This is a genomic window from Pseudomonas sp. TH41, from assembly GCF_016650695.1.
Lineage (GTDB): Bacteria > Pseudomonadota > Gammaproteobacteria > Pseudomonadales > Pseudomonadaceae > Aquipseudomonas.
In genome coordinates, this window is the sequence record NZ_JAEKFH010000003.1 from 2,735,254 (window position 1) to 2,792,924 (window position 57,671).

Sequence of the window (57,671 nt, forward strand, 5' to 3'; positions counted from 1 at the left end):
TGCGGCAGCTCCTACAGGGTATGCGTTCGGCGTAGGAGCTGCCGCAGGCTGCGATCTTTTCGGCATCAACGCATTTTAATGAGGAAAGGCATGTGATCCGTGTACTGGTAGCCGAAGACCACACCATCGTTCGCGAAGGCATCAAGCAGTTGATTGGCCTGGCCAAGGACTTGCTGGTGGTGGGGGAGGCGAGCAATGGCGAGCAGTTGCTTGAGACGCTGCGTCATGTGCCCTGCGAAGTGGTGCTGCTGGACATCTCCATGCCCGGGGTCAACGGCCTGGAGGCGATCCCGCGGATTCGCGCACTGAACAATCCGCCGGCGATTCTGGTGCTGTCGATGCACGACGAAGCGCAGATGGCCGCGCGCGCGTTGAAGGTCGGCGCCGCCGGCTATGCGACCAAGGACAGCGACCCGGCGCTGTTGCTGACCGCGATCCGCAAAGTGGCGGCGGGTGGGCGTTACATCGACCCGGACCTGGCCGACCGTATGGTCTTCGAAGTCGGCCTGACCGATTCGCGGCCGCTGCATTCATCGCTCTCGGAGCGTGAATTCTCGGTGTTCGAACGCCTGGCCCAGGGCGCCAACGTCAACGACATCGCCCAGCAACTGGCCTTGAGCAGCAAGACCATCAGCACTCACAAGGCGCGGTTGATGCAAAAACTCAACATCACCTCCCTGGCGGAACTGGTGAAATACGCGATGGAGCACAAGTTACTCTGACTCTGTGCTCGATCCCTTGTAGGAGCTGCCGCAGGCTGCGATCTTTTGATCTTTCTTTCTGGCACCAAGATCAAAAGATCGCAGCCTGCGGCAGCTCCTACAAGGGATCGTGTCGGCGTATCTATTTGCGACACATCCACACAACTGCTTTTGCCAGATCATGCGGCTTGCAGCCTCAAATCGCCGCTGCCCCTATCCAATCCCGCCATCCTTGTAGGGCAATCCCTACCCCCAACCTTCCACCTGGCTGAGGCCATTCTCTCCTGCGCCCCGATTTGCGTGGTCACCAGCGTCCACTAGGCTTAGTCCACAGCAGTCATCAACAACAAAGGTGTGGGTATGAGCCAGGTCGATTCAAACGTAGGGGCCAGTGACATTCTGGTTAGCTTTCGTGGAGTGCAAAAAAGCTACGACGGCGAGAACCTGATCGTCAAAGACCTCAACCTGGAAATTCGCAAAGGCGAATTCCTCACCTTGCTCGGGCCGTCCGGCTCCGGCAAGACCACCAGCCTGATGATGCTCGCCGGTTTCGAAACACCGACTGCCGGCGAAATCCAGCTGGCCGGGCGTTCCATCAACAACGTGCCGCCGCACAAGCGTGACATCGGCATGGTGTTCCAGAACTACGCCTTGTTCCCGCATATGACGGTCGCCGAGAACCTCGCGTTCCCGCTGACCGTGCGCGGCTTGAACAAGAGCGACGTCAGTGACCGGGTCAAGCGTGTTCTGAGCATGGTTCAGCTCGACACCTTCGCCCAGCGTTATCCGGGCCAACTGTCCGGTGGTCAGCAGCAGCGCGTGGCGCTGGCCCGCGCCCTGGTGTTCGAACCACAACTGGTGCTGATGGACGAACCCCTCGGTGCACTCGACAAACAATTGCGCGAACACATGCAGATGGAGATCAAGCATCTGCACCAGCGTCTGGGCGTGACGGTGGTCTACGTGACCCACGACCAGGGCGAAGCCCTGACCATGTCCGACCGTGTGGCCGTCTTCCATCAGGGTGAAATCCAGCAGATCGCGCCGCCGCGCACGCTCTACGAAGAGCCGAAAAATACCTTCGTTGCCAACTTTATCGGCGAGAACAACCGCCTCAACGGCCGCTTGCACAGCCAGACCGGTGATCGCTGCATCGTCGAACTTGGTCGCGGTGAGAAGGTTGAAGCCCTGGCAGTCAACGTCGGCAAGACCGGCGAACCCGTCACCCTATCGATTCGCCCGGAACGCGTGAGCCTCAACGGCTCCAGCGAGTCCTGCGTCAACCGCTTCTCAGGGAGGGTGGCGGAATTCATCTATCTGGGCGACCACGTCCGGGTTCGCCTGGAGGTCTGCGGCAAGACTGACTTCTTTGTGAAACAACCGATTGCCGAGCTCGATCCCGCGCTCGCCGTTGGCGACGTGGTACCGCTTGGCTGGCAGGTCGAACACGTTCGCGCGCTCGACCCACTTTTAGAGGCGAACTGATCGCCCCCTGCTACACCAACCCTGCACGTGGAGAGAACAATAAATGTTGAGATCCCTGAAATTCACCGCTTTGGTCATGGGCATGATCGGAGCGGCGCACGCAATGGCGGCGGGCCCGGACCTGACCGTGGTGTCCTTTGGCGGGGCGAACAAGGCGGCGCAGGCCAAAGCCTTCTACGCACCGTGGGAAGCGGCGGGTAACGGCAAGATCGTGGCGGGCGAGTACAACGGCGAAATGGCCAAGGTCAAAGCCATGGTCGACACCAAGAGCGTGTCCTGGGACCTGGTGGAAGTTGAATCGCCTGAGCTGTCCCGTGGTTGCGACGAAGACATGTTCGAGCAGCTTGATCCGAAGTTGTTCGGCAAGTCCGAAGACTATGTCAAAGGCGCCATCCAGCCTTGCGGCGTGGGCTTCTTCGTGTGGTCGACCGTGTTGGCTTACAACGCCGACAAGCTGGCCTCCGCGCCGACCAGTTGGGTGGATTTCTGGGACACCAAGAAATTCCCTGGCAAACGCGGTCTGCGTAAAGGCGCCAAGTACACCCTGGAATTCGCTCTGATGGCCGACGGCGTGGCGCCGAAAGACGTCTACAAAGTGCTGGCGGGTAAAGACGGTCAGGACCGTGCGTTCAAGAAGCTTGATGAGTTGAAGCCAAACATTCAGTGGTGGGAAGCCGGCGCACAACCGCCGCAGTACCTTGCTTCCGGTGACGTGGTCATGAGCTCGGCCTACAACGGCCGGATCGCTGCCGTGCAAAAAGAAAGCAACCTGAAAGTCGTGTGGAACGGCGGTATCTACGACTTCGACGCATGGGCCATTCCAAAAGGTCTGGACAAGGCACGTGCTGAAGCGGCGAAGAAATTCATCGCCTTCTCGGTAATGCCGCAGCAGCAGAAAACCTACTCGGAAAACATCGCCTACGGCCCGGCCAACACCCAGGCCGTACCGTTGCTGGCCAAGGATGTCCTGAAAGACATGCCGACCACCCCGGAAAACATCGCCAACCAGGTGCAGATCGACGTCAGCTTCTGGGCTGACAACGGCGAGCAACTGGAGCAGCGCTTCAATTCCTGGGCAGCGAAGTAACTAGAGGGCTCGCCCTCCTGTGAGGGCGAGCTTTTGTGTTGGGGATTTGTGTGGTGAAGAGATTTATGTGGTGAGGGGATTTATCCCCGTTGGGTCGCGAAGCGGCCCCAAAACCTGCGACTACAGAGTTTCAGGTACACCGCATTCATCGGATTTGCGACTGCTACGCAGCCGGACGGGGATAAATCCCCTCGCCACACAAGCCCCCTCGCCACAAGTTCGCTCCCACATTTTCGATCGATCAAAGATTTCCGGAGTACGCCATGGCTATCGCCGTTCCCCTGAACGCGGGCACTGACCCCACCTTGAAGCAGCGGCTCAAGCACGCCGAGCGGATCAACCGCTGGAAGGCTCAGGCCTTGATCGCGCCATTGGTGCTGTTTCTGTTGCTGGTGTTCCTGGTGCCAATCGTGGCGCTGCTCTACAAAAGTGTTGGTAACCCGGAGGTGGTCGGCGGCATGCCGCGCACCGTGACGGCTATCGCCAGTTGGGACGGCCGAGGCCTGCCCGCTGAGCCGGTGTATAAAGCGGCCAGCGAAGACCTCGCTGAAGCCCGCAAGAATCAGAGCCTGGGCGACCTGTCCAAACGCTTGAACATGGAGTTGGCCGGCTATCGCAGCCTGCTGACCAAAACCGCCCGTGCCTTGCCGTTCGCCACTGAACCGGCCTCTTATAAAGAAGCGCTGGAAGGGCTCGACGAGCGCTGGGGTGACCCGGCCTATTGGCAAGCGGTGCGCCGCAACACCAGCAGTATCACACCTTACTACTTGCTGGCGGCGGTCGATCACCGGATCGACGACCTTGGCGAAATCGCCCCGGCCACGCCCGATCAGGCGATCTACCTCGACATCTTTGCCCGCACCTTCTGGATGGGCCTGATCATCACCGTGATCTGCCTGTTGCTGGCTTACCCGTTGGCTTATTTGCTGGCGAACCTGCCATCACGCCAAAGCAACTTGCTGATGATTCTGGTGCTGCTGCCATTCTGGACCTCCATCCTGGTGCGAGTTGCAGCGTGGATCGTGCTGCTGCAATCGGGCGGGCTTATAAACAGTGGCCTGATGGCCATGGGCATCATCGATAAGCCGCTGGAACTGGTGTTCAACCGCACCGGGGTTTACATCTCCATGGTGCACATCCTGCTGCCGTTCATGATTTTGCCGATCTACAGTGTAATGAAAGGCATCTCGCCGACTTACATGCGTGCGGCGATCTCCCTCGGTTGCCATCCTTTCGCCAGCTTCTGGCGGGTGTACTTCCCGCAGACCTATGCCGGTGTCGGCGCCGGTTGCCTGTTGGTGTTCATCCTCGCCATCGGCTACTACATCACCCCGGCGTTGCTGGGCAGCCCGAACGATCAGATGGTCAGTTACTTCGTCGCCTTCTACACCAACACCAGCATCAACTGGGGCATGGCGACCGCACTCGGTGGGCTGCTGCTGTTGGCAACCGTGGTGCTTTATCTGATTTACAACTGGCTGGTCGGCGCCAGTCGCCTGCGCCTGAGCTAAGGGGAGAATGAAATGCTGAGTCCTTATATGTCGCCCATCGAGCGGGTGTGGTTCTACAGCTTGCGGATCCTCTGCGGCCTGATTTTGTTGTTCCTGATTCTGCCGGTGCTGGTGATCATTCCGCTGTCGTTCAATTCGGGCAGTTTCCTGGTGTATCCGCTGCAAGGCTTTTCGTTGCACTGGTATCAGGACTTCTTTGCCTCCGCCGAGTGGATGCGTTCGCTGAGGAACAGCATCATCGTTGCCCCGGCGGCGACGGTGCTGGCAATGCTGTTCGGTACGCTGGCGGCGATTGGTCTGACGCGTGGCAACTTCCCGGGCAAGGCGCTGGTGATGGCGCTGGTGATTTCGCCGATGGTGGTGCCGGTGGTGATCATCGGTGTGGCCAGTTATCTGTTCTTTGCTCCGCTGGGGTTTGGCAACAGCTTTATCTCGCTGATCGTGGTGCATGCGGTGTTGGGTGTGCCGTTTGTGATCATCACAGTGTCGGCGACGTTGCAGGGGTTCAACCATAACCTGGTGCGCGCCGCTGCCAGCCTCGGTGCTTCGCCGCTGACCGCGTTCCGTCGGGTGACCTTGCCGCTGATTGCGCCGGGTGTGATTTCGGGGGCGTTGTTTGCGTTCGCGACCTCGTTCGATGAGGTGGTGGTGACGTTGTTCCTCGCCGGTCCCGAACAAGCGACCTTGCCTCGGCAGATGTTTAGCGGGATCCGCGAAAACCTCAGCCCGACCATCGCCGCCGCGGCGACCTTGCTGATTGCCTTCTCGGTGATCCTGCTGCTGACCCTGGAATGGCTGCGCGGCCGCAGCGAAAAACTGCGCACCGCTCAGGTCTGACACGGCCCAGCGAACTGTGCTGGTCACGCGGACCTTGTAGGAGCTGCCGCAGGCTGCGATCTTTTGACTTTGATTTTTTAAGATCAAAAGATCGCAGCCTGCGGCAGCTCCTACAGTTGTTTTGCGGCGTTACCGGGGGCTCGGGTCATTCACGGGCTGAATAGCAGACAAACCCCAATCCCCAGCTACTATTGTGCCCAGCTCCCCTATCTATAAGAGGCTGCGCACGATGAGTCTTTCCTCTTTCAAAATCGCTCACAAACTGATCACCGGCGCAGGCGCCATCGAGCAACTGGCGGCTGAACTGACACGCCTGGACATCGACAACCCGCTGATCGTCACCGATGCCGCACTGGTCAAGTCCGGCACGGTCGAGCTGGCGCTGGCGCAGTTGGGCGACCGAACCTATGAAATTTTCGACCGTGTACTGCCAGACCCGGAAATCGCCATCGTCGAAGACTGCATGCGGGTCTACCGTGAGGGCGGGCACGACGGTCTGATCGGTCTGGGTGGCGGCAGTGCCATCGACATTGCTAAAAGTGTCTCGGCCTACGCCGGTTACCACGGGGCACTGGAGGATCTGTTCGGCATTGATCAGGTGCCGCGCAAAGGTCCTCCGCTGATCGCCATCCCGACCACCGCGGGCACCGGCTCGGAAGTGACCAACGTCGCGATCCTCTCCGACAAGGTTGCGCAGTTGAAGAAAGGCATCGTCAGCGACTATCTATTGCCGGACGTGGCGCTGGTCAGTCCGCAGATGACCCTGACTTGCCCGCGCAGCGTCACCGCCGCCAGTGGCGTCGATGCGCTGGTGCATGCCATCGAATCCTACCTCTCCGTCAATGCCTCGCCGATCACTGACGCCCTCGCCATCGCCGCCATCAAGCTGATCACCAAGGCGCTGCCCAAGGCCTACGCCAACCCGTCGAACCTGCAAGCGCGCGAAGACATGGCCACCGCCAGCCTGATGGCCGGTATGGCGTTCGGCAATGCCGGGGTTGGGGCGGTGCATGCGCTGGCGTACCCGCTCGGCGGGCGGTTCAACATTGCCCATGGCGTCAGCAACGCCTTGTTGCTGCCGTATGTCATGACCTGGAACAAAATGGCCTGCGTCGAGCGCATGCAGGATATTGGCGAAGCCATGGGGGTGCAGACCGCTCATCTGAGTGCTAACGAAGCGGCCGACAAAGCCGTCGAGGCAATGACCGCGTTGTGCGCAGCGGTGGAAATCCCGCCGGGCCTGCGCAGTTTCGGCATTCCCGAGGACGCGATTCCGGCGATGGCCTTGGAGGCCGCGGGGATCGAGCGCCTGATGCGCAACAATCCGCGCAAATTGAGCGCGATTGATATCGAGAAGATCTACCGAGCGGCCTACTGATCATCGCCGCCACAGTGCGCGGGCCAAAGCATGCGGTATACAATGCGCGCCATCGTGATTCTGCTCAAAAAAGGTGCGTCATGCAGCCCTTCGTCATTGCTCCGTCGATTCTCTCCGCCGACTTCGCCCGCCTGGGTGAAGAAGTGGACAACGTCCTGGCCGCCGGCGCCGACTTCGTGCACTTCGATGTCATGGACAACCACTACGTGCCGAACCTGACCATCGGCCCGATGGTCTGCGCCGCATTGCGCAAGTACGGCGTGACCGCGCCGATCGACGCGCACCTGATGGTCAGCCCGGTGGACCGCATCGTCGGTGACTTCATCGAAGCCGGCGCGACCTACATCACCTTTCACCCGGAAGCCACGCAACACGTCGACCGTTCCCTGCAACTGATCCGCGAAGGCGGCTGCAAGTCGGGCCTGGTGTTCAACCCGGCGACCCCGCTGGACGTGCTCAAGTATGTGATGGACAAGGTCGACATGATCTTGCTGATGAGCGTCAACCCGGGCTTCGGCGGGCAGAAGTTCATTCCTGGCACCCTCGACAAACTGCGAGAAGCGCGGGCGCTGATCGACGCTTCCGGCCGTGACATCCGCCTGGAAATCGACGGCGGCGTTAACGTGAATAACATCCGTGAAATCGCTGCGGCTGGCGCCGACACCTTTGTGGCCGGCTCGGCGATCTTCAATGCGCCGAACTACCAGGAAGTGATCGAGAAGATGCGTTCCGAACTGGCATTGGCCCGCCCATGAGCGGCTTTGAGCAGCTGTTCCCGGGGCGTTTGCCGCGGCTGGTGATGTTCGATCTGGACGGCACGCTTGTCGATTCGGTCCCTGACATCGCGGCGGCTGTGGATAACATGCTGCTCAAACTCGGGCGCAAACCTGTCGGCATCGAATCGGTGCGTGACTGGGTGGGTAACGGCGTGTACATGCTGGTGCGCCGGGCGTTGGCCAACCATATCGACGCCGAGGGTGTCGATGACGTTGAGGCCGAGCATGCCCTGGAGTTGTTCAACGGCTTTTACGAGGACGGTCACGAGCTGACGGTGGTTTACCCCGGCGTGCGTGACACCCTCAAATGGCTGAACAAACAAGGCGTGGAGATGGCCCTGATCACCAATAAGCCGGAGCGCTTTGTCGCACCGCTGCTGGATCAGATGAAAATCGGCCGTTACTTCAAATGGATCATCGGTGGCGACACCTTGCCACAGAAGAAACCCGATCCGGCCGCGCTGTTTTTCGTGATGAAAATGGCCAACATCCCGGCTTCGCAATCGTTGTTCGTCGGCGATTCGCGCAGCGACGTGCAGGCGGCGAAAGCGGCGGGGGTCAAATGCGTGGCGCTCAGTTATGGCTATAACCACGGCCGACCGATTGCCGAAGAGTCGCCAGCGCTGGTGATCGACGATTTGCGCAAGCTAATTCCCGGTTGCCTGGATCCGGCCGCTGAGATAACGTTGGCCGACGCTGTTCAATCCCCTCCTGGAAACTCCATCGTGGTGGTCACTCGCAAACTCTGGATGAAAGTCATCAAGGCCCTGGCCCGCTGGCGTTGGCGCGCCTGACTTGTTCCTGGCCGGCATACCGGCGCGTTTGCATACCTGACTGTTAGACCCTCAAGCCACGAGGCTACCTCATGATCCGCGAAGAATTCCTGCGTTTGGCCGCTGCCGGCTACAACCGCATCCCGCTTGCCTGCGAAACCCTGGCCGACTTCGACACGCCGCTGTCGATCTACCTTAAGCTGGCCGACGAGCCTAACTCCTATCTGCTCGAGTCCGTTCAGGGCGGGGAAAAGTGGGGCCGTTATTCGATCATCGGCCTGCCGTGCCGCACTGTGTTGCGCGTTCACGATCACCAGGTGAGCGTGACCCACGACGGCATCGAGATCGAAAGCCACGAAGCACAAGATCCACTGGCCTTTGTTGAAGAGTTCAAAGCTCGTTACAACGTACCGACTATCCCCGGCCTGCCGCGTTTCAACGGCGGTCTGGTGGGTTATTTCGGTTACGACTGCGTGCGCTATGTGGAAAAACGCCTGGGCAAGTGCCCGAACCCGGATCCGCTGGGTGTGCCGGACATTCTGCTGATGGTGTCCGACGCCGTGGTAGTGTTCGACAACCTCGCCGGCAAGATGCACGCGATTGTCCTGGCCGACCCGGCGCAGGCCGATGCCTTCGAACAAGGCCAAGCGCGTCTGGAAGAATTGCTGGAAAAACTCCGCCAGCCGATCACGCCACGCCGTGGCCTGGATTTCAGCAAGCAGCAATCGGCCGATCCGGTGTTCCGCTCCAGTTTCACCCAGGACGATTACGAAAAAGCCGTCGACACCATCAAGGAATACATCCTGGCCGGCGACTGCATGCAAGTTGTGCCGTCCCAGCGCATGTCGATCGACTTCAAGGCCGCGCCAATCGATCTGTACCGGGCGCTGCGTTGTTTCAACCCGACGCCTTACATGTACTTTTTCAACTTCGGTGACTTCCATGTCGTCGGCAGTTCGCCAGAAGTGCTGGTGCGGGTCGAAGACAACCTGATCACCGTGCGCCCGATCGCCGGCACTCGCCCACGCGGAGCCAGCGAAGAAGCTGACTTGGCGCTGGAAAAAGACCTGCTGTCCGACGACAAGGAAATCGCCGAGCATTTGATGCTGATCGACCTGGGCCGTAATGACACCGGTCGGGTCTCGGAAATCGGTTCGGTGAAGCTCACCGAGAAAATGGTCATCGAGCGTTACTCCAACGTGATGCACATCGTGTCCAACGTCACGGGCCAGTTGAAGGCCGGGTTGACGGCGATGGACGCACTGCGGGCGATTCTGCCGGCGGGCACCTTGTCCGGTGCGCCGAAGATCCGCGCGATGGAAATCATCGACGAACTGGAACCGGTCAAGCGTGGCGTCTACGGCGGCGCGGTCGGTTATTTCGCCTGGAACGGCAACATGGACACCGCCATCGCCATTCGTACCGCGGTGATCAAGAACGGCGAACTGCATGTGCAGGCCGGTGGCGGCATCGTCGCCGACTCGGTACCGGCGCTGGAATGGGAAGAAACCCTGAACAAGCGTCGCGCAATGTTCCGCGCCGTAGCTCTGGCTGAACAAACTCCGGAAAGCTGACCGATGAACGCGACCCGTATGACATGCCGCTTTGACTGACAAAGCGCTGGACGCTGCGAGTCACTCATTCGAAAGCTGTATTTAAAGTCAGTGAATTCAAGAGGTTTTAAGCCATGTTGCTGATGATCGATAACTACGACTCCTTTACCTACAACGTTGTGCAGTACCTTGGTGAGCTCGGCTCCCAGGTCAAAGTCGTGCGCAACGATGAGCTCACCATTGCCGAAATCGAAGCCCTCAACCCTGAGCGGATCGTCGTCTCTCCTGGTCCTTGCACCCCGACCGAAGCCGGCATTTCAATTGAAGCGATCAAGTATTTCGCCGGCAAACTGCCGATTCTGGGCGTGTGCCTGGGCCACCAGTCCATTGGCCAGGCCTTTGGCGGCGATGTGGTCCGTGCCCGTCAGGTCATGCACGGCAAGACCAGCCCGGTGTTCCACGAGGACAAAGGTGTATTCGAAGGTCTGAATCACCCGCTGACGGTCACCCGTTATCACTCGCTGATCGTCAAGCGCGAAACCCTGCCGGACTGCCTGGAGCTGACCGCCTGGACCCAGCTCGAAGACGGTTCGGTCGACGAGATCATGGGGCTGCGCCACAAGACGCTGAACATCGAGGGTGTGCAGTTTCACCCTGAGTCGATCCTGACCGAGCAGGGCCACGAACTGTTCGCCAACTTCCTCAAACAAACCGGCGGCACGCGCTAAGGACGTTTCATGAATATCAAGACAGCCCTGAGCCGTATCGTCGATCAACTCGACCTCAGCACCGATGAAATGCGCGATGTGATGCGCGAAATCATGACCGGGCAATGCACGGATGCGCAGATCGGCGCATTCATGATGGCCATGCGCATGAAGAGCGAAAGCATCGACGAAATCGTCGGCGCCGTGTCGGTGATGCGTGAGCTGGCGGACAAAGTCGAACTCAAGACCCTCGACGGCGTCGTCGATGTGGTCGGCACTGGCGGTGATGGTGCGAACATTTTCAACGTATCGACCGCTTCATCTTTCGTCGTCGCAGCCGCTGGTTGCACCGTCGCCAAGCATGGTAACCGCGCCGTCTCGGGCAAAAGCGGCAGTGCCGACCTGCTGGAGGCAGCCGGTATCTACCTGAACCTGACCCCGGTTCAGGTGGCACGTTGCATCGATAACGTCGGCATCGGTTTCATGTTTGCCCAGACCCATCACAGTGCCATGAAGTACGCCGCCGGCCCGCGTCGGGAGCTTGGCCTGCGCACCCTGTTCAACATGCTCGGCCCGCTTACGAATCCGGCCGGTGTTAAACATCAGGTGGTGGGTGTGTTCAATCAGGCGCTGTGCCGGCCATTGGCCGAAGTCTTGCAACGTCTGGGCAGCAAACACGTGCTCGTCGTGCATTCGAAAGATGGCCTGGATGAGTTCAGTCTGGCGGCGCCGACGTTTGTCGCGGAGCTGAAGAATGATCAGGTCACCGAGTATTGGGTCGAACCGGAAGACTTGGGCATGAAGAGCCAGAGCCTGCACGGCCTGGCGGTGGACAGCCCGGCGGCCTCTCTTGAGCTGATCCGCGATGCCTTGGGCAAGCGCAAGACCGAGAACGGTCAGAAAGCTGCCGAGATGATCGTGCTCAATGCCGGGGCCGCGCTGTACGCTGCCGACCATGCCACCAGCTTGAAGGAAGGCGTTGCCCTGGCGCACGATGCGCTGCACACAGGCCTCGCTCGGGAAAAACTTGAGGAGTTGGGTGCATTTACCGCGGTATTCAAAGTGGAGAATGAGGGATGAGTGTACCGACGGTTCTGGAAAACATTCTGGCGCGCAAAGTCCAGGAAGTTGCCGAGCGTAGCGCCCGTGTAACGCTGGCAGAGCTGGAAAGTCTGGCCAAGGCGGCCGATGCACCCCGTGGGTTTGCCAAGGCATTGTTGGCTCAGGCCAAGCTCAAGCAGCCTGCAGTCATAGCTGAAATCAAGAAAGCTTCGCCGAGCAAAGGCGTGATTCGCGAGAACTTCGTGCCTGCCGACATCGCCAGGAGCTATGAGAAGGGCGGCGCGACTTGCCTGTCGGTGCTTACCGATATCGATTACTTCCAGGGTGCAGATGTGTATCTGCAACAGGCTCGCGCGGCGTGCAAGCTGCCGGTGATCCGCAAGGATTTCATGATCGATCCGTATCAGATCGTCGAAGCCCGTGCCCTGGGTGCGGACTGCGTGCTGTTGATCGTCTCCGCACTGGATGACGTGAAAATGGCCGAGCTGGCCGCCGTGGCAAAAAGCGTCGGCCTCGACGTGCTGGTGGAAGTTCACGATGGCGACGAGTTGGAACGGGCCTTGAAAACCCTCGACACTCCGTTGGTCGGCGTGAACAACCGCAATCTGCACACCTTTGACGTCAGCCTGGAAACCACGCTTGACCTGTTGCCACGTATTCCGCGTGATCGTTTGGTGATCACTGAAAGCGGCATTCTCAATCGGGCCGATGTCGAGTTGATGGAAATCAGCGATGTGTATGCGTTCCTGGTCGGCGAGGCATTCATGCGCGCCGAAAGCCCGGGCACCGAACTGCAGCGCTTGTTCTTTCCAGAGCGTGGGACTGCGGTAAGCGGTTCTACACTCGACTGAAAAAAGCATCGCGAGCAAGCTCGCTCCCACAGTGATTGTTGGTGGACACAAAATTTGTGAGCACCTCCGATCAAATGTGGGAGCGAGCTTGCTCGCGATGGCGGCATAAGACGCACCACAGACTTAACGTCCGACGGAATACCTTATGACCCTGATTACCTCACTGACCACCGAAGCCGGCCTCCTCGCTGAACAGGATCTGCTGACTTCAGTGTGCACCGGCGATTCCGAATTCGGCCTGCTGTTCTGGCAACCCAGTGACCGCGCATTGGTCATGCCGCGCCGCTTGAATCGTCTGCCACAGTTCGAATCCGCGTGCGAAGTATCGGCCGCTGCTGACTGGCCGGTGCTGCTACGCGAAACCGGCGGTGAACCGGTGCCGCAATCGGCTTCAACGATCAACATCGCGCTGGTTTACGCGCCCCCACGCAGCGAGGGCGACCAGAACCGCATCGAAACCGCTTATCGCCGACTGTGCGATCCGATCTGTCAGTTGCTGGATGAACTGGGCGGCGTTTCGTCCTTGGGTGAAGTGGACGGCGCATTCTGCGATGGCCGGTTCAACGTTAACCTCGACGGGCGCAAGATGGTGGGCACTGCTCAGCGCTGGCGCCAGAGCAAGGGCGGTTCGCGTCCGGTCGGGTTGGTGCATGGCGCTTTGTTGCTGGATAACGAACGCGAATCGATGGTCGCGGCGGTCAATCGTTTCAATGAGGCCTGCGGACTGGAACAGCGGGTTCGCGCCGAGAGCCACATCGCCCTGCATGAAAAATTTACCGCGCCTGACGCACTGGGCCGGCTCGACGCGCTCTATCGCCAGTTGTTGGCGGACATGTTCGGGGCGTAGTTTTCGAGCTTAGCGCGTACCGAAGACCACCATGGTCTTGCCTTTGACGTCCACCAGGTTGCGTTCTTCAAGATCCTTGAGCACGCGGCCGACCATCTCACGCGAGCACCCGACAATCCGCCCGATTTCCTGGCGGGTCACCTTGATCTGCATCCCGTCGGGATGAGTCATGGCGTCTGGCTGCTTACACAGCTCCAGCAAGCAGCGAGCCACGCGGCCAGTCACGTCGAAGAACGCCAGATCGCCCACCTTGCGGGTAGTGTTACGCAGGCGCTGTGCGATTTGTCCGCTAAGCACGTAAAGAATGTCCGGGTCTTGCTGGGACAACTCGCGGAATTTCGCGTAGCTGATTTCCGCGACTTCGCATTCGATCTTCGCGCGCACCCAGGCACTGCGTTCCTGTTCCAGGCCGGCCTGTTCAAACAAACCCAGCTCACCAAAAAAGTCGCCGGAGTTCAGGTAGGCAATGATCATTTCCCGGCCGTCGTCATCCTCGATCAGAATGGTGACCGAGCCTTTGATGATGAAGAACAGCGTATCCGAGCGGTCGCCGGCACAGATGATGTTGCTCTTGGCCGCATAGCGACGGCGCTGGCAGTGCATCAACAGCTTGTCGAGGTTCTTGATTTTGGGGGTGGGGGCAATAGCAACCATGGTTGTGTCCCGAAATGACTGCACGGTGTGTTTGATTTTTTGTAGGAGCTGGCGAAGCCTGCGATCTTTTTATTCGCTACAAGGCTGGCTATGCGCCAGCGAATTGGCGCCAGCTTAACAGACACTTCCTGCAACATTCGAACATTTACCTACGGCGCTGACGGAGATGTCCCAGGAAGGTGAAGCGCTGTCATTGCGGGGCCCTGTGCTAAGCTGGCGACCCTTTTTTATACAGTGGAGTCTTGGCGATGAAGGCACGCATCCAATGGGCTGGTGAAGCCATGTTCCTCGGCGAATCCGGCAGCGGTCATGTCGTGGTCATGGACGGTCCGCCCGATGCCGGTGGACGCAACCTGGGTGTCCGGCCGATGGAAATGCTCCTGCTGGGTGTCGGCGGTTGCAGCAATTTCGATGTGGTCAGCATCCTCAAGAAGTCCCGTCAGGCCGTCGAGAGCTGCGAAGCCTTCCTCGAAGCCGAGCGCGCGACCGAAGATCCTAAGGTCTTCACCAAGATCCATATGCATTTCGTGGTCAAAGGCCGGGCGCTGAAAGAAGCCCAGGTCAAACGCGCCATCGAGTTGTCTGCCGAGAAGTATTGCTCGGCCTCGATCATGCTCGGCGCCGCGGGTGTAGAGATTACGCACGACTACGAGATTATCGAACTCGGTTGAATCGACATTCAACTATCATAAAAGCAGTGCAGACTCTGGCGATCCCAAGCTGACGTCTGCATAATGCGCCACTTTTTTCAGGGTAGTGGCCCGTCTACCGACAGGCCGCACACCCGAACAGACAACCAAAATCGCCATCGCGAAGAGGTGTTAACCGTCCTACGCAGGTGCGTCGTCCGCATCTGACGGGCATGCTTGATCACGCGGCTCGGGCCGCAATACATAGAGAGTTTTTAACGGTGAAAAGCAAACTCAAGCTCCACGGGTTCAATAACCTGACAAAGACCTTGAGCTTCAACATCTATGACATCTGCTACGCGGAAACCCCGCAAGACCAACAGGCTTACGTCGAGTACATCAATAAAGAGTACAACGCGAAACGCCTGACGCAGATCCTCACAGAAGTTGTCGATATCATTGGTGCCAATATCCTGAACATCGCCAGTCAGGACTATGAACCCCAGGGTGCCAGCGTCACGATTCTGATCTCTGAAGAGCCGGTGACACCTACCGACAGTCAGATCGAAGAGTCCCCGGGCCCGCTGCCTGAAATTATCCTGGCCCACCTCGACAAGAGCCACATCACGGTTCACACCTACCCGGAAATCCATCCAGTGGACGGTATCGCGACATTCCGTGTGGACATTGACGTGTCGACCTGTGGCGTCATTTCACCGCTTAAGGCACTCAACTTCCTGATTCACCAGTTCGATTCGGACATCGTGACCGTGGATTATCGTGTGCGCGGTTTCACTCGTGACGTTGAAGGTAAAAAGCACTTCATCGACCACGAGATCAACTCGATCCAGAACTACCTTTCCGAAGACACCCGCGACGGTTACCAGATGACTGACGTAAACGTGTACCAGGAAAATCTGTTCCACACCAAAATGCTGCTGAAGAACTTCGAACTGGACAACTACCTGTTCGGCGACGCGACCACCAGCCTGTCCTCTGAGCAACGTGTCCAGGTGACCGAGCGTGTGAAACACGAAATGCTGGAAATCTTCTACGCGCGCAACGTGCCGAACTAAGATTTTCGATGTCTAGTCCTGAAATAGGTTTACACCTGTTTCACCCCAACGCCCGATGCATCGCATCGGGCGTTTTGTATTTCAACGACAGGTGCGGACGCTCGCGGTTGTAGATCGATACCGACTCGCTCACCATTTTCTTCGCCTGCGTTAAATCCTGTGGTCGCTGGAGCAAAAGCTCCGTCTTCAATATCCCGTTGACCCGCTCTGCCAGGGCGTTTTGATAACAGTCGTAGCCGTCCGTCATCGAACACCTGATGCCGTGTTTTGCGTGCAGTTCCTGGTACATTCCCGAGCAATACTGGCTGCCTCTGTCCGAGTGATGAACCAGTGGCTGCTCCGTTCGACGGTGCTTCACCGCCCGGCGCAGCGCCTGCGCGACCGACTCGGTGTGCAGGCTTTCATGGACGTGATAGCCCACGATCTTTCGCGAAAAAGCATCCGTCACAAGGCTCAGATAGGCCACGCCTTCCTGAGTGGGCAGATAGGTGATGTCAGCCACCCAGACCTGTTCCGGGCCGCTGGGAACAACCTGTTCAGGCCCCGGTTTGAGCAGGTTCGGATGGCGTCGAAAGCGATGATGACTGTCGGTTGTCTTGTGATACGCCCGCTTACGGGCTACCAATAAACGCCGTTCGCGCAGAATCGAAAACAGGCGATCTCGCCCTACTTGCAGCTCAAGCAGTGGCTGACATTGCAGCAGGTAATGCAGCTTTCTAGTGCCCAACCGCGGCTGCCGCAGGCGCTTTTGCTGAACGAAATCGGCAACTTTCTGATCCAGAATCAGACGAGCAGCATCGGCGCGATTGCGTTTGTAGTAAGCCTGTCGGCTTATCCCCATGAACTGGCAAGCCCTGCTGATGCTCAGGTTTTGGATTCGTTTTTGCGCGAGGACTTGCCGGGACGCTTTTTTACGACAGAGAGACCGTAGTCATTTTTCAAGACGTCCACGACGGCCTCGAAAAACTGCGCTTTCTGATTGGACAGCGCCAACTGCTCTTCAAGCTCTTTGATGCGCTGCTCTGGCGTTAATGGTCGGTTTTTGTCGGGCATAGACCCCATCCTCGGCGAGCCAATGTAGGTGCCGGGGCTCCAATCTTGACGACCGTGCTTGCGTAACCATGTCAGAACGGTCGTTTTGCCTTGAATCCCGTAGCGCTCCTGAGCCTCTTTATAACTCAGCTCGCCTTTTTCGACCTGGTCGACGACCGACAATTTAAAGGTCAGCGTGTAGTCTCGCTGACTACGCCTTTTTGCGGATTCCATTACGTCCTCCTGAAAAACAGATCAGAAGGTGTAAACCTTATTCAGGACGGGACACGAGTAACAAAAAAAGGCGACTACTTTGCGGTAGTCGCCTTTTTTATGCCCTGTAGGAGCGAGCTTGCTCGCGATGGACGAGAGAGCGACACGTTTATCCAGAAAAACACGCGTAATCGTTAACGTCCATCGCGAGCGAGCTCGCTCCTACAGATCAGGTCAGATCCGATAAGTACTCTTGGTCATCACCTTGGCCATCAGGCTCATGCCGAACTTCACCGGGGCCGGGAAGCGGAAGCCGCCAGCCTCCAGCGCGCTTTCGGCGTGATGTTCTTCATCGATGCGCATCTGCTCGAGGATCGCCCGGGACTTTCCGTCCGCGGCCGGCAGTTGTTCAAGGTGTTCGTTCAGGTGTTTGCACACTTGATGCTCAGTGGCAGCCACGAAACCGAGGCTGACTTTGTCGCTGATCAACCCGGCCACCGCGCCAATCCCGAACGACATGCCGTAGAACAGCGGATTAAGGATGCTGGTATGGCTACCTAACTGCCGGATGCGTTGTTCGCACCAGACCAGATGATCGATTTCTTCTTCGGCGGCATGTTCCATGGCCGCGCGCACTTGCGGCAGCTTGGCGGTCAGGGCTTGCCCTTGATACAGCGCCTGGGCACAGACTTCGCCGGTATGGTTGATGCGCATCAAACCGGCGACGTGCCGGGTGTCTTCGTCGCTCATTTGCGCATCCGGCCGCACGATCGCGGGCGACGGACGGTACGGCTGGCCACTGAAAGGCAGCAAGGTACGCATCGCGGCATCGGCTTGCAGCAGAAGACGGTCAATCGGCGAGTAGTGACGTTGGGTAGTCATGCTGACCTCCGGGAAGAATCTCGGCGGCCAGTTTAACCCAATCGGCCGAGGGAAGGTTTGCGCTGGGTCATTGCTCTCAATGGATTCAATATTGTAGGAGCGAGCTTGCTCGCGAAGAGGGTACACCCGACACATTATTTGTGGCTGGACGACCATCGCGAGCAAGCTCGCTCCTACAGGGATACGCGGTGAATCAGCCCGGCGGCCAATGCATCTGGCGCTGACCCAACACATGCATATGAATGTGATAGACGGTCTGCCCACCCAGTTCATTGCAGTTCATGACCACCCGGAAACCTTCTTCGCAGCCCAATTCCAGAGCCAGACGCTGGGCGGTGAACAGAAGGTGTCCCGCTAATGCTTTGTCGTCCTCGGTCAGGTCGTTAAGTGTGCGCACCGCTTTTTTCGGAATCACCAGAAAATGCACCGGTGCCTGTGGGGCGATGTCGTGGAAGGCCAGTACCTGGTCGTCCTCGTAAATGATCTTCGCCGGGATTTCCCGGTTGATGATCTTGCTGAACAGAGTATCCACAGCTGTTTTCTCCGTTGTTTGGGCTGGCCTGAGTGTAACCATGGGTTATGCCCGAGCCCAGCCTTTTACCTTGAGGTTTGATCAGCGCGGGCAGTAGGCCTTGTTGGCCATGCCGGCGATTGTCCGGGTCAGCCAACGCGAGCCGAGCCGCGGCAGGAAGGCGCGCCAGCGGTTGCGTCGGCCCGGAATGATGATGGCGCGATTTTTCTCCAGGGCCCGCACGGTGTAGAGCGCGACTTCTTCAGGGCTCATCAGCATTTTGCTGTCGACCAGTTTGTCAGTGTTCAATTGGGCTGTTCGGAAAAACGCCGTGCGGGTAGGGCCGGGACAGAGTACCGACACCTTGATCGCGCACTTCTTCAGCTCGACACGCAGCCCTTCGGAAAAGTGCAGCACATAAGCCTTGCTGGCGTAATAAGTGCTCATCCAGGGACCGGGATGGAACGCCGCCACCGAGGCGACATTCAGAATTTGCCCGCCACCCTGCAACGCCATGCTGTTGCCGATGGCGTGACACAGGCGAGTGAGCGCGAGGATGTTTAGCTCGATCAGGTCCTGCTCGGTCATCCAGTCCTGGGCCAGGAAGGGACCGCAGGTGCCAATGCCGGCGCAGTTCACCAGCAAGTCGATCTGCCGATCACCTTCTTCCAGTTCCAGCAGAAATCCGGACAGCCGAAGCGGCTCGCCAAGGTCGCAGGCACGGAATAACACTTCCACGCCAAAACGTTGAGTCAATTCAATCGCAATACTTTCCAGCTGATCACGCTGTCGGGCCACCAGAATCAGGCTGCGGCCACGGCGGGCCAACGCTTCGGCCATCGCCAGGCCGATGCCGCTGGAAGCGCCAGTGATCAGAGCGTAACGGGTCATGCAGTTCTCCATCGCAACAGCTCCGCGCCGGCGACGCAGGTGTCACGGGCGGGGAGCGCTGTTCATTCTTTCGCAGAGTCTACAGGGGGCAGGGGTTCTTCGGCTTCATCGTCTGTGGAATTTGGTATGGGTTGCGCCTCGTCGACGGGCTCGGCTTCAATTTCGTCGGTCGTGACCGAGCCACTTTCATAGGTGCTTTCGGTGGTGCTTTCATATTCATTGTGCAAGGTTTCGATGCCGCCAGTGAGTACGCCAATGAATCCAGCAGCGACGAACACCAGCCAAAGAGCGCAAAGCACTTTTACGGCGGTGCTGTTGGCCGGTGGCGGTGCGCCGTATTGGTTAGATGCGGTATTGCCTGGCAGTACCGCCAGAAAAATCGGGAAGAGCCAGCCTACGAAAGGCACCAGTGTCAGTAGATACAGCCAGCCGGACCAGCCCAGGTCATGCAGGCGCTGAACGCTGATCTGAATGCCGACGACGATAAACGCGATGCCTATCGCCGTGCCGGCCAATCCGCCAATGACCAGGCCGACCGTTGAAGTAAGGGCAATGAGCGACAAGCCGATGGAGACGAACACCCCGGCGACACCCATCAGCACCAGCATCAAGGCCATCATCCAGGCCAGATAGCGCAGGCGGCCAATGCGTCCTGCGAATGTGAAGGCCTTGAGGGGGCCGACTGCGGGTAGCGCCTCACCGACAGCGGCTTGTGGTGGTGCATAAGGTGATTCGACGTCTGCCGATCGCCATGGGCTGGGCGCAGGGGAGGGCTCGTGAACGTCGGATAGATTCAGTTCAATGGTCGGTTCACTTTCGATCCGGGCATCGATACCGGTTTTGGTCAGCGCCTGGAGATACGTCTGAGCATCGGCGTGTGACAGGTCACGCTTGAGCGCTACCGGCCGGCCACTGAACAAGCGCTCGATGGCCTGCACATCGCTTTTGAATAACTCGGCAAGATTGAGCTTGGCAGTGGTGATGTCTACGCCTGGCAGCAGAGCGCCGTCGAATACGATCTTGAAACGGTTTTCGCTCATTGCGAGGCATCCTTGTCGCGGTTATTTGAATAGAAAAGTGTTTCAAGCTTGGGGTGTAAGGCCAGCCTTGGATGGCTGGCCCAATTTTCCTGTCAGCGCGGCCAGCGATTGGACAACTGAGCTGCAATCTCCAGCGCCTTGCGATACTCGGCGTCGAGCCGTGCAACCAATTGATCGACACTCGGCAAATCATCGATTTCGCCGACGCCCTGGCCTGCGGACCATACGGTTTTCCAGGCTTTGGCTTCATCGCTCAGCGGCTTGAGTTTGGAACCGAAGTTCACTTCCCCTTTGCCTTGCAGCGCTGCCATGTCGAAACCGGCAGCTTCCAGGCTCTGGCGCATGAAACTCGCCGGTACACCAGACACGGCCGGAGTATGGACGATGTCCGCTGCCCTGGACGTCAGCAGCATCTCTTTATAAGCGTCGGGTGCATGACTTTCAGTAGTGCCGATAAATCGCGTACCGAAGTAGGCCAAATCTGCGCCGAGCAATTGCGCGGCAAGAATTTCGTGGCCATGGTTCAGGCAACCGGCCAGCAGCAATGTCTTGTCGAAGAACTGGCGGATCTCGGCGATGAGCGAGAACGGGCTCCAGGTCCCAGCGTGTCCACCGGCACCCGCGGCTACGGCGATCAAACCGTCCACACCGGCCTCGGCGGCTTTCTCCGCATGACGGCGAGTCGTGACATCGTGGAACACCAGGCCGCCGTAGTTGTGGACTGCATCCACCAGTTCTTTCACGGCACCGAGGCTGGTGATCACGATGGGCACTTTGTGCTCGACGCAGATCTCCAGATCGGCCTGCAACCGCGGGTTACTTTTGTGCACGATCAGGTTCACCGCGTAAGGCGCAGGGTTCTCCAGTGTCGCCAGTCCCGCTTCGATCTCTTCCAGCCAGGCTTTGAAGCCGCTGCTCTCGCGTTGATTCAGCGCGGGGAAGCTGCCCACCACGCCGTTACGGCAGCAGGCGAGTACCAATTGCGGGTTGGAAATCAGGAACATCGGCGCCGCCACCACAGGCAGACGCAAACGTTGTTCGAGCAAAGCGGGCAGCGACATTGGAAGTTCCCCGGTGAGTTGTGCCGATTGAAATTAGAACGGTCGAACCACGACCAGAATGACGATAGCCAGCAATATCAGAACCGGCACTTCATTGAACCAGCGATAAAAGACATGGCTGCGGGTGTTCTCGCCACGGGCAAAACGTTTTACCTGCGCGCCGCACATGTGGTGGTAGCCGATCAGGATCACCACCAGCGTCAACTTGGCATGCATCCAGGCACCCTGACCGAAGTAGGCGCTGGGGTTGAGGCTGATCAGCCAGATGCCGAAGATCAAGGTGGCGATCATCGCCGGACCCATGATGCCCCGGTACAGCTTGCGCTCCATGAGGCTGAAGCGTTCCTTGCTGACCGTGTCTTCACTTTGCGCGTGATAAACGAACAGGCGCGGCAGGTAGAACAGGCCGGCAAACCAGCAGACCATGCTGATGATGTGAAGCGCTTTGAGCCACAGATAAAGCATTTTTCATTATTCCCAGGTTCACGGTAGCCCGAATAGTAGAGGCTTGAGGCTCCGCACGTCACCTTGCCGGTTGTCGCAGGACGATGCGGGCCCTATTATCGACGGCTTTCCAGTGGGTTCGTTGAGGGCAGGTTTATGGTCAAGGTCGGTATCGTCGGCGGCACGGGTTACACCGGTGTCGAACTGCTGCGTCTGTTGGCACAGCATCCGCAAGCAGAAGTGGTGGTGATCACTTCCCGATCCGAGGCTGGCCTGGCCGTGGCCGACATGTACCCGAACCTGCGAGGCCATTACGACGGCCTGGCGTTCAGTGTTCCGGACATCAAGACGCTGGGCGCCTGCGACGTGGTGTTCTTCGCCACGCCTCACGGTGTTGCCCATGCTCTGGCAGGCGAGTTGCTGGCGGCCGGGACCAAAGTCATCGACCTGTCGGCGGACTTCCGTTTGCAAGACGCTGAGGAGTGGGCCAAGTGGTACGGTCAGCCACACGGTGCGCCGCAGCTATTGGAAGAAGCGGTCTACGGCTTGCCGGAAGTCAATCGTGAGCAGATCAAACAGGCTCGCCTGATCGCTGTGCCGGGTTGCTACCCCACCGCTACGCAATTGGGTTTCTTGCCCTTGCTGGAAGCCGGTCTGGCCGATACCACTCGCTTGATCGCTGACTGCAAATCCGGTGTCAGCGGAGCCGGTCGTGGCGCTTCTGTAGGCTCGCTGTACTCCGAGACGTCGGAAAGTATGAAGGCCTATGCCGTCAAAGGTCACCGTCACTTGCCGGAAATCCGCCAAGGGCTGCGTCGCGCTGCCGGCAAGGACGTCGGTCTGACTTTCGTTCCGCATCTGACGCCAATGATCCGTGGCATTCACTCGACGCTATACGCAACCGTGGTGGATCGCTCGGTGGATCTGCAAGCGCTGTTCGAAAAGCGTTATGCCAACGAACCGTTCGTCGATGTGATGCCGGCCGGCAGCCATCCGGAAACCCGCAGCGTGCGTGGTGCAAACGTCTGCCGTATTGCCGTGCATCGTCCTCAGGACGGTGATCTGGTGGTGGTGCTGTCGGTCATCGACAACCTGGTCAAAGGCGCGTCGGGTCAGGCTGTGCAAAACCTGAACATCCTCTTCGGGCTGGATGAGCGTCTGGGCCTGTCCCACGCCGGCATGCTGCCGTAAGGCTTTATCCCGCTCAGCAAAAAGGCCCGTTGAACGGGCCTTTTTGCATTCCGTGACTGGCAATAAGGTTGATTGATATACCGTAACAATAGTTGACCAATTTTCTAGGAGAAGCGGATAATGCGCGTCATCACGCATTATGGCGGCGTAACGCCGGGAGATAGTCAGCATGAGCGTCGAATCCTTCACCCCCACGGCTTTGCAATTCACCCACGGTGCCGCGCACAAGGTGAAGAGTCTGGTCGATGAAGAGGGGAATGATCGCTTGAAGCTGCGCGTATTCGTTACGGGCGGCGGTTGTTCAGGTTTTCAGTACGGCTTTACCTTCGATGAAGAAGTGGCCGATGACGACACCATCGTTGAACGCGAGGGTGTGAGTCTGGTCGTTGACCCGATGAGCTTCCAGTACCTGGCAGGCGCCGAGGTGGATTATCAGGAAGGTCTGGAAGGTTCGCGATTCGTCATCAAGAACCCGAACGCCTCCACGACCTGTGGCTGCGGCTCTTCGTTCTCGATCTGATCGCAAGTCACCGCATTATCAAACGCCGCATGGCCTCAGGGCTCTGCGGCGTTTTGCTGTCTGGGGTTGTACTTCAGGCGGGGTAGATGGCGCCGAGTATGCGCAGACCGCGGGCGCCGGTCACGCTTGGACGGTTGGCCGCGATGCCTTCGAGACAGCAATGGGCCAGCCACGCGAAGGCCATGGCTTCGACCCAGTCGGGGTCTACGCCGTAAGCGGCAGTGCTACTGACTTTCGCATTTGGCAACAGGCTGGCCAAGCGCTTCATCAGCGTGGAGTTGTGCGCGCCGCCGCCGCAGACAAGCAGTTCTTGAGTGCCCGATTGGGCGTATTGCAGCGACTCGATAATGGTCAGCGCGGTCAGTTCAAGCAGTGTCGCTTGCACGTCTGCGGCGGCGTAGGCGGGCAATTTCGATAGATGTTGTGTCAGCCATGGCAGGTTGAACACTTCGCGGCCGGTACTCTTGGGGCCTTTGGTGACGAAGAAGGGATCACTCAGCAGTTCATTCAGCAGAACCGGTTCGACCTTACCGCTGGCTGCCCATTGGCCGTCGCGATCAAAGTTGTCGCCGCGTTGCTGATGAATCCAGGCATCCAGCAATACATTCCCCGGGCCGCAGTCGAAGCCCGATACAGGTTTGCCGGGTTCGATCAAACTGAGGTTGCTGAAGCCTCCGACGTTCAGTACAGCGCGGTTGCCTGACTGTTCTTCAAACAGAGCCTCGTGAAACGCCGGAACCAATGGTGCGCCTTGCCCGCCAGCAGCAACGTCACGACTGCGAAAGTCGCTGACCACTGTAATGCCGGTCAGCTCGGTCAGCAGGGCAGGGTTGCCGATCTGCACGGTGAAGCCGCGGGCGGGTTCGTGACGAATTGTCTGGCCGTGGCTGCCAATCGCGCGAATGTCTTCGGGCTTCAGGTTTTGTTTAGCAAGGAGGGCATGAATGCCCTGTGCCGCCAGGTTCACCCAGTTCTGCTGGGCGATGGCGGAGCGAGCAATCTCGTCCGGGCCGCTGGCGCACAGGCCAAGCAGCTCGGCGCGCAGGGAGTCAGGCATGGGAATGTAATGCGTGGCGATCAGTTTTATCGCCGGGGCCAGCTCGACTAGCGCGATGTCCAGGCCATCGAGGCTGGTCCCGGACATCACGCCTATATAGAGCGTCATGGCTTAGCGCTTGCTCGAAGCGAGCATGGTGGCTTTCTCTTGATCCATGCGCGCCATCAGCGGTTGGCTTTGCGCCAGGAAGCGTGCGCGCTCGGCTTTGGCGATCGGGTCGGCCATCGGTAGCTTTTGGCCCAGCGGATCGACGTGAACGCCGTTTACCTGGAACTCATAGTGCAAGTGCGGCCCTGTGGATAGGCCGGTGGTGCCAATGTAGCCGATCACCTGACCTTGCTTGACGGTGCCGCCAGTCTGCACACCTTTGGCGAAGCCCTGCATGTGGCCATACAGCGTACGGTAAGTGTTGCCGTGCTGGATGATCACGGTATTGCCGTAGCCGCCGCGGCGACCGGCCAACAATACTTTACCGTCACCGGTGGCCTTGATTGGCGTGCCGCGCGGCGCCGCATAGTCGACACCTTTGTGGGCGCGGATCTTGTTCAGGATCGGGTGTTTGCGGCTCATGGAAAATTTCGAGCTGATGCGGGCGAAGTCTACCGGGGTGCGGATGAACGCCTTGCGCATGCTGTTGCCGTCAGCGGTGTAGTAGCTGCTGTTGCCTTGTTTGTTGGTGTAACGCACGGCGGTGTAGGTTTTACCGCGGTTGGTGAAGCGCGCGGAAAGGATCGGACCATTGCCGACTGCCTTGCCGTTGACGACTTTCTGTTCGTAGATCACATCAAACTCGTCACCGTGGCGAATATCCTGGGCGAAGTCGACGTCGTAGCCAAACACGCTGGCCATGTCCATGGTCAGGCTGTGGGACAGGCCTGCACGTGCAGCGGATTGCGACAACGAACTGTTGATCACGCCATGAACATAGGCGGATCGCACAGTAGGTTTGGCAGTAATACGATTGAACGTATAACCCTTGGCATTCTTGGTCAGGGTAATGCTTTCGACGTCGCTGAGTTTGCTGTGCAAGTTAGTGAGCTGGCCATTCGGGCCCAGTTCGAACTCAAGTTTCTGACCATGTTTGAGCTGGCTGAACTGCTTGGCCTGTTTGTCGCTAGCCAGCACGTCATGTACCGAGGCGGTCGGGAGGCCGACTTTCTCGAACAGCGTAGAGAGAGTGTCGCCTTTGCCGACAATCACTTCCCTGTGGGTTGCTGTCTTCTTTTCTTCGGCGACTGGCGCGGCAACGGCTGCAGGTGCGGCTTCAGCGGTTTCCTGTGTGTCTTCGGCGCTGTTATCGATCTGCGCGAAGGGGGAGGTTACCGGCTCATTTGTGGCCTGGACGGCTTCGGCGGCGTCTTGGTCTTGTGACAGTTGTTCAGCAGGGCTTTCCAGTTCAAGACTCAGGGTTGTCTTTTTAGCTTCAACATCACTGGAAGGGAATACCAGAAGTGCCAGGCTCAGAAGGGCGGCAATGCCACTGGCTGCGAGCAGGTGGGTCTTCGGGTAAAGCGGTGGCGCTTTAGACGATTCTTTGGTCATAGGTAATTTTGACTTTGAAAAAGATGATTTGGAAAAGATGAATGACATGATGAAGATGAAATAACTGTATAAAATATAACCAAATCATCTCTGAAGCAAGTCCGTGGTCACTCTGCCAGCGGATGGGCGTCATTGCGCCGGCCAAACTTTGTATTTGGCGCGTGATCTTGTATGGTTGGTCCCCTTTGAATTCGAGCCTTGCGGGTCTGTTATGAAGTCGGTTGAAGAGCAGCTAGCGCTGATTAAACGTGGTGCGGAAGAACTGTTGGTCGAGTCCGAACTGATTGAAAAGCTCAAGCGTGGCCAACCGCTGCGTATTAAGGCAGGCTTTGATCCGACTGCGCCGGATTTGCACCTGGGTCACACCGTGCTTATTAATAAGCTGCGCCAGTTCCAGGAGCTGGGGCATCAGGTGATCTTCCTGATTGGTGACTTCACCGGGATGATTGGTGATCCAAGCGGCAAGAGCGCGACGCGCCCGCCGCTCACTCGCGAGCAGGTGCTCGAGAATGCCGAGACCTACAAGACTCAGGTCTTCAAGATTCTTGATCCGGCTAAAACCGAAGTTGCGTTCAACTCCACCTGGATGGATCAGATGGGGCCGGCGGACTTCATTCGCCTGACATCGCAATACACCGTTGCTCGCATGCTCGAGCGCGACGACTTTTATAAGCGCTACACGACCAATCAGCCAATCGCCATTCACGAATTCCTGTATCCGCTGGTTCAGGGGTATGACTCTGTCGCTCTGCGCGCGGATGTCGAGCTGGGTGGTACCGATCAGAAGTTCAACCTGTTGATGGGGCGCGAGCTGCAGCGTGGTTATGGTCAGGAGCCGCAGTGCATTCTGACGATGCCGCTGCTCGAAGGTCTGGACGGCGTGAAGAAGATGTCCAAGTCCTTGGGCAACTACGTCGGTATCCAGGAAGCGCCGGGTGTCATGTACAGCAAGCTGGTTTCCATTCCGGATGCGCTGATGTGGCGCTACTTCGAATTGCTCAGCTTCCGTTCCATGGATGAGATCGATGCGTTCCGCGCTGACGTCGAGGCGGGTGCGAACCCGCGCGATATCAAGATCAAGCTGGCTGAAGAGATCGTGGCGCGTTTTCATGGTGAAGAGGCTGCGGCCAATGCTCACCGTGCGGCGGGTAACCGTATGAAAGAAGGCGAGCTGCCGGATGATCTGCCAGAGATCGAGCTGGTCGCTACTGAAGATATGCCAATTGCTGCGGTTCTTAATAAGGCAGGCCTGGTAAAGAACTCGGCGGTGGCGCGTGATCTGCTGAATTCGGGTGGTGTGCGTATAGATGGTGAGGTAGTCGATCGCACCTTTATATATGTGCTGGGCGCGACCCACGTTTGTCAGGCCGGGAAGAAGGCATTTGCGCGTATTACGCTCAAGTCTGAATAAAGCTGAAATCAGGGGTTGACGGCAGATTCCAGGCGTCTATAATTCGCCCCACTTCCGGCGCAGTCGAAACGGAAAACTCCTTGGTAAACAATGAGTTACGCAGTTTTCGGCAGCAAGCTGCTTCAGGTCATCGAAGCGCGAAAGGGGTTGAAAAAGAGGTGTTGACAGCAGCGAGTAACGCTGTAGAATTCGCCTCCCGCTAACGAGAGATCGAAAGCGCAAGTGGTTGAAGTTACAAAGGAAACTTTGAAAGCTTCGGAAAATAACCGCTTGACAGCAACAGAGGCTGCTGTAGAATGCGCGCCTCGGTCGAGACGAAAGACTCAACCAACCGCTCTTTAACAACTGAATCAAGCAATTCGTGTGGGTGCTTGTGGAGTCAGACTGATAGTCAACAAGATTATCAGCATCACAAGTTACTCCGCGAGAAATCAAAGATGTAACCAACGATTGCTGAGCCAAGTTTAGGGTTTCTTAAAAACCCAAAGATGTTTGAACTGAAGAGTTTGATCATGGCTCAGATTGAACGCTGGCGGCAGGCCTAACACATGCAAGTCGAGCGGCAGCACGGGTACTTGTACCTGGTGGCGAGCGGCGGACGGGTGAGTAATGCCTAGGAATCTGCCTGGTAGTGGGGGATAACGCTCGGAAACGGACGCTAATACCGCATACGTCCTACGGGAGAAAGCAGGGGACCTTCGGGCCTTGCGCTATCAGATGAGCCTAGGTCGGATTAGCTAGTTGGTGAGGTAATGGCTCACCAAGGCGACGATCCGTAACTGGTCTGAGAGGATGATCAGTCACACTGGAACTGAGACACGGTCCAGACTCCTACGGGAGGCAGCAGTGGGGAATATTGGACAATGGGCGAAAGCCTGATCCAGCCATGCCGCGTGTGTGAAGAAGGTCTTCGGATTGTAAAGCACTTTAAGTTGGGAGGAAGGGCAGTTACCTAATACGTAATTGTTTTGACGTTACCGACAGAATAAGCACCGGCTAACTCTGTGCCAGCAGCCGCGGTAATACAGAGGGTGCAAGCGTTAATCGGAATTACTGGGCGTAAAGCGCGCGTAGGTGGTTCGTTAAGTTGGATGTGAAATCCCCGGGCTCAACCTGGGAACTGCATTCAAAACTGTCGAGCTAGAGTATGGTAGAGGGTGGTGGAATTTCCTGTGTAGCGGTGAAATGCGTAGATATAGGAAGGAACACCAGTGGCGAAGGCGACCACCTGGACTGATACTGACACTGAGGTGCGAAAGCGTGGGGAGCAAACAGGATTAGATACCCTGGTAGTCCACGCCGTAAACGATGTCAACTAGCCGTTGGGAGCCTTGAGCTCTTAGTGGCGCAGCTAACGCATTAAGTTGACCGCCTGGGGAGTACGGCCGCAAGGTTAAAACTCAAATGAATTGACGGGGGCCCGCACAAGCGGTGGAGCATGTGGTTTAATTCGAAGCAACGCGAAGAACCTTACCAGGCCTTGACATCCAATGAACTTTCCAGAGATGGATTGGTGCCTTCGGGAACATTGAGACAGGTGCTGCATGGCTGTCGTCAGCTCGTGTCGTGAGATGTTGGGTTAAGTCCCGTAACGAGCGCAACCCTTGTCCTTAGTTACCAGCACGTAATGGTGGGCACTCTAAGGAGACTGCCGGTGACAAACCGGAGGAAGGTGGGGATGACGTCAAGTCATCATGGCCCTTACGGCCTGGGCTACACACGTGCTACAATGGTCGGTACAGAGGGTTGCCAAGCCGCGAGGTGGAGCTAATCCCAGAAAACCGATCGTAGTCCGGATCGCAGTCTGCAACTCGACTGCGTGAAGTCGGAATCGCTAGTAATCGCGAATCAGAATGTCGCGGTGAATACGTTCCCGGGCCTTGTACACACCGCCCGTCACACCATGGGAGTGGGTTGCACCAGAAGTAGCTAGTCTAACCTTCGGGAGGACGGTTACCACGGTGTGATTCATGACTGGGGTGAAGTCGTAACAAGGTAGCCGTAGGGGAACCTGCGGCTGGATCACCTCCTTAATCGACGACATCAGCTGTTCCATAAGTTCCCACACGAATTGCTTGATTCATTGAAGAAGACGATAAGAAGCAGCCCGAAATTGGGTCTGTAGCTCAGTTGGTTAGAGCGCACCCCTGATAAGGGTGAGGTCGGCAGTTCGAATCTGCCCAGACCCACCAATTTTGTGTGGGAAACGCCTGTAGAAATACGGGGCCATAGCTCAGCTGGGAGAGCGCCTGCCTTGCACGCAGGAGGTCAACGGTTCGATCCCGTTTGGCTCCACCACTACTGCTTCTGACTTGTAAAGCTTAGAAATGAGCATTCCATCGTGACGATGGTGAATGTTGATTTCTGATCTTTAAGATTAGATCGTTCTTTAAAAATTTGGGTATGTGATAGAAAGATAGACTGAACGTTACTTTCACTGGTAACGGCTCAGGCTAAGGTAAAATTTGTGAGTAATTGCGAATTTTCGGCGAATGTCGTCTTCACAGTATAACCAGATTGCTTGGGGTTATATGGTCAAGTGAAGAAGCGCATACGGTGGATGCCTTGGCAGTCAGAGGCGATGAAAGACGTGGTAGCCTGCGAAAAGCTTCGGGGAGTCGGCAAACAGACTTTGATCCGGAGATGTCTGAATGGGGGAACCCACCTAACATAAGTTAGGTATCTTAAGCTGAATACATAGGCTTAAGAAGCGAACCAGGGGAACTGAAACATCTAAGTACCCTGAGGAAAAGAAATCAACCGAGATTCCCTTAGTAGTGGCGAGCGAACGGGGACTAGCCCTTAAGTGGCTTTGAGATTAGCGGAACGCTCTGGAAAGTGCGGCCATAGTGGGTGATAGCCCTGTACGCGAAAATCTCTTAGTCATGAAATCGAGTAGGACGGAGCACGAGAAACTTTGTCTGAATATGGGGGGACCATCCTCCAAGGCTAAATACTACTGACTGACCGATAGTGAACTAGTACCGTGAGGGAAAGGCGAAAAGAACCCCGGAGAGGGGAGTGAAATAGATCCTGAAACCGTATGCGTACAAGCAGTGGGAGCCCACTTTGTTGGGTGACTGCGTACCTTTTGTATAATGGGTCAGCGACTTATTTTCAGTGGCGAGCTTAACCGAATAGGGGAGGCGTAGCGAAAGCGAGTCTTAATAGGGCGTCTAGTCGCTGGGAATAGACCCGAAACCGGGCGATCTATCCATGGGCAGGTTGAAGGTTGGGTAACACTAACTGGAGGACCGAACCGACTACCGTTGAAAAGTTAGCGGATGACCTGTGGATCGGAGTGAAAGGCTAATCAAGCTCGGAGATAGCTGGTTCTCCTCGAAAGCTATTTAGGTAGCGCCTCATGTATCACTGTAGGGGGTAGAGCACTGTTTCGGCTAGGGGGTCATCCCGACTTACCAAACCGATGCAAACTCCGAATACCTACAAGTGCCGAGCATGGGAGACACACGGCGGGTGCTAACGTCCGTCGTGAAAAGGGAAACAACCCAGACCGTCAGCTAAGGTCCCAAAGTTATGGTTAAGTGGGAAACGATGTGGGAAGGCTTAGACAGCTAGGAGGTTGGCTTAGAAGCAGCCACCCTTTAAAGAAAGCGTAATAGCTCACTAGTCGAGTCGGCCTGCGCGGAAGATGTAACGGGGCTCAAACCATACACCGAAGCTACGGGTATCACTTAGGTGATGCGGTAGAGGAGCGTTCTGTAAGCCTGTGAAGGTGAGTTGAGAAGCTTGCTGGAGGTATCAGAAGTGCGAATGCTGACATGAGTAACGACAATGGGTGTGAAAAACACCCACGCCGAAAGACCAAGGTTTCCTGCGCAACGTTAATCGACGCAGGGTTAGTCGGTCCCTAAGGCGAGGCTGAAAAGCGTAGTCGATGGAAAACAGGTTAATATTCCTGTACTTCTGGTTATTGCGATGGAGGGACGGAGAAGGCTAGGCCAGCTTGGCGTTGGTTGTCCAAGTTTAAGGTGGTAGGCTGGACTCTTAGGTAAATCCGGGAGTCTAAGGCCGAGAGCTGATGACGAGTTACCCTTTGGGTGACGAAGTGGTTGATGCCATGCTTCCAAGAAAAGCTTCTAAGCTTCAGGTAACCAGGAACCGTACCCCAAACCGACACAGGTGGTTGGGTAGAGAATACCAAGGCGCTTGAGAGAACTCGGGTGAAGGAACTAGGCAAAATGGCACCGTAACTTCGGGAGAAGGTGCGCCGGTGAGGGTGAAGCATTTACTGCGTAAGCCCATGCCGGTCGAAGATACCAGGCCGCTGCGACTGTTTATTAAAAACACAGCACTCTGCAAACACGAAAGTGGACGTATAGGGTGTGACGCCTGCCCGGTGCCGGAAGGTTAATTGATGGGGTTAGCTAACGCGAAGCTCTTGATCGAAGCCCCGGTAAACGGCGGCCGTAACTATAACGGTCCTAAGGTAGCGAAATTCCTTGTCGGGTAAGTTCCGACCTGCACGAATGGCGTAACGATGGCGGCGCTGTCTCCACCCGAGACTCAGTGAAATTGAAATCGCTGTGAAGATGCAGTGTATCCGCGGCTAGACGGAAAGACCCCGTGAACCTTTACTATAGCTTTGCACTGGACTTTGAATTTGCTTGTGTAGGATAGGTGGGAGGCTTTGAAGCGTGGACGCCAGTTCGCGTGGAGCCAACCTTGAAATACCACCCTGGCAACTTTGAGGTTCTAACTCAGGTCCGTTATCCGGATCGAGGACAGTGTATGGTGGGTAGTTTGACTGGGGCGGTCTCCTCCTAAAGAGTAACGGAGGAGTACGAAGGTGCGCTCAGACCGGTCGGAAATCGGTCGTAGAGTATAAAGGCAAAAGCGCGCTTGACTGCGAGACAGACACGTCGAGCAGGTACGAAAGTAGGTCTTAGTGATCCGGTGGTTCTGTATGGAAGGGCCATCGCTCAACGGATAAAAGGTACTCCGGGGATAACAGGCTGATACCGCCCAAGAGTTCATATCGACGGCGGTGTTTGGCACCTCGATGTCGGCTCATCACATCCTGGGGCTGAAGCCGGTCCCAAGGGTATGGCTGTTCGCCATTTAAAGTGGTACGCGAGCTGGGTTTAGAACGTCGTGAGACAGTTCGGTCCCTATCTGCCGTGGACGTTTGAGATTTGAGAGGGGCTGCTCCTAGTACGAGAGGACCGGAGTGGACGAACCTCTGGTGTTCCGGTTGTCACGCCAGTGGCATTGCCGGGTAGCTATGTTCGGAATAGATAACCGCTGAAAGCATCTAAGCGGGAAACTAGCCTCAAGATGAGATCTCACTGGGACCTTGAGTCCCCTGAAGGGCCGTCGAAGACTACGACGTTGATAGGTTGGGTGTGTAAGCGCTGTGAGGCGTTGAGCTAACCAATACTAATTGCCCGTGAGGCTTGACCATATAACACCCAAGCAATTTGCGTCGAAAGGCCAGATTGCGGTGTGTGAAGACGAAACGAACCGAAAGTTCGAGCTGTTCACAAACACCGAGATCTATCACATACCCATTCGCTGGAGCGTAAACCCGTAAGGGCAAACGACCTGGCTCCCGAATTTCTTGACGACCATAGAGCATTGGAACCACCTGATCCCATCCCGAACTCAGCAGTGAAACGATGCATCGCCGATGGTAGTGTGGGGTTTCCCCATGTGAGAGTAGGTCATCGTCAAGATTAAATTCCGAAACCCCTATCTGCGTATGCAGGTAGGGGTTTTGTTTTGCCCGCAGGAAAATCTGATCTGTGTGGTTTCTATGCAACAGCTCGGGGCATGGCTATCATGCGGACCTCATTGTGAGGCGAGACTTGAATGCTGACGTTGTTAAAGCTTCTTAAAGATGGCCGATTCCATTCAGGCCCGGCCCTTGGCGTTGCCTTGGGTGTCAGTCGTAGCGCCGTATGGAAGCAGCTTCAGCATTTGGAAGCTGAATTGGGCTTGTCCATCCATAAGGTGCGGGGGCGCGGCTATCAATTGGCTGCACCGTTGACTCTGCTTGATCCTGTCGAGATAAGAGAGCAGGCGCCTACTTGTGATTGGCCTGTTTTTGTTTTCGATTCGCTTGATTCCACTAATGCTGAGGCGTTGCGTGTCATAGAGCGTGGGCAGGCTGCGCCTTTTCTAGTGCTTGCCGAGCGCCAGACTGCCGGTCGCGGCCGGCGTGGGCGGAAATGGGTCAGTCCGTTTGCAGAAAACATCTATTACAGCCTGGTGCTGCGTATAGAGGGTGGAATGCGTCAGCTGGAAGGTTTGAGCCTTGTTGTTGGGCTCGCCGTCATGCAGGCCTTGCGAGAGCTTGGTGTTTCGGGTGCGGGATTGAAGTGGCCCAACGATGTTCTGGTTGGTCAGAAAAAGATCGCAGGAATATTGCTTGAGTTGGTGGGGGATCCTGCCGATGTGTGTCATGTCGTGCTGGGCGTCGGAATTAATGTGAACATGCAGATGACCGATGAAGTTGATCAGCAGTGGACGTCTATGCGGCTGGAGTCAGGCGGGGTGTTTGATCGCAATCACCTGGTCGCGGCATTGGGTACGACGCTCCAGGCTTATTTGAGTCGTCATCAAGTCGACGGATTTTCAGCTATCCAGGCAGAGTGGGAGCAAAATCATCTATGGCAAGGGCGAGCCGTTTCGTTGATTGCCGGTGTTAACCAAATAGATGGCGAAGTGCTTGGTATCGATAGCCAAGGGGCTCTGCGCTTGAAGGTGGGCGGTGTGGAAAAAGTCTTTAGTGGTGGTGAGCTCAGTCTGAGGTTGCGTGATGATTCTTGAGCTCGACTGCGGAAACAGCTTCATTAAGTGGCGCGTGCTCGACGCAGATGCTCTGCGGGTAGTAGGCGAGGGTGTTGTTGATTCGGACCTCGCGTTGCTGGAGAGTTTGAAAGTCCTCAAGGGGCTGGCGTTAAAATTTTGTCGGTTGGTCAGCGTAAGAACCGCTGAAGAGACTACTGCGTTGATCTCTTTGCTTGAAGAGGCTTTCGGTGTGTCCGCGGTGTGTGCCGCTCCCGCTCGCGAAATGTCCGGGGTTCGTAATGGCTATGAGGAGTTCGAGCGACTAGGGCTTGATCGCTGGTTGGCGATGCTCGGAGGTTTTCGTCTGGCCTCGGGCGCATGTCTAGTGCTCGATTTCGGTACTGCTGTTACTGCTGACTTTATCTCCAGGGATGGAGAGCATCTCGGAGGATTCATCTGTCCTGGAATGCCATTGATGCGAAATCAGCTGCGTACCCATACCCGTAAAATTCGTTATGGGGATGTCGCGGCGGAGCGAGCGCTGGAAAGTCTCGTCCCGGGTCGTACAACCGTCGAGGCGGTCGAGCGGGGGTGCTTGCTGATGCTGAGGGGCTTTGTCCTGACTCAGTTGGAGTTGGCACGCGATTACTGGGGGGAGGATTTTGATGTATTTCTCACTGGTGGGGATGCGGACTTGGTCTCCGAGATTGTGCCCGAGGCCAAGGTGGTACCAGATCTTGTGTTTGTAGGTTTGGCTATGGCGTGTCCCTTGCCCTGAGGTTTTTATGCGTTGGTTGTTTCTGCTGCTGCTTGTTCTCAATACCTTCTATTACATCTGGCACCAACAAGAGGCTCCTCTTCGCGCGAAGGATGTTACGCCGTTGAGTTTGTATAAGGGGTCGCAACAGGATATCCGCTTGCTGAGTGAGGCGGCTGATGCGGCTCGTGACAAGGGAAAAGCTATCCAGGTCGACAATGGTTGCCTCTACCTGGGCGGTTTTTCTCGTCAGGAGGCCTCTCAGGCGGTTGAGCGGCGGTTGAGTGGTATGGATATCAAGTTCCAATCCTTGCCGAAGGATCCTTCGGACGCTGGTGGTTACTGGGTGCGCGTCGCCCCCGAAAGCCGGCGCTGGCTGGATGACTCGCAGCTAAAAAACCTTTCTAGAGAATTCAATGAGTTAAAACATAAAATAATGCCGTGCGAGGGGGTTGCACCCGCCGAATAGTTTGCATAGAATGGCGCCCGCTTCGCAGTGAAGACCTTTACCGGTAAGCAGTGTGAAACAGAGTCAACGCAGCTAACCTCAGGTTTTTAATGAGAAAATGCTTGACAGAAGGCTGGCATGATATAGAATGCCGGCTCGCTTAGGAGGGGTTCCCGAGCGGCCAAAGGGATCAGACTGTAAATCTGACGTCTACGACTTCGAAGGTTCGAATCCTTCCCCCTCCACCATTTTTAGCGAGAGCTGCAAGCTCGCGGGTATAGTTTAGTGGTAGAACCTCAGCCTTCCAAGCTGATGATGCGGGTTCGATTCCCGCTACCCGCTCCATGTTTGCAGATCCTGCATAGCGTTACGCTCTTGTAGCTCAGTTGGTAGAGCACACCCTTGGTAAGGGTGAGGTCAGCGGTTCAAATCCGCTCAAGAGCTCCATATAACAAGGCAGATATGAAAATATCTGCCTTTGTTTTAATGGCTTGTTTGACCCGCTTAATTCTTCTCCTAGGGGTGGTTTTGATGGCTAAGGAAAAGTTCGAACGTAATAAGCCGCACGTCAACGTGGGTACTATCGGTCATGTCGACCACGGTAAAACCACTCTGACTGCTGCTTTGACCCGCGTCTGTTCCGAAGTTTTCGGCTCGGCTAAGGTTGACTTCGACAAGATCGATAGCGCCCCTGAAGAAAAAGCTCGTGGTATCACCATCAACACTGCTCATGTTGAGTATGATTCGGCCGTGCGTCATTACGCACACGTTGACTGTCCTGGTCACGCCGACTACGTAAAAAACATGATTACCGGTGCTGCGCAGATGGATGGTGCGATTCTGGTTTGCTCGGCCGCAGATGGTCCGATGCCGCAAACCCGTGAGCACATCCTGCTGTCCCGTCAGGTTGGCGTTCCGTACATCGTTGTCTTCCTGAACAAGGCTGACATGGTCGATGATGCTGAGTTGCTGGAGCTGGTTGAGATGGAAGTGCGCGACCTGTTGAGCGCTTATGATTTCCCAGGTGATGACACTCCGATCATCATTGGTTCTGCGCTGATGGCGTTGAACGGTCAAGACGACAACGAGATGGGTACCACTGCCGTCAAGAAGTTGGTCGAGACTCTGGATAGCTACATTCCGCAGCCTGAGCGCGCTATCGACAAGCCGTTCTTGATGCCGATCGAGGATGTATTCTCGATCTCCGGTCGCGGTACTGTTGTGACCGGTCGTGTTGAGCGTGGCATTGTCCGCATTCAGGAAGAAGTTGAGATTGTTGGTCTTCGTGACACTGTCAAAACTACTTGCACTGGTGTTGAAATGTTCCGCAAGCTGCTCGACGAAGGTCGGGCAGGCGAGAACTGCGGCGTTCTGCTGCGTGGTACCAAGCGTGATGATGTTGAGCGTGGCCAGGTTCTGGTCAAGCCGGGCACCGTCAAGCCGCATACCAAGTTCACTGCTGAAGTTTATGTTCTGAGCAAGGAGGAGGGTGGTCGTCATACGCCATTCTTCAAGGGCTACCGTCCGCAGTTCTACTTCCGTACAACTGATGTGACTGGTAACTGCGAGCTGCCAGAAGGTATTGAGATGGTGATGCCAGGTGATAACGTTCAGATGACCGTTACCCTGATCAAAACCATTGCGATGGAAGATGGTCTGCGTTTCGCTATCCGTGAGGGCGGTCGTACCGTCGGCGCTGGTGTCGTAGCTAAGGTTATCGAGTAAATTGTTGTAATGTCTTTTTCGGGCCGGCATAATGGTCGGCCTGATTTTGTTTTAGGTCAGTAGCTCAATTGGCAGAGCGACGGTCTCCAAAACCGTAGGTTGGGGGTTCGATTCCCTCCTGACCTGCCAGATTCACTTGGTGTGTCTGGCTTTCTTTTCACAGGATCTTCATAGATGACTCCTAAAGCTGAAGCTCAAGGCTCTCGCTTCGATCTGCTCAAGTGGCTAGTAGTAGTCGCTTTGGTGGTTGTTGGCGTTGTTGGCAATCAGTATTACCATGCTGCGCCGATCCTGTACCGTGTACTCGCTTTGCTTGTTATTGCTGCTGTAGCTGCCTTTGTAGGCCTGCAGACAGTCAAGGGCAAGTCTTTCTTTGTACTGGTTAAGGAAGCTCGCACCGAGATTCGTAAAGTCGTGTGGCCAACTCGCCAAGAAACCACGCAGACCACCCTGATTGTGGTGGCTGTTGTTCTGGTTATGGCGTTGCTGTTGTGGGGGCTTGATTCCCTGCTCGGCTGGCTTGTTTCCTTGATTGTCGGCTAAGGGTGTCCCGTGGCTAAGCGTTGGTACGTTGTGCATGCTTACTCCGGTTACGAGAAGCATGTCATGCGCTCGTTGGTAGAGCGCGTAAAGCTGGCTGGCATGGAAGATGGCTTTGGCGAAATTCTGGTTCCCACTGAAGAAGTGGTTGAAATGCGTAATGGCCAGAAACGCAAAAGCGAGCGCAAATTCTTCCCAGGTTATGTGCTGGTTCAGATGGACATGAATGAGGGTACTTGGCACTTGGTCAAGGATACTCCTCGGGTGATGGGTTTCATCGGCGGTACTGCTGATAAGCCGGCACCAATCACAGATAAAGAGGCAGAAGCGATTCTGCGTCGTGTTGCTGATGGTAGCGACAAGCCGAAGCCGAAGACGTTGTTCGAGCCAGGCGAGTCGGTACGTGTCAACGACGGACCGTTTGCCGATTTTACCGGTACGGTTGAAGAAGTTAACTACGAGAAGAGCCGGATCCAAGTGGCGGTGCTCATTTTCGGTCGCTCTACTCCGGTAGAGCTAGAGTTCAGCCAGGTCGAAAAGGTCTAGCTGGGCAAGCATCCCAACCCCGCAGCCCTAGGCTGTGGGGTTTTGTCGTCACTGGGATAAACGCGCAAGTAACCGGGGAGCCTTTCGAGGCGTTCGAACCCGTAATTGGAGTGCCTCATGGCCAAGAAGATTACCGCTTACATCAAGCTGCAAGTGAAAGCCGCTCAGGCTAACCCAAGCCCACCTGTTGGTCCTGCTTTGGGTCAGCACGGCGTGAACATCATGGAATTCTGCAAGGCTTTCAACGCCCGTACTCAGGGTATTGAACCAGGTCTGCCGACTCCAGTGATCATCACTGTCTATAGCGACCGTAGCTTCACTTTCGAAACAAAATCCACTCCTGCTTCGGTTCTGCTGAAGAAGGCTGCTGGTCTGACTAGCGGTTCTGCTCGTCCGAACACCGTTAAGGTTGGCACCGTGACCCGTGCTCAGCTGGAAGAAATCGCGAAAACCAAAAACGCGGATCTGACTGCAGCTGATATGGACGCAGCCGTGCGTACTATCGCCGGTTCTGCTCGTAGCATGGGCCTTAACGTGGAGGGTGTGTAATGGCTAAGTTGACCAAGCGTCAAAAGGCTATCGCCGGCAAAATCGAAGCAGGCAAGTCCTACAACTTTGTAGACGCAGCTGCCCTGCTGGCTGAGCTGTCGACTGTCAAGTTCAGCGAGTCGTTCGACGTTGCTGTAAACCTGGGTGTTGACCCGCGTAAATCTGACCAGGTTGTTCGTAGCGCTACTGTGCTGCCACACGGCACTGGCAAGACCGTTCGCGTTGCTGTGTTCACCCAGGGTCCAGCTGCTGAGGCCGCTCTGGCTGCCGGCGCTGACCGTGTAGGTATGGACGACCTGGCTGCCGAAATGAAAGGCGGCGACCTGAACTATGACGTCGTTATTGCATCCCCGGATGCAATGCGCGTTGTAGGTCAGTTGGGTCAGATCCTCGGTCCACGTGGCCTGATGCCTAACCCTAAAGTCGGCACCGTAACTCCAGACGTAGCTACCGCGGTTAAAAACGCCAAGGCTGGTCAGGTTCGTTATCGCACCGACAAAAACGGCATCATCCACACCTCCGTTGGCAAAGTCGGCTTCGATGCCGTCAAGCTGAAGGAAAACGTTGAAGCCCTGATCGCTGATCTGAAGCGTATCAAGCCAGCTTCCTCGAAAGGTATTTACGTCAAGCGCGTTACCCTGAGCACCACCATGGGTCCGGGTCTGGTCATCGACCAAGGTTCGCTCGACGCGTAAGACAGAGGTTGGCGCAAGCGATTGCGCCAATTGAAAGATTGGGGTCCCTGCCTGGCGGGGGCTATCCAAGACCGTAGGCGACGCAAGTCTTAAACCTTAAGCCTACGCAGATGGTGCTCCCGGTTCCTTACCGAATCAGACACCAAAACGACATCTGGCCTCGGTTGGATGAAACGGTAACAAGCAGGAGTTTTTCCCGTGGCAATTAAACTTGAAGACAAGAAGGCCATCGTCGCTGAAGTCAACAAGGCTGCCCAAGTTGCTCTGTCCGCTGTCGTGGCTGATGCCCGTGGCGTAACAGTAGGCGCTATGACCGGACTCCGTAAAGAGGCTCGTGAAGCTGGCGTTTACGTACGTGTTGTACGTAACACCCTGCTCAAGCGCGCCGTTGCTGGCACTCAATATGACGTGCTCAACGACGTGTTCACTGGCCCGACCTTGATCGCATTCTCCAAAGAACATCCGGGCGCTGCTGCCCGTATCTTCAAAGAGTTCGCAAAAGGTCAGGATAAGTTCGAGATCAAGGCAGCTGCGTTCGAGGGCAAGTTCCTCGCAGCTAATCAGATCGACGTACTGGCAAGCCTGCCGACCCGTGACGAAGCAATTTCTCAGCTGATGAGCGTGATTCAAGGCGCAACCAGCAAATTGGCTCGTACTCTGGCGGCTCTTCGCGACCAGAAAGAAGCTGCCGCAGCCTAAGGCTGAGCGACTCCTTTCAGCGTTTATTGTTTATTTCGATGGCCGCGTAGGCTGTCACCCCAATACAGGAATTTATAGTCATGTCTCTGACTAACGACCAAATCATCGAAGCAATCGGCGAAAAATCCGTTCTGGAAATCGTTGAGCTGATCAAGGCCATGGAAGAGAAGTTCGGCGTTTCCGCTGCCGCTGCTTCCGCTGGTCCAGCTGCTGTCGCTGCCGTTGTTGAAGAACAAACTGAATTCAACGTCATGCTGCTGGAAGCTGGCGAGAAGAAAGTTAACGTGATCAAGGCAGTACGTGAACTGACCGGTCTGGGCTTGAAAGAAGCCAAGGCTGTAGTTGACGGCGCTCCTGGCATGGTTCTGGAAGCTGTTTCGAAAGACGCAGCTGACAAAGCCAAAGCCACTCTGGAAGAAGCAGGCGCTAAAGTCGAGCTGAAGTAAGCATCGACTTTGCGTCTCCAGCCCGAGCGTTAAGCGAAAGGCTGATGGCTGGTGGCTCTTGCCACCGGCCTTTTTCCGTTATTGGCAGCCGACTGGGTCGGTGTCGATAACGAGCTGTAACCACCCGATGCGGTGGCGCAAACCATGGGGTTTGCACGATTTTCTGGCTGCTCCCGTCGGGAGGGGCCAAACAAGCAGGTGACCAAGCTGGGGAACGCTGATGGCTTACTCATATACTGAGAAAAAACGTATCCGCAAGGACTTTAGCAAGTTGCCGGACGTCATGGATGTGCCGTACCTCCTGGCCATCCAGCTGGATTCGTATCGTGAATTCTTGCAAGCGGGAGCGACTAAAGATCAGTTCCGCGACGTGGGCCTGCATGCGGCCTTCAAATCCGTTTTCCCGATCATCAGCTACTCCGGCAATGCTGCGCTGGAGTACGTCGGTTATCGCCTGGGCGAGCCGGCATTTGATGTCAAAGAATGCGTATTGCGCGGTGTAACTTACGCCGTACCGTTGCGGGTAAAAGTGCGCCTGATCATTTTCGACAAAGAATCGTCGAACAAAGCGATCAAGGACATCAAAGAGCAAGAAGTCTACATGGGTGAAATCCCCCTGATGACTGAGAACGGTACCTTCGTAATCAACGGTACCGAGCGTGTAATCGTTTCCCAGCTGCACCGTTCCCCGGGCGTGTTCTTCGACCACGACCGTGGCAAGACGCACAGCTCCGGCAAACTGCTTTACTCCGCGCGCATCATTCCTTACCGCGGTTCGTGGTTGGACTTCGAGTTCGACCCGAAAGACTGCGTGTTCGTGCGTATCGACCGTCGTCGCAAGCTGCCTGCATCGGTATTGCTGCGCGCGCTGGGCTATACCACTGAAGAAGTGCTCGACGCGTTCTATACCACCAACGTCTTCCACGTGCAGGGTGAAAACCTCAACCTGGAACTGGTGCCTCAGCGCCTGCGTGGTGAAATTGCTGTCCTGGATATCCTGGATGACAAAGGCAAGGTTATTGTCGAGCAAGGTCGTCGTATTACGGCTCGCCACATCAACCAGCTGGAAAAAGCAGGGATCAAAGAGCTGCAAGTGCCTCTGGACTACGTCCTGGGTCGCACTACCGCCAAGGTCATCGTGCATCCGGCAACCGGCGAAATCCTGGCAGAGTGCAACACCGAGCTGAACACCGAGATCCTGGCAAAAATCGCCAAGGCCCAGGTTGTTCGCATCGAAACTCTGTACACCAATGATATCGACTGCGGTCCGTTCGTTTCTGACACGCTGAAGATCGACTCCACCAGCAACCAATTGGAAGCGCTGGTCGAGATCTATCGCATGATGCGTCCAGGCGAGCCGCCAACCAAAGACGCTGCCGAAACCCTGTTCAACAACCTGTTCTTCAGCCCTGAGCGCTATGACCTGTCTGCGGTCGGCCGGATGAAGTTCAACCGTCGTATCGGTCGTACCGAGATCGAAGGTTCGGGCGTGTTGTGCAAAGAAGACATCGTCGCGGTATTGAAGACTCTGGTCGACATCCGTAACGGTAAAGGCATCGTCGATGACATCGACCACCTGGGTAACCGTCGTGTTCGCTGCGTAGGCGAGATGGCCGAGAACCAGTTCCGCGTTGGCCTGGTACGTGTTGAGCGTGCGGTCAAAGAGCGTCTGTCGATGGCTGAAAGCGAAGGCCTGATGCCGCAAGACCTGATCAACGCCAAGCCAGTGGCTGCGGCGGTGAAAGAGTTCTTCGGTTCCAGCCAGCTTTCCCAGTTCATGGACCAGAACAACCCGCTGTCCGAGATCACCCACAAGCGTCGTGTGTCTGCACTCGGCCCTGGCGGTTTGACTCGTGAGCGTGCTGGCTTTGAAGTTCGTGACGTACACCCGACTCACTACGGTCGTGTATGCCCGATTGAAACGCCGGAAGGTCCGAACATCGGTCTGATCAACTCCCTGGCTGCCTATGCGCGCACCAACCAGTACGGCTTCCTCGAGAGCCCGTACCGTGTGGTGAAAGACGCCCTGGTCACCGACGAGATCGTGTTCCTGTCCGCCATCGAAGAAGCTGATCACGTGATCGCTCAGGCTTCGGCCACGATGAACGACAAGAAAATGCTGATCGACGAACTGGTAGCTGTTCGTCACTTGAACGAGTTCACCGTCAAGGCGCCGGAAGACGTCACCTTGATGGACGTATCGCCGAAGCAGGTAGTTTCGGTTGCAGCGTCGCTGATCCCGTTCCTCGAGCACGATGACGCCAACCGTGCGTTGATGGGTTCGAACATGCAGCGTCAAGCTGTACCAACCCTGCGCGCTGACAAGCCGCTGGTCGGTACTGGCATGGAGCGTAACGTAGCCCGTGACTCCGGCGTTTGCGTCGTGGCTCGTCGTGGTGGCGTGATCGATTCCGTTGATGCCAGCCGTATCGTGGTTCGTGTTGCTGATGACGAAGTTGAAACCGGTGAAGCTGGTGTCGACATCTACAACCTGACCAAATACACCCGCTCCAACCAGAACACCTGCATCAACCAGCGTCCGCTGGTGCGTAAAGGTGATCGGGTTCAGCGCAGCGACATCATGGCTGACGGTCCGTCCACCGACATGGGTGAACTGGCGCTGGGTCAGAACATGCGCATCGCGTTCATGGCCTGGAACGGTTATAACTTCGAAGACTCCATCTGCCTGTCGGAACGAGTCGTTCAAGAAGATCGCTTCACCACGATCCACATTCAGGAACTGACCTGTGTGGCGCGTGACACCAAGCTTGGGCCAGAGGAAATCACTGCAGACATCCCGAACGTGGGTGAAGCTGCACTGAACAAGCTGGACGAAGCCGGTATCGTTTACGTAGGTGCTGAAGTTGGCGCAGGCGACATTCTGGTAGGTAAGGTCACTCCGAAAGGCGAGACCCAACTGACTCCGGAAGAAAAACTGCTGCGTGCCATCTTCGGTGAAAAAGCCAGCGACGTTAAAGACACCTCCCTGCGCGTGCCTACCGGCACCAAGGGTACGGTCATCGACGTACAGGTCTTCACCCGCGACGGCGTTGAGCGTGATGCTCGTGCACTGTCGATCGAGAAGACTCAACTCGACGAGATCCGCAAGGACCTGAACGAAGAGTTCCGTATCGTTGAAGGCGCCACTTTCGAACGTCTGCGTTCCGCTCTGGTCGGCCACAAAGCCGAAGGCGGCGCCGGTCTGAAGAAAGGTCAGGACATCACCGACGAAGTTCTCGACGGTCTTGAGCATGGTCAGTGGTTCAAACTGCGCATGACTGAAGATGCTTTGAACGAGCAACTCGAGAAGGCTCAGGCCTACATCGTTGATCGCCGCCGTCTGCTGGACGACAAGTTCGAAGACAAGAAGCGCAAACTGCAGCAGGGCGATGACCTGGCTCCAGGCGTGCTGAAAATCGTCAAGGTTTACCTGGCAATCCGTCGCCGCATCCAGCCGGGCGACAAGATGGCCGGTCGTCACGGTAACAAGGGTGTGGTCTCTGTGATCATGCCGGTTGAAGACATGCCGCACGATGCCAATGGCACCCCGGTCGACGTCGTCCTCAACCCGTTGGGCGTACCTTCGCGTATGAACGTTGGTCAGATCCTTGAAACCCACCTCGGCCTCGCGGCTAAAGGTCTGGGCGAGAAGATCAACCGGATGATCGAAGAGCAGCGCAAAGTCGCTGAACTTCGTAAATTCCTCGACGAGATCTACAACCAGATCGGCGGTCGTAACGAAGATCTGGATAGCTTCTCCGACCAGGAAATCCTGGATCTGGCGAAGAACCTGCGTGGCGGCGTTCCAATGGCCACTCCAGTGTTCGACGGTGCCAAGGAAAGCGAAATCAAGGCCATGCTGAAACTGGCGGACCTGCCAGAAAGCGGCCAGATGCAGCTGACCGACGGCCGTACCGGCAACAAGTTCGAGCGCCCGGTTACTGTTGGCTACATGTACATGCTGAAGCTGAACCACTTGGTAGACGACAAGATGCACGCTCGTTCTACCGGTTCGTACAGCCTGGTTACCCAGCAGCCGCTGGGTGGTAAGGCGCAGTTCGGTGGTCAGCGTTTCGGGGAGATGGAGGTCTGGGCACTGGAAGCATACGGTGCTGCTTACACTCTGCAAGAAATGCTCACAGTGAAGTCGGACGATGTGAACGGCCGGACCAAGATGTACAAAAACATCGTGGACGGCGATCACCGTATGGAGCCGGGCATGCCCGAGTCCTTCAACGTGTTGATCAAGGAAATTCGTTCCCTCGGCATCGATATCGATCTGGAAACCGAATAACACGTGACGCGAATCGAGAGCGGGGCAGGATTGCCCGCTCTCTGCTCCGCCAGGAGGAAAGGCCTTGAAAGACCTACTGAATTTGCTGAAAAACCAGGGTCAAGTCGAAGAGTTCGACGCCATCCGTATTGGATTGGCATCGCCTGAGATGATCCGTTCGTGGTCGTTCGGTGAAGTTAAAAAGCCGGAAACCATCAACTACCGTACGTTCAAACCTGAGCGTGACGGCCTGTTCTGCGCCAAGATCTTTGGCCCGGTAAAGGATTACGAGTGCCTGTGCGGTAAGTACAAGCGCTTGAAGCACCGTGGTGTGATCTGCGAGAAGTGCGGCGTTGAAGTCGCACTGGCTAAAGTTCGTCGTGAGCGCATGGCGCACATCGAACTGGCCTCGCCAGTTGCCCACATCTGGTTCCTGAAATCGCTGCCGTCGCGTATCGGCTTGCTGATGGACATGACCCTGCGTGATATCGAACGCGTTCTCTACTTCGAGAGCTATGTCGTTATCGATCCAGGCATGACCACCCTTGAAAAAGGTCAGCTGCTGAACGATGAGCAGTACTTCGAAGCGCTGGAAGAGTTCGGCGACGATTTCGATGCCCGCATGGGTGCCGAAGCTGTCCGTGAGCTGCTGCACGCTATCGACCTGGAACACGAGATTGGCCGTCTGCGTGAAGAGATTCCGCAAACCAACTCCGAAACCAAAATCAAGAAGCTGTCCAAGCGTCTGAAGTTGATGGAAGCCTTCCAGGGTTCCGGCAACCTTCCAGAGTGGATGGTGCTGACCGTTCTGCCGGTTCTGCCGCCAGATCTGCGTCCACTGGTCCCGCTGGATGGCGGTCGCTTCGCGACTTCCGACCTCAACGATCTGTATCGTCGAGTGATCAACCGTAACAACCGCTTGAAGCGTCTGCTCGATCTGTCCGCTCCGGACATCATCGTGCGCAACGAAAAGCGTATGTTGCAGGAAGCCGTCGACGCACTGCTCGACAACGGTCGTCGTGGCCGCGCTATCACTGGTTCCAACAAGCGTCCTCTGAAATCCCTGGCTGACATGATCAAGGGTAAGCAAGGTCGTTTCCGTCAGAACTTGCTCGGTAAGCGTGTTGACTACTCCGGTCGTTCGGTAATTACCGTAGGTCCGACCCTGCGTCTGCACCAGTGCGGTCTGCCGAAGAAAATGGCTCTCGAGCTGTTTAAGCCGTTCATTTTCGGCAAGCTGGAAATGCGTGGTCTCGCTACCACCATCAAAGCTGCCAAGAAGATGGTCGAGCGTGAGCTGCCAGAGGTTTGGGACGTTCTCGCTGAAGTGATTCGCGAACACCCGGTTCTTCTCAACCGTGCACCGACCCTTCACCGTCTGGGTATCCAGGCGTTTGAGCCGGTACTGATCGAAGGTAAAGCTATCCAGCTGCACCCTCTGGTCTGTGCTGCGTACAACGCCGACTTCGACGGCGACCAAATGGCCGTGCACGTACCGCTGACACTGGAAGCCCAGTTGGAAGCGCGTGCGTTGATGATGTCGACCAACAACATTCTGTCGCCAGCCAACGGTGAGCCAATCATCGTTCCGTCGCAGGACGTTGTATTGGGTCTGTACTACATGACTCGTGAAGCGATCAACGCCAAGGGCGAAGGTCGTGTGTTCGCGGATCTGCAAGAAGTTGACCGTGTGTTCCGTGCCGGCGAAGCCGCACTGCACGCCAAGGTTAAAGTGCGGATCAACGAGACCGTTAACGATCGTGATGGCGGCAGCGTCAAGAACACCCGTATCGTCGACACCACCGTCGGCCGTGCGCTGTTGTTCCAGGTTGTTCCACCTGGCCTGTCGTACGACGTCGTCAACCAGCCGATGAAGAAAAAGGCGATCTCCAAGCTGATCAACCAGTGCTACCGCGTGGTTGGTTTGAAAGAGACCGTGATCTTCGCTGACCAGTTGATGTACACCGGTTTTGCCTATTCGACCATTTCCGGCGTTTCCATCGGTGTTAACGACTTCGTTATCCCGGATGAAAAAGCCCGCATCATCGGTGCTGCTACCGACGAAGTGAAAGAGATCGAAAGTCAGTACGCCTCCGGCCTGGTAACCCAGGGCGAGAAGTACAACAAAGTGATCGACCTTTGGTCCAAGGCGAACGACGAAGTTTCCAAGGCGATGATGGCCAACCTCTCGAAAGAGAAAGTCATCGATCGTCATGGTGTCGAAGTCGACCAGGAATCCTTCAACTCGATGTACATGATGGCCGACTCGGGCGCACGGGGTTCTGCTGCGCAGATCCGTCAGCTCGCCGGTATGCGTGGCCTGATGGCCAAGCCGGACGGTTCCATCATCGAAACGCCGATTACCGCGAACTTCCGTGAAGGTTTGAGCGTACTTCAGTACTTCATCTCTACTCACGGTGCTCGTAAAGGTTTGGCGGATACCGCGTTGAAAACTGCGAACTCCGGTTACCTGACTCGTCGTCTGGTAGACGTGGCGCAGGATCTGGTTGTGACCGAGATCGATTGCGGCACCGAGCATGGCCTGGTAATGACTCCGCACATTGAAGGCGGTGACGTTGTCGAGCCGCTGGGTGAGCGCGTATTGGGCCGTGTTATTGCCCGTGACGTGTTCAAGCCAGGTACCGAAGAAATCATCGTTCCTGCCGGTACGTTGGTAGACGAGAAGTGGGTCGAATTCATCGAGCTGAACAGCATCGACGAAGTGATCGTGCGTTCGCCGATCAGTTGCGAAACCCGCTATGGCATTTGCGCCAAGTGCTACGGCCGTGACTTGGCTCGTGGTCACCAGGTGAACATCGGTGAAGCGGTCGGCGTTATCGCTGCCCAGTCCATCGGTGAGCCGGGTACCCAGCTGACCATGCGTACGTTCCACATCGGTGGTGCGGCAAGCCGGACCTCCGCAGCCGACAGCGTTCAGGTGAAAAATGGCGGTACCGTCCGTCTGCATAACCTGAAGCACGTTGAGCGAGTGGATGGTTGCCTGGTTGCTGTGTCCCGTTCCGGTGAGCTGGCAATCGCTGACGACTTCGGTCGTGAGCGCGAGCGTTACAAGCTGCCGTACGGTGCTGTGATTTCGGTTAAAGAAGGTGACAAGGTCGACGCTGGCGCAATCGTGGCCAAGTGGGATCCGCACACTCACCCAATCGTTACTGAAATGAAAGGTACCGTGACCTACGTGGGCATGGAAGAAGGCATCACGATCAAGCGTCAGACTGACGAATTGACCGGTATGACCAACATTGAAGTACTCGACGCCAAAGACCGTCCAGCTGCCGGTAAAGATATCCGTCCTGCTGTGAAGATGGTTGATGACAACGGCAAGGATCTCTTGCTGCCGGGTACCGACGTAATTGCTCAGTACTTCCTGCCTGCCAACGCCCTTGTCGGTGTTGCGGACGGTGCGAAAATCGCGATCGGTGATGTTATCGCTCGTATTCCGCAAGAGACTTCGAAGACCCGTGACATCACCGGTGGTCTGCCGCGTGTTGCCGACTTGTTCGAAGCCCGTCGTCCGAAAGAAGCCTCGATTCTGGCTGAAGTCAGCGGCACCATCGCGTTCGGTAAAGAGACCAAAGGCAAGCGCCGTCTGGTTATCACCCCGAACGACGGTAGCGATCCGTACGAAGAGCTGATTCCGAAGTGGCGTCACCTGAACGTCTTCGAAGGCGAACAGGTAAACCGCGGCGAAGTTATCTCCGACGGTCCGAGCGATCCACACGACATCCTGCGTCTGTTGGGTGTCAGTGCGCTGGCCAAGTACATCGTGAACGAGATCCAGGACGTTTACCGTCTGCAAGGCGTGAAGATCAACGACAAGCACATCGAGACCATCCTGCGTCAGATGCTGCGTAAAGTTGAAATCGCTGAATCCGGCGATTCCAGTTTCATCAAGGGCGACCAGATGGAATTGACTCACGTTCTGGTAGAGAACGAGCGTCTGGCTGGCGACGAGAAATTCGTTTCCAAGTTCACTCGCGTGCTGTTGGGTATCACCAAGGCGTCGTTGTCCACCGAATCGTTCATCTCGGCGGCTTCCTTCCAGGAAACCACACGTGTACTGACCGAAGCGGCGGTAACCGGCAAGCGCGATTACCTGCGCGGCCTGAAAGAAAACGTAGTCGTGGGTCGTCTGATCCCGGCCGGTACCGGTCTGGCTTATCACAGCGAGCGCAAGCGCCGCCGTGAAGCTGACAAACCGTTGCGCGTAAGCGCCAGTGAAGTGGAAGCTGCACTGACCGAAGCACTGAACTCGAGTGGTAACTGAGTTCTGCGGTAAATAAGCGTGGGGCCCTGGCAGTTCCGCTCATCGAATCAAGACAAATTGTCGAGGTTGGATGAGGGGGGAGGTCGGGGCCTTGCCTTGACTGGGGACAAGATCCTCTTTAGACTCTTGTACCCCTAAATTTGGCGGGAATTCGTTCCTGCCATTTTGCTTTTCTTGCAAGACAATAGCGTCGCAAGACAACAGTGGAGCTAGTAGATGGCAACTATCAACCAGCTGGTACGTCAGCCGCGTAAGCGTATCGTCGAGAAATCCGACGTGCCTGCGCTGCAGAACTGCCCGCAACGTCGTGGCGTATGCACCCGTGTGTATACCACCACGCCGAAAAAACCTAACTCGGCACTGCGTAAAGTATGCCGTGTGCGTCTGACCAACGGTTTCGAGGTTTCCTCGTACATCGGCGGTGAAGGCCACAACCTGCAAGAGCACAGCGTCGTACTGATCCGTGGCGGTCGTGTAAAAGACTTGCCAGGTGTTCGTTACCACACCGTTCGCGGCTCTTTGGATACTTCCGGCGTTAAAGGTCGTAACCAAGGTCGTTCGAAGTACGGTACCAAGAAGCCTAAGTAGTAGTGGCTTTTTGTAAAAACTGATTTTCTATTTTTCTGAGTCGATAAGAGTAAGGTCGGAGGCGTCCCGTAAGGGCACCGATTCCGAGCGAACCTGAAGACCGTTTGAGGGCTTATCCATGCCAAGAAGACGCGTAGCAGCCAAGCGCGAAGTGCTTGACGATCCAAAATACGGAAGCCAAATTCTGGCCAAGTTCATGAACCACGTTATGGAAAGCGGCAAGAAAGCCGTTGCCGAGCGTATCGTTTATGGCGCGCTGGAAAAGGTTAAAGAACGCAAGAACAGCGATCCCCTGGAAATCTTCGAGAAAGCTCTCGACGCCATCGCTCCGCTGGTCGAAGTGAAGTCGCGCCGTGTAGGCGGTGCTACTTACCAGGTTCCGGTCGAAGTTCGCCCGTCCCGTCGTAACGCCCTGGCAATGCGCTGGTTGGTAGACTTCGCCCGCAAGCGCGGCGAGAAGTCTATGGCTCTGCGTTTGGCTGGCGAACTGTTGGACGCCGCTGAAGGTAAAGGTGCTGCAGTTAAGAAGCGTGAAGACGTGCACCGTATGGCTGAAGCCAACAAGGCTTTCTCGCACTACCGCTTCTAATTTTAGCGTCACTAATTTTGCGAGGGCTTTATGGCTCGTACAACACCGATTAACCGCTACCGTAACATCGGTATCGTTGCTCACGTGGATGCTGGTAAAACCACCACCACTGAGCGCGTCCTTTTTTACACCGGCAAAAGTCACAAAATGGGCGAGGTGCATGACGGCGCCGCGACCACAGACTGGATGGTGCAGGAGCAGGAGCGTGGTATTACCATTACTTCTGCTGCTATTACCGCCTTCTGGCAGGGTTCCGAGAAGCAGCACAAAGATCAATACCGCTTCAACGTCATCGATACCCCGGGCCACGTTGACTTCACTATTGAAGTTGAACGTTCCCTGCGTGTTCTCGACGGCGCGGTCGTTGTGTTCTGCGGTACCTCGGGTGTTGAGCCTCAGTCGGAAACCGTATGGCGTCAAGCCAACAAGTACGGCGTTCCACGTCTTGTTTACGTAAACAAGATGGACCGTGCTGGTGCAAACTTCCTGCGCGTGATCGGTCAGATCAAGCAGCGTCTGGGTCACACTCCGGTGCCAATCCAGTTGGCGATCGGTTCCGAAGACAACTTCCAGGGTCAGATCGATCTGATGGCCATGGAAGCTGTTTACTGGAACGACGCTGACAAAGGCATGGTTCCAGTTCGCAAGCCTATCCCTGCTGAACTGCAGGAACTGGCTGACGAGTGGCGCGGCAACATGGTTGAGGCTGCGGCTGAAGCCAGCGAAGAGCTGATGAACAAGTACCTCGAAGGTGAAGAACTCACCAACGAGGAAATCAAGGCCGCTCTGCGTCAGCGTACTATCGCTGGTGAGATCGTTCTGGCTGTTTGCGGTTCTTCCTTCAAGAACAAGGGTGTTCCCCTGGTTCTCGACGCCGTTATCGACTACCTGCCTGCGCCTGTTGATATTCCTGCCATCAAGGGTACTGACCCGGATGACGAGACTATCGATCTGGAGCGTCATGCAGACGACAACGAACCGTTCTCCGCTCTGGCATTCAAAATTGCCACCGACCCATTCGTGGGTACCTTGACCTTTGTTCGAGTTTACTCGGGCGTGTTGGCCTCCGGCGACGGCGTGATCAACTCGGTTAAAGGCAAGAAAGAGCGCGTGGGTCGTATGGTGCAAATGCACGCAAACGCCCGTGAAGAAATCAAGGAAGTACGCGCTGGTGACATCGCGGCCTTGATCGGCATGAAGGACGTCACCACTGGTGAAACTTTGTGCAACGCTGACAAGCCAATCATCCTGGTTCGCATGGACTTCCCGGAGCCGGTTATTTCGGTTGCCGTAGAGCCTAAGACCAAGGACGACCAGGAAAAAATGGGTATCGCTCTGGGCAAACTTGCTCAGGAAGATCCATCTTTCCGCGTCAAGACTGATGAAGAGACTGGTCAAACGATCATCTCCGGCATGGGCGAGTTGCACCTGGACATCCTGGTTGACCGGATGCGCCGTGAGTTCAACGTCGAAGCCAACATCGGTAAGCCTCAAGTTTCGTACCGTGAGCGCATCACGAAGAGCTGCGAAATTGAAGGCAAGTTCGTTCGTCAGTCCGGCGGTCGTGGCCAGTTCGGTCATTGCTGGATTCGTTTTGCTCCTGCTGACGAAGGTCAGGAAGGTCTGCAATTCCTGAACGAAGTAGTGGGTGGTGTGGTTCCTAAGGAATACATCCCGGCTATCCAGAAGGGTATCGAAGAGCAGATGAAGAACGGCGTTGTGGCCGGCTATCCGCTGATCGGCCTGAAGGCTACCGTGTTTGATGGTTCCTACCACGACGTCGACTCCAACGAGATGGCGTTTAAGGTGGCTGCTTCCATGGCAACCAAGCAACTGGCCCAGAAGGGCGGTGGTGAGTTGCTTGAGCCGATCATGGCGGTAGAGGTTGTTACACCTGAAGACTATATGGGTGACGTGATGGGCGACCTTAACCGTCGTCGCGGCATGATCCTGGGTATGGAAGACACGGTTTCCGGCAAAGTGATTCGCGCCGAGGTTCCGTTGGGTGAAATGTTCGGTTACGCAACCGACGTTCGTTCCATGTCCCAAGGTCGCGCAAGCTACTCTATGGAATTCAAAAAATACAATACAGCTCCGTCGCACATCGTCGAAACTGTTACCAAAAAACAAGGCTGATTCAGCCCCTTTAGGCTAGGAGTTAATTGTCGTGGCTAAAGAAAAATTTGACCGTACCCTCCCGCACGTCAACGTTGGCACCATCGGTCACGTCGACCACGGTAAAACCACGCTGACCGCTGCTCTGACTCGCGTCTGCTCCGAAGTTTTCGGTTCGGCTGTTGTTGCTTTCGATAAAATCGACAGCGCTCCAGAAGAAAAGGCTCGTGGTATCACCATCAACACCGCGCACGTTGAATACAACTCGCTGATCCGTCACTACGCTCACGTTGACTGCCCAGGTCACGCTGACTATGTGAAGAACATGATCACCGGTGCTGCTCAAATGGACGGCGCTATCCTGGTTTGCTCGGCCGCTGATGGTCCGATGCCACAAACCCGTGAGCACATCCTGCTGTCCCGTCAGGTTGGCGTTCCGTACATCGTTGTCTTCCTGAACAAGGCTGACATGGTTGACGACGCTGAGCTGCTGGAACTGGTTGAGATGGAAGTGCGCGATCTGCTGAGCACTTACGACTTCCCAGGTGACGACACTCCGATCATCATCGGTTCGGCTCTGATGGCTCTGAACGGCCAAGACGACAACGAAATGGGCACCACTGCCGTTCGTAAACTGGTTGAGACTCTGGACAGCTACATCCCAGATCCAGTCCGTGTTATCGACAAGCCGTTCCTGATGCCAATCGAAGACGTATTCTCGATCTCCGGTCGCGGTACTGTTGTAACTGGTCGTATCGAGCGCGGTATCGTCAAGGTTCAAGATCCACTGGAAATCGTTGGTCTGCGTGACACTACCGTCACCACCTGCACCGGTGTTGAAATGTTCCGTAAGCTGCTCGACGAAGGTCGTGCTGGCGAGAACTGCGGCGTTCTGCTGCGTGGTACCAAGCGTGACGACGTTGAGCGTGGCCAGGTTCTGGTTAAGCCGGGTTCGGTTAAGCCGCACACCAAGTTCGAAGCTGAAGTCTACGTTCTGAGCAAGGAAGAAGGCGGTCGTCACACTCCGTTCTTCAAAGGCTACCGTCCACAGTTCTACTTCCGTACTACTGACGTGACTGGTAACTGCGAGCTGCCAGAAGGCGTTGAAATGGTAATGCCAGGCGACAACATCAAAATGGTTGTCACCCTGATCAAGACCATCGCAATGGAAGACGGTCTGCGTTTCGCTATCCGTGAAGGCGGTCGTACCGTCGGCGCTGGCGTCGTAGCCAAAATCATCGAGTAAGCTCTTTTTGAGTAAGCTTCGATGAATTGAAGAGGCCCCCGCTTAGCGGGGGCTTTTTTATTGGGTTGACACCTATCTGGGGCGTCTATAGAATTGCGCCTCCTTTTAACGGGCGTATTGCGCTCGGTGGGAATAGCAGCCGGAGTCTGAAATCCAATGCAAAATCAGCAAATCCGTATCAGGTTGAAGGCTTTTGACCATCGCCTGATCGACCAATCCACCCAGGAAATCGTGGAAACCGCGAAACGTACTGGTGCTCAAGTGCGTGGTCCAATTCCACTGCCTACCCGTAAAGAGCGGTTCACCGTTCTGGTCTCCCCGCACGTCAACAAAGACGCGCGTGACCAGTACGAGATCCGTACTCATAAGCGCGTTCTGGACATCGTCCAGCCAACGGATAAAACCGTTGATGCTCTTATGAAGCTTGATCTTGCGGCCGGTGTGGAAGTGCAGATCAGCCTCGGCTAAGACTCGGTCTTAGTCGTGTAACGCTCTGAAATGGGCGGCCATAGCGGGTGAAAGCCCCGTACACTCATGAGGTTTACAACATGACTATTGGTGTAGTCGGTCGTAAATGCGGTATGACCCGTATTTTCACCGAAGAAGGTGTCTCCATTCCGGTCACGGTCATTGAGATCGAGCCGAATCGCGTCACCCAGTTCAAAACTGAAGAGACCGATGGCTATCGTGCAGTGCAAGTCACTGTAGGCGAGCGTCGTGCTTCGCGTGTTACAGCTGCTCAGGCTGGCCACTTCGCTAAAGCGAACGTTGCCGCTGGTCGTACCGTAATGGAATTCCGTCTTGAAGAAGGCGAGTACCAGGCCGGCGATCTGATCAACGCTGAAATCTTCGCCGCTGGTCAACTGGTTGATGTAACCGGTCAGTCCAAGGGTAAAGGCTTCCAGGGTACGATCAAGCGTTGGAACTTCCGCGGGCAAGATAATACCCACGGTAACTCCGTGTCCCACCGCGTTCCAGGCTCTATCGGCCAGTGCCAGACTCCTGGTCGTGTATTCAAGGGCAAAAAAATGTCCGGTCATATGGGCGCTGAGCGCGTGACCGTGCAGTCCCTCGAAGTAGTGCGCGTGGACGCTGAACGCAATCTGTTGTTGGTCAAGGGCGCTGTTCCTGGCGCTACTGGCGGCAACTTGGTTGTACGTCCAGCAGCCAAGGCTCGCGGTTAAGGGGAAGCTGACATGCAATTAAATGTAAATGACGCTCAAGCGATCGAAGTTTCCGAACTGACATTTGGCGGCGAATTCAACGAGACGCTGGTTCACCAAGCAGTCGTGGCCTACATGGCCGGCGGCCGTCAAGGTAGCAAGCAGCAAAAGACCCGTTCCGACGTTCGTGGTGGCGGTAAGCGCCCATGGCGTCAGAAAGGTACTGGCCGTGCTCGTGCCGGTACTATCCGTAGCCCAATCTGGCGCGGCGGCGGTACCACTTTCGCAGCTCGTCCTCAGGATCACACCCAGAAGCTGAACAAGAAGATGTATCGCGCAGCAATGCGTTCCATCCTTGCTGAGCTGGTGCGTACTGATCGTCTGGTTGTGGTTCAGGACTTCGCTGTTGATGCACCGAAGACCAAAGATCTGCTGAACAAACTGACCGGCATGGGCCTGACTGACGTCTTGATCGTGTCTGAAGTGGTTGATCAGAACCTGTACCTGGCTGCTCGTAACCTGCCACACGTTGATGTACGTGACGTGCAAGGTTCCGATCCAGTTAGTCTGATCGCATACGACAAGGTGTTGATCACCGTGTCGGCCGTGAAGAAATTCGAGGAGCTGCTGGGATGAACCAGGAACGCGTATTTAAAGTTCTGCTTGGCCCGCACGTTTCCGAGAAGGCTACGGTTCTGGCTGACAAAAAAGGCCAGTTCGTTTTCAAGGTTGCAACTGACGCAACCAAGCTGGAAATCAAGAAGGCCGTCGAAAGCCTGTTCAGCGTGAAAGTAGAGCGTGTTACTACCCTGAATGTTCTGGGTAAGAGCAAGCGCACTGCTCGCGGTCTGGGCAAGCGTAATGACTGGAAGAAGGCAGTTATCTCCCTTCAACCAGGCCAAGATCTCGATTTCAGCAGCAGTGCTGAGTAAGGAAGGGGTGCATCATGGCAATCGTTAAATGCAAACCGACTTCCCCTGGCCGCCGTTTTGTGGTCAAGGTGGTCAACCAGGAGCTGCATAAAGGCGCTCCTCACGCACCGCTGCTCGAGAAAAAATCGAAGACTGGTGGTCGTAACAACAATGGTCGCATTACCACTCGTCACATCGGTGGTGGCCATAAGCAGCATTATCGTCTGGTCGATTTCCGTCGCAACGACAAAGATGGCATCTCTGCCACTGTCGAGCGTATTGAATACGATCCAAACCGTACTGCTCACATCGCTCTGCTGCTGTACGCAGATGGCGAGCGTCGCTACATCATCGCCCCTAAAGGCGTGAGTGCTGGCGACCAGCTGATCGCAGGTGCTCTGGCACCGATCAAGCCGGGCAACGCTCTGCAACTGCGTAACATTCCAGTTGGTAGCACCGTACACGGCATCGAATTGAAGCCAGGTAAAGGCGCGCAAATCGCTCGTTCCGCTGGTGCTTCGGCTCAGCTGATCGCTCGTGAAGGTGTCTACGTGACCCTGCGTCTGCGTTCTGGTGAGATGCGTAAAGTGCTGGCTGAATGCCGCGCGACCCTGGGTGAAGTCTCGAACTCCGAGCACAGCCTGCGTTCGCTGGGTAAAGCTGGTGCCAAACGCTGGCGTGGCGTTCGCCCAACCGTTCGTGGTGTTGCCATGAACCCGGTTGACCACCCACATGGTGGTGGTGAAGGTCGTACCTCTGGTGGTCGTCATCCGGTATCGCCATGGGGCTTCCCGACTAAGGGCGCGAAGACTCGTGGTAATAAGCGTACCGACAAAATGATCGTCCGTCGTCGCAAGTAAATAGAGGGATACGACAGTGCCACGTTCTCTGAAAAAAGGTCCTTTTATTGATCTTCACCTACTGAAGAAGATCGAAGTGGCGGCGGAAAAGAACGATCGCAAACCAGTTAAGACCTGGTCGCGCCGTTCCATGATCCTGCCACAAATGGTCGGTTTGACCATTGCTGTGCATAACGGTCGTCAACATGTTCCAGTTCTCGTGAACGAAGACATGGTCGGCCACAAACTAGGCGAGTTTGCCGGTACCCGCACATATCGTGGGCACGTGGCAGACAAGAAAGCCAAGCGTTAAGGGGTAAGGAACGATGGAAGTAGCCGCTAAGTTGTCGGGCGCTCGAATCTCCGCCCAGAAAGCCCGCTTGGTCGCCGACCAGATCCGCGGGAAGAAGGTGGGCGAAGCGCTCAACCTGTTGGCTTTCAGCAGTAAGAAAGCCGCCGAGATCATGAAGAAAGTGCTGGAGTCGGCCGTAGCCAACGCCGAGCATAACGAAGGCGCAGACGTTGATGACCTTAAAGTCAGCACCGTTTTCGTCAACGAAGGGCGTTCGCTGAAGCGAATCATGCCACGTGCCAAAGGCCGTGCTGATCGCATCGTCAAGCGGTCTTGCCATATCACTGTCAAGGTTGCTGACAAGTAACGGAGTCGAAGAGATGGGTCAGAAAGTACATCCCATTGGCATTCGCCTGGGAATCGTCAAGGAGCACACCTCCGTCTGGTACGCAGACGGTCGGACTTATGCGGACTATTTGTTCGCTGATCT

Annotated in this window: 51 protein-coding genes, 6 tRNA genes, 3 rRNA genes and 1 pseudogene (1 of these 61 running past the window's edge); 51 read left to right on the forward strand and 10 right to left on the reverse strand. The window is 56.2% G+C overall.

The window, feature by feature from the left end; translation table 11 throughout:
• Positions 1 to 92 precede the first annotated feature (92 nt).
• The 13 genes from JFU37_RS15100 to JFU37_RS15160 all read left to right on the forward strand — a co-directional run bounded on the left by JFU37_RS15100 (position 93) and on the right by JFU37_RS15160 (position 13,568).
• A complete protein-coding gene (locus tag JFU37_RS15100) occupies positions 93 to 722 on the forward strand; it encodes a response regulator (RefSeq protein ID WP_201116024.1) in 630 nt (209 codons plus the stop codon).
• A gap of 339 nt (positions 723 to 1,061) precedes the next feature.
• Positions 1,062 to 2,186 (forward strand): ABC transporter ATP-binding protein, encoded by a 1,125-nt coding sequence (locus JFU37_RS15105; protein ID WP_201116025.1) that lies wholly within the window; start codon positions 1,062 to 1,064, stop codon positions 2,184 to 2,186.
• A gap of 43 nt (positions 2,187 to 2,229) precedes the next feature.
• Complete coding sequence (locus JFU37_RS15110; RefSeq protein WP_201116026.1) at positions 2,230 to 3,273, forward strand: ABC transporter substrate-binding protein; 1,044 nt, start codon at positions 2,230 to 2,232, stop codon at positions 3,271 to 3,273.
• Between the two features lie 263 nt (positions 3,274 to 3,536).
• Positions 3,537 to 4,784, forward strand: a complete 1,248-nt coding sequence (locus tag JFU37_RS15115) for an ABC transporter permease (RefSeq protein WP_201116027.1) — start codon at positions 3,537 to 3,539, stop codon at positions 4,782 to 4,784.
• Between the two features lie 12 nt (positions 4,785 to 4,796).
• Positions 4,797 to 5,621 (forward strand): ABC transporter permease, encoded by an 825-nt coding sequence (locus tag JFU37_RS15120; protein ID WP_201116028.1) that lies wholly within the window; start codon positions 4,797 to 4,799, stop codon positions 5,619 to 5,621.
• A gap of 229 nt (positions 5,622 to 5,850) precedes the next feature.
• Positions 5,851 to 6,999, forward strand: a complete 1,149-nt coding sequence (locus JFU37_RS15125; RefSeq protein ID WP_201116029.1) for an iron-containing alcohol dehydrogenase — start codon at positions 5,851 to 5,853, stop codon at positions 6,997 to 6,999.
• Between the two features lie 80 nt (positions 7,000 to 7,079).
• Positions 7,080 to 7,754 carry a ribulose-phosphate 3-epimerase gene (gene rpe, locus JFU37_RS15130; RefSeq protein ID WP_008035979.1) on the forward strand — a complete coding sequence of 225 codons (675 nt, stop codon included), beginning with the start codon at positions 7,080 to 7,082 and terminating at the stop codon, positions 7,752 to 7,754.
• Positions 7,751 to 8,569, forward strand: coding sequence for a phosphoglycolate phosphatase (locus JFU37_RS15135; RefSeq protein ID WP_201116030.1), 819 nt, complete (start codon positions 7,751 to 7,753; stop codon positions 8,567 to 8,569). The genes rpe and JFU37_RS15135 overlap by 4 nt, the downstream gene beginning before the upstream one ends.
• A gap of 71 nt (positions 8,570 to 8,640) precedes the next feature.
• A complete protein-coding gene (gene trpE, locus JFU37_RS15140; protein ID WP_201116031.1) occupies positions 8,641 to 10,122 on the forward strand; it encodes an anthranilate synthase component I in 1,482 nt (493 codons plus the stop codon).
• Positions 10,123 to 10,235: 113 nt separating this feature from the next.
• Positions 10,236 to 10,829: an aminodeoxychorismate/anthranilate synthase component II gene (locus JFU37_RS15145; protein WP_201116032.1), complete on the forward strand. Its 594-nt coding sequence runs from the start codon at positions 10,236 to 10,238 to the stop codon at positions 10,827 to 10,829.
• Positions 10,830 to 10,838: 9 nt separating this feature from the next.
• Positions 10,839 to 11,888, forward strand: a complete 1,050-nt coding sequence (trpD, locus tag JFU37_RS15150; protein WP_201116033.1) for an anthranilate phosphoribosyltransferase — start codon at positions 10,839 to 10,841, stop codon at positions 11,886 to 11,888.
• The gene (trpC, locus tag JFU37_RS15155) at positions 11,885 to 12,721 is read left to right on the forward strand and encodes an indole-3-glycerol phosphate synthase TrpC (RefSeq protein WP_201116034.1); all 837 of its coding nucleotides are present in this window, start codon (positions 11,885 to 11,887) and stop codon (positions 12,719 to 12,721) included. The genes trpD and trpC overlap by 4 nt, the downstream gene beginning before the upstream one ends.
• Positions 12,722 to 12,866: 145 nt before the next feature.
• Positions 12,867 to 13,568 carry a lipoate--protein ligase family protein gene (locus JFU37_RS15160; RefSeq protein WP_201116035.1) on the forward strand — a complete coding sequence of 234 codons (702 nt, stop codon included), beginning with the start codon at positions 12,867 to 12,869 and terminating at the stop codon, positions 13,566 to 13,568.
• 9 nt (positions 13,569 to 13,577) lie between these two features.
• Here the strand turns inward: JFU37_RS15160 and crp are convergent, their stop codons facing one another.
• A complete protein-coding gene (crp, locus tag JFU37_RS15165; RefSeq protein WP_201116036.1) occupies positions 13,578 to 14,222 on the reverse strand; it encodes a cAMP-activated global transcriptional regulator CRP in 645 nt (214 codons plus the stop codon).
• A 248-nt stretch (positions 14,223 to 14,470) separates the two neighbouring features.
• Between crp and JFU37_RS15170 the strand changes: the two genes are divergently transcribed.
• Both JFU37_RS15170 and speD read left to right on the forward strand, forming a co-directional pair.
• Complete coding sequence (locus tag JFU37_RS15170; protein ID WP_042730268.1) at positions 14,471 to 14,893, forward strand: OsmC family protein; 423 nt, start codon at positions 14,471 to 14,473, stop codon at positions 14,891 to 14,893.
• Between the two features lie 239 nt (positions 14,894 to 15,132).
• Entirely contained in the window at positions 15,133 to 15,927 is a 795-nt protein-coding gene (gene speD, locus JFU37_RS15175; protein ID WP_201116037.1) for an adenosylmethionine decarboxylase, read from the forward strand.
• A gap of 12 nt (positions 15,928 to 15,939) precedes the next feature.
• On the opposite strand, the pseudogene JFU37_RS15180 reads toward speD, so the two are convergent.
• The 7 genes and pseudogenes from JFU37_RS15180 to hemJ all read right to left on the reverse strand — a co-directional run bounded on the left by JFU37_RS15180 (position 15,940) and on the right by hemJ (position 22,022).
• Positions 15,940 to 17,193, reverse strand: a pseudogene (locus JFU37_RS15180) (IS3 family transposase).
• 213 nt (positions 17,194 to 17,406) lie between these two features.
• Complete coding sequence (gene coq7 / locus JFU37_RS15185) at positions 17,407 to 18,054, reverse strand: 2-polyprenyl-3-methyl-6-methoxy-1,4-benzoquinone monooxygenase (protein ID WP_201116038.1); 648 nt, start codon at positions 18,052 to 18,054, stop codon at positions 17,407 to 17,409.
• Positions 18,055 to 18,247: 193 nt separating this feature from the next.
• The gene (locus tag JFU37_RS15190; RefSeq protein WP_201116039.1) at positions 18,248 to 18,586 is read right to left on the reverse strand and encodes an HIT domain-containing protein; all 339 of its coding nucleotides are present in this window, start codon (positions 18,584 to 18,586) and stop codon (positions 18,248 to 18,250) included.
• Between the two features lie 81 nt (positions 18,587 to 18,667).
• The gene (locus tag JFU37_RS15195) at positions 18,668 to 19,456 is read right to left on the reverse strand and encodes an SDR family NAD(P)-dependent oxidoreductase (protein ID WP_201116040.1); all 789 of its coding nucleotides are present in this window, start codon (positions 19,454 to 19,456) and stop codon (positions 18,668 to 18,670) included.
• A 62-nt stretch (positions 19,457 to 19,518) separates the two neighbouring features.
• Positions 19,519 to 20,496, reverse strand: a complete 978-nt coding sequence (locus tag JFU37_RS15200; RefSeq protein ID WP_201116041.1) for a DUF805 domain-containing protein — start codon at positions 20,494 to 20,496, stop codon at positions 19,519 to 19,521.
• A 92-nt stretch (positions 20,497 to 20,588) separates the two neighbouring features.
• Positions 20,589 to 21,557: an NAD(P)H-dependent flavin oxidoreductase gene (locus tag JFU37_RS15205; protein ID WP_201116042.1), complete on the reverse strand. Its 969-nt coding sequence runs from the start codon at positions 21,555 to 21,557 to the stop codon at positions 20,589 to 20,591.
• Positions 21,558 to 21,590: 33 nt separating this feature from the next.
• Positions 21,591 to 22,022: a protoporphyrinogen oxidase HemJ gene (gene hemJ / locus JFU37_RS15210; protein ID WP_201116043.1), complete on the reverse strand. Its 432-nt coding sequence runs from the start codon at positions 22,020 to 22,022 to the stop codon at positions 21,591 to 21,593.
• Positions 22,023 to 22,157: 135 nt separating this feature from the next.
• Here hemJ and argC point away from each other — a divergent pair, with 135 nt between their 5' ends.
• The gene (gene argC, locus JFU37_RS15215) at positions 22,158 to 23,192 is read left to right on the forward strand and encodes an N-acetyl-gamma-glutamyl-phosphate reductase (protein WP_201116044.1); all 1,035 of its coding nucleotides are present in this window, start codon (positions 22,158 to 22,160) and stop codon (positions 23,190 to 23,192) included.
• A 169-nt stretch (positions 23,193 to 23,361) separates the two neighbouring features.
• Complete coding sequence (erpA, locus tag JFU37_RS15220) at positions 23,362 to 23,712, forward strand: iron-sulfur cluster insertion protein ErpA (protein WP_007947969.1); 351 nt, start codon at positions 23,362 to 23,364, stop codon at positions 23,710 to 23,712.
• 73 nt (positions 23,713 to 23,785) lie between these two features.
• Here erpA and JFU37_RS15225 read toward each other — a convergent pair whose 3' ends face one another.
• Together JFU37_RS15225 and JFU37_RS15230 are read right to left on the reverse strand one after the other, a co-directional pair.
• Positions 23,786 to 24,877 (reverse strand): anhydro-N-acetylmuramic acid kinase, encoded by a 1,092-nt coding sequence (locus JFU37_RS15225; RefSeq protein WP_201116045.1) that lies wholly within the window; start codon positions 24,875 to 24,877, stop codon positions 23,786 to 23,788.
• Positions 24,878 to 24,880: 3 nt separating this feature from the next.
• Positions 24,881 to 26,311, reverse strand: coding sequence for a peptidoglycan DD-metalloendopeptidase family protein (locus JFU37_RS15230; RefSeq protein ID WP_201116046.1), 1,431 nt, complete (start codon positions 26,309 to 26,311; stop codon positions 24,881 to 24,883).
• A 211-nt stretch (positions 26,312 to 26,522) separates the two neighbouring features.
• On the opposite strand from JFU37_RS15230, the gene tyrS reads away from it, so the two are divergent.
• The 34 genes from tyrS to rpsC all read left to right on the forward strand — a co-directional run.
• Entirely contained in the window at positions 26,523 to 27,722 is a 1,200-nt protein-coding gene (gene tyrS / locus JFU37_RS15235; RefSeq protein WP_201116502.1) for a tyrosine--tRNA ligase, read from the forward strand.
• 494 nt (positions 27,723 to 28,216) lie between these two features.
• A 16S ribosomal RNA gene (locus tag JFU37_RS15240) occupies positions 28,217 to 29,755 on the forward strand.
• 82 nt (positions 29,756 to 29,837) lie between these two features.
• Positions 29,838 to 29,914, forward strand: a tRNA-Ile gene (locus JFU37_RS15245).
• A gap of 30 nt (positions 29,915 to 29,944) precedes the next feature.
• Positions 29,945 to 30,020, forward strand: a tRNA-Ala gene (locus tag JFU37_RS15250).
• Between the two features lie 235 nt (positions 30,021 to 30,255).
• A 23S ribosomal RNA gene (locus tag JFU37_RS15255) occupies positions 30,256 to 33,147 on the forward strand.
• Between the two features lie 155 nt (positions 33,148 to 33,302).
• Positions 33,303 to 33,418: ribosomal RNA gene (rrf, locus tag JFU37_RS15260) — 5S ribosomal RNA — on the forward strand.
• The 16S, 23S and 5S rRNA genes sit together here with 2 tRNA genes alongside, the layout of an rRNA operon.
• Positions 33,419 to 33,554: 136 nt before the next feature.
• Positions 33,555 to 34,514 (forward strand): bifunctional biotin--[acetyl-CoA-carboxylase] ligase/biotin operon repressor BirA, encoded by a 960-nt coding sequence (gene birA, locus JFU37_RS15265; RefSeq protein WP_201116047.1) that lies wholly within the window; start codon positions 33,555 to 33,557, stop codon positions 34,512 to 34,514.
• A complete protein-coding gene (locus tag JFU37_RS15270; RefSeq protein ID WP_201116048.1) occupies positions 34,504 to 35,253 on the forward strand; it encodes a pantothenate kinase in 750 nt (249 codons plus the stop codon). The genes birA and JFU37_RS15270 overlap by 11 nt, the downstream gene beginning before the upstream one ends.
• Positions 35,254 to 35,260: 7 nt before the next feature.
• Positions 35,261 to 35,701: a hypothetical protein gene (locus tag JFU37_RS15275; protein WP_201116049.1), complete on the forward strand. Its 441-nt coding sequence runs from the start codon at positions 35,261 to 35,263 to the stop codon at positions 35,699 to 35,701.
• A gap of 142 nt (positions 35,702 to 35,843) precedes the next feature.
• Positions 35,844 to 35,928 (forward strand) — tRNA-Tyr (locus JFU37_RS15280).
• A gap of 23 nt (positions 35,929 to 35,951) precedes the next feature.
• Positions 35,952 to 36,025 (forward strand) — tRNA-Gly (locus JFU37_RS15285).
• Between the two features lie 26 nt (positions 36,026 to 36,051).
• Positions 36,052 to 36,127: transfer RNA gene (locus tag JFU37_RS15290), tRNA-Thr, on the forward strand.
• A gap of 84 nt (positions 36,128 to 36,211) precedes the next feature.
• Entirely contained in the window at positions 36,212 to 37,405 is a 1,194-nt protein-coding gene (tuf, locus tag JFU37_RS15295; RefSeq protein ID WP_201116504.1) for an elongation factor Tu, read from the forward strand.
• Between the two features lie 53 nt (positions 37,406 to 37,458).
• Positions 37,459 to 37,534, forward strand: a tRNA-Trp gene (locus tag JFU37_RS15300).
• 45 nt (positions 37,535 to 37,579) lie between these two features.
• Complete coding sequence (gene secE / locus JFU37_RS15305) at positions 37,580 to 37,948, forward strand: preprotein translocase subunit SecE (protein ID WP_019693884.1); 369 nt, start codon at positions 37,580 to 37,582, stop codon at positions 37,946 to 37,948.
• Between the two features lie 9 nt (positions 37,949 to 37,957).
• Positions 37,958 to 38,491: a transcription termination/antitermination protein NusG gene (gene nusG / locus JFU37_RS15310; protein ID WP_007896622.1), complete on the forward strand. Its 534-nt coding sequence runs from the start codon at positions 37,958 to 37,960 to the stop codon at positions 38,489 to 38,491.
• 117 nt (positions 38,492 to 38,608) lie between these two features.
• Positions 38,609 to 39,040: a 50S ribosomal protein L11 gene (rplK, locus tag JFU37_RS15315; RefSeq protein ID WP_003210097.1), complete on the forward strand. Its 432-nt coding sequence runs from the start codon at positions 38,609 to 38,611 to the stop codon at positions 39,038 to 39,040.
• Positions 39,040 to 39,735 carry a 50S ribosomal protein L1 gene (gene rplA / locus JFU37_RS15320; protein ID WP_007896626.1) on the forward strand — a complete coding sequence of 232 codons (696 nt, stop codon included), beginning with the start codon at positions 39,040 to 39,042 and terminating at the stop codon, positions 39,733 to 39,735. The genes rplK and rplA overlap by 1 nt, the downstream gene beginning before the upstream one ends.
• 198 nt (positions 39,736 to 39,933) lie before the next feature.
• Positions 39,934 to 40,434 carry a 50S ribosomal protein L10 gene (gene rplJ, locus JFU37_RS15325; protein ID WP_010467255.1) on the forward strand — a complete coding sequence of 167 codons (501 nt, stop codon included), beginning with the start codon at positions 39,934 to 39,936 and terminating at the stop codon, positions 40,432 to 40,434.
• Between the two features lie 80 nt (positions 40,435 to 40,514).
• A complete protein-coding gene (rplL, locus tag JFU37_RS15330; RefSeq protein WP_010467258.1) occupies positions 40,515 to 40,880 on the forward strand; it encodes a 50S ribosomal protein L7/L12 in 366 nt (121 codons plus the stop codon).
• A 220-nt stretch (positions 40,881 to 41,100) separates the two neighbouring features.
• Complete coding sequence (gene rpoB / locus JFU37_RS15335; RefSeq protein WP_201116050.1) at positions 41,101 to 45,174, forward strand: DNA-directed RNA polymerase subunit beta; 4,074 nt, start codon at positions 41,101 to 41,103, stop codon at positions 45,172 to 45,174.
• A 64-nt stretch (positions 45,175 to 45,238) separates the two neighbouring features.
• Positions 45,239 to 49,438, forward strand: coding sequence for a DNA-directed RNA polymerase subunit beta' (gene rpoC, locus JFU37_RS15340; RefSeq protein WP_038981300.1), 4,200 nt, complete (start codon positions 45,239 to 45,241; stop codon positions 49,436 to 49,438).
• 216 nt (positions 49,439 to 49,654) lie between these two features.
• Positions 49,655 to 50,026, forward strand: a complete 372-nt coding sequence (gene rpsL / locus JFU37_RS15345; RefSeq protein ID WP_002555494.1) for a 30S ribosomal protein S12 — start codon at positions 49,655 to 49,657, stop codon at positions 50,024 to 50,026.
• A gap of 118 nt (positions 50,027 to 50,144) precedes the next feature.
• The gene (gene rpsG / locus JFU37_RS15350; protein ID WP_002555493.1) at positions 50,145 to 50,615 is read left to right on the forward strand and encodes a 30S ribosomal protein S7; all 471 of its coding nucleotides are present in this window, start codon (positions 50,145 to 50,147) and stop codon (positions 50,613 to 50,615) included.
• 30 nt (positions 50,616 to 50,645) lie between these two features.
• Entirely contained in the window at positions 50,646 to 52,751 is a 2,106-nt protein-coding gene (gene fusA / locus JFU37_RS15355; RefSeq protein WP_201116051.1) for an elongation factor G, read from the forward strand.
• A 31-nt stretch (positions 52,752 to 52,782) separates the two neighbouring features.
• Positions 52,783 to 53,976, forward strand: a complete 1,194-nt coding sequence (gene tuf, locus JFU37_RS15360; protein ID WP_007896660.1) for an elongation factor Tu — start codon at positions 52,783 to 52,785, stop codon at positions 53,974 to 53,976.
• Between the two features lie 156 nt (positions 53,977 to 54,132).
• Positions 54,133 to 54,444 (forward strand): 30S ribosomal protein S10, encoded by a 312-nt coding sequence (gene rpsJ, locus JFU37_RS15365; RefSeq protein ID WP_003186070.1) that lies wholly within the window; start codon positions 54,133 to 54,135, stop codon positions 54,442 to 54,444.
• An 80-nt stretch (positions 54,445 to 54,524) separates the two neighbouring features.
• Positions 54,525 to 55,160, forward strand: coding sequence for a 50S ribosomal protein L3 (gene rplC / locus JFU37_RS15370; protein ID WP_003186059.1), 636 nt, complete (start codon positions 54,525 to 54,527; stop codon positions 55,158 to 55,160).
• A gap of 12 nt (positions 55,161 to 55,172) precedes the next feature.
• The gene (gene rplD, locus JFU37_RS15375; protein WP_007896707.1) at positions 55,173 to 55,775 is read left to right on the forward strand and encodes a 50S ribosomal protein L4; all 603 of its coding nucleotides are present in this window, start codon (positions 55,173 to 55,175) and stop codon (positions 55,773 to 55,775) included.
• On the forward strand, positions 55,772 to 56,071 hold the full coding sequence (gene rplW / locus JFU37_RS15380; protein WP_002555488.1) for a 50S ribosomal protein L23: 300 nt from the start codon (positions 55,772 to 55,774) through the stop codon (positions 56,069 to 56,071). Before rplD ends, rplW begins: the two co-directional genes overlap by 4 nt.
• 14 nt (positions 56,072 to 56,085) lie before the next feature.
• A complete protein-coding gene (rplB, locus tag JFU37_RS15385; RefSeq protein WP_003176423.1) occupies positions 56,086 to 56,910 on the forward strand; it encodes a 50S ribosomal protein L2 in 825 nt (274 codons plus the stop codon).
• Between the two features lie 16 nt (positions 56,911 to 56,926).
• Positions 56,927 to 57,202, forward strand: coding sequence for a 30S ribosomal protein S19 (gene rpsS, locus JFU37_RS15390; RefSeq protein WP_002555486.1), 276 nt, complete (start codon positions 56,927 to 56,929; stop codon positions 57,200 to 57,202).
• A 13-nt stretch (positions 57,203 to 57,215) separates the two neighbouring features.
• Positions 57,216 to 57,548, forward strand: coding sequence for a 50S ribosomal protein L22 (gene rplV, locus JFU37_RS15395; protein ID WP_003103908.1), 333 nt, complete (start codon positions 57,216 to 57,218; stop codon positions 57,546 to 57,548).
• Between the two features lie 13 nt (positions 57,549 to 57,561).
• On the forward strand, positions 57,562 to 57,671 hold the 5' end (the start) of the coding sequence (gene rpsC / locus JFU37_RS15400) for a 30S ribosomal protein S3 (RefSeq protein ID WP_003176422.1). 577 nt of this gene lie beyond the right edge of the window; only the first 110 of its 687 coding nucleotides appear in the window; its start codon is at positions 57,562 to 57,564; its stop codon lies beyond the right edge, outside the window.

Coding starts and splice junctions, on each gene's coding strand:
- JFU37_RS15105 (WP_201116025.1), top strand. CDS start 1,062: ATGAGCCAGGTCGATTCAAACGTAGGGGCCAGTGACATTCTGGTTAGC.
- JFU37_RS15110 (WP_201116026.1), top strand. CDS start 2,230: ATGTTGAGATCCCTGAAATTCACCGCTTTGGTCATGGGCATGATCGGA.
- JFU37_RS15115 (WP_201116027.1), top strand. CDS start 3,537: ATGGCTATCGCCGTTCCCCTGAACGCGGGCACTGACCCCACCTTGAAG.
- JFU37_RS15120 (WP_201116028.1), top strand. CDS start 4,797: ATGCTGAGTCCTTATATGTCGCCCATCGAGCGGGTGTGGTTCTACAGC.
- JFU37_RS15125 (WP_201116029.1), top strand. CDS start 5,851: ATGAGTCTTTCCTCTTTCAAAATCGCTCACAAACTGATCACCGGCGCA.
- rpe (WP_008035979.1), top strand. CDS start 7,080: ATGCAGCCCTTCGTCATTGCTCCGTCGATTCTCTCCGCCGACTTCGCC.
- JFU37_RS15135 (WP_201116030.1), top strand. CDS start 7,751: ATGAGCGGCTTTGAGCAGCTGTTCCCGGGGCGTTTGCCGCGGCTGGTG.
- trpE (WP_201116031.1), top strand. CDS start 8,641: ATGATCCGCGAAGAATTCCTGCGTTTGGCCGCTGCCGGCTACAACCGC.
- JFU37_RS15145 (WP_201116032.1), top strand. CDS start 10,236: ATGTTGCTGATGATCGATAACTACGACTCCTTTACCTACAACGTTGTG.
- trpD (WP_201116033.1), top strand. CDS start 10,839: ATGAATATCAAGACAGCCCTGAGCCGTATCGTCGATCAACTCGACCTC.
- trpC (WP_201116034.1), top strand. CDS start 11,885: ATGAGTGTACCGACGGTTCTGGAAAACATTCTGGCGCGCAAAGTCCAG.
- JFU37_RS15160 (WP_201116035.1), top strand. CDS start 12,867: ATGACCCTGATTACCTCACTGACCACCGAAGCCGGCCTCCTCGCTGAA.
- crp (WP_201116036.1), bottom strand. CDS start 14,222: ATGGTTGCTATTGCCCCCACCCCCAAAATCAAGAACCTCGACAAGCTG.
- JFU37_RS15170 (WP_042730268.1), top strand. CDS start 14,471: ATGAAGGCACGCATCCAATGGGCTGGTGAAGCCATGTTCCTCGGCGAA.
- coq7 (WP_201116038.1), bottom strand. CDS start 18,054: ATGACTACCCAACGTCACTACTCGCCGATTGACCGTCTTCTGCTGCAA.
- JFU37_RS15195 (WP_201116040.1), bottom strand. CDS start 19,456: ATGACCCGTTACGCTCTGATCACTGGCGCTTCCAGCGGCATCGGCCTG.
- JFU37_RS15200 (WP_201116041.1), bottom strand. CDS start 20,496: ATGAGCGAAAACCGTTTCAAGATCGTATTCGACGGCGCTCTGCTGCCA.
- JFU37_RS15205 (WP_201116042.1), bottom strand. CDS start 21,557: ATGTCGCTGCCCGCTTTGCTCGAACAACGTTTGCGTCTGCCTGTGGTG.
- hemJ (WP_201116043.1), bottom strand. CDS start 22,022: ATGCTTTATCTGTGGCTCAAAGCGCTTCACATCATCAGCATGGTCTGC.
- argC (WP_201116044.1), top strand. CDS start 22,158: ATGGTCAAGGTCGGTATCGTCGGCGGCACGGGTTACACCGGTGTCGAA.
- erpA (WP_007947969.1), top strand. CDS start 23,362: ATGAGCGTCGAATCCTTCACCCCCACGGCTTTGCAATTCACCCACGGT.
- JFU37_RS15225 (WP_201116045.1), bottom strand. CDS start 24,877: ATGACGCTCTATATAGGCGTGATGTCCGGGACCAGCCTCGATGGCCTG.
- JFU37_RS15230 (WP_201116046.1), bottom strand. CDS start 26,311: ATGACCAAAGAATCGTCTAAAGCGCCACCGCTTTACCCGAAGACCCAC.
- tyrS (WP_201116502.1), top strand. CDS start 26,523: ATGAAGTCGGTTGAAGAGCAGCTAGCGCTGATTAAACGTGGTGCGGAA.
- birA (WP_201116047.1), top strand. CDS start 33,555: ATGCTGACGTTGTTAAAGCTTCTTAAAGATGGCCGATTCCATTCAGGC.
- JFU37_RS15270 (WP_201116048.1), top strand. CDS start 34,504: ATGATTCTTGAGCTCGACTGCGGAAACAGCTTCATTAAGTGGCGCGTG.
- JFU37_RS15275 (WP_201116049.1), top strand. CDS start 35,261: ATGCGTTGGTTGTTTCTGCTGCTGCTTGTTCTCAATACCTTCTATTAC.
- tuf (WP_201116504.1), top strand. CDS start 36,212: ATGGCTAAGGAAAAGTTCGAACGTAATAAGCCGCACGTCAACGTGGGT.
- secE (WP_019693884.1), top strand. CDS start 37,580: ATGACTCCTAAAGCTGAAGCTCAAGGCTCTCGCTTCGATCTGCTCAAG.
- rplK (WP_003210097.1), top strand. CDS start 38,609: ATGGCCAAGAAGATTACCGCTTACATCAAGCTGCAAGTGAAAGCCGCT.
- rplA (WP_007896626.1), top strand. CDS start 39,040: ATGGCTAAGTTGACCAAGCGTCAAAAGGCTATCGCCGGCAAAATCGAA.
- rplL (WP_010467258.1), top strand. CDS start 40,515: ATGTCTCTGACTAACGACCAAATCATCGAAGCAATCGGCGAAAAATCC.
- rpoB (WP_201116050.1), top strand. CDS start 41,101: ATGGCTTACTCATATACTGAGAAAAAACGTATCCGCAAGGACTTTAGC.
- rpsL (WP_002555494.1), top strand. CDS start 49,655: ATGGCAACTATCAACCAGCTGGTACGTCAGCCGCGTAAGCGTATCGTC.
- rpsG (WP_002555493.1), top strand. CDS start 50,145: ATGCCAAGAAGACGCGTAGCAGCCAAGCGCGAAGTGCTTGACGATCCA.
- fusA (WP_201116051.1), top strand. CDS start 50,646: ATGGCTCGTACAACACCGATTAACCGCTACCGTAACATCGGTATCGTT.
- rpsJ (WP_003186070.1), top strand. CDS start 54,133: ATGCAAAATCAGCAAATCCGTATCAGGTTGAAGGCTTTTGACCATCGC.
- rplC (WP_003186059.1), top strand. CDS start 54,525: ATGACTATTGGTGTAGTCGGTCGTAAATGCGGTATGACCCGTATTTTC.
- rplD (WP_007896707.1), top strand. CDS start 55,173: ATGCAATTAAATGTAAATGACGCTCAAGCGATCGAAGTTTCCGAACTG.
- rplW (WP_002555488.1), top strand. CDS start 55,772: ATGAACCAGGAACGCGTATTTAAAGTTCTGCTTGGCCCGCACGTTTCC.
- rplB (WP_003176423.1), top strand. CDS start 56,086: ATGGCAATCGTTAAATGCAAACCGACTTCCCCTGGCCGCCGTTTTGTG.
- rplV (WP_003103908.1), top strand. CDS start 57,216: ATGGAAGTAGCCGCTAAGTTGTCGGGCGCTCGAATCTCCGCCCAGAAA.